Raw genomic sequence first — 57,120 nt, forward strand, 5'->3', positions numbered from 1 at the left:
GGATGGCGAGCATGCCTGGGTCGGCGGGCATAATGTGGGCGTGGAATATCTCGGGCTGGACCCAAAATTTGGCCGCTGGCGCGATACACATGTGCGGGTGTCGGGCCCGGCGGCGCTCGGCTGTGCGCTGCTGTTCCGCGAGGACTGGCAATGGGCGACTGGCGAGGTTCTGCCTTCGACGCCGCCCGAAACGGTGGCAACGCCCGGCGACCAATCAGTGCTGGTGATGGGCAGCGGGCCGGCGGATAAGCTGGAAGAATGCGCCATTGCCTATACCGACCTGATCGGGCGGGCGCGGGAGCGGCTGTGGATCGTCAGCCCCTATTTCGTGCCGGACACCGATATCCGCACGGCGCTGTTTGCCGCCCAATTGCGCGGGGTGGATGTGCGGATCATGTTGCCCAATGAGCCGGACCATAAGCTGGTCTGGCTGGCCAGTATTTCTCATGCCGATGCGATGATCGAGCATGGCATATCGGTCTATCGCTATACCGATGGGTTCCTGCACCAGAAGGTGGTGCTGATGGATGACCAGATCGCCACGGTAGGCAGCGTCAATTTCGACAACCGCTCATTCGCCATCAATTTCGAGATCACACTGTGGTTTACCGACCGCAAGGCCATCGACGGGGTTGAGACGATGCTGCTGGAGGATTTCAAGAGCTGCCGGCAGGTGGGGCTGGACGAAGCCAAGGCCCGTTCCTGGCCGATGCGGTTCCTGACGCAGGCGGCGCGGCTGCTGTCGCCAGTGCTTTAGGTGCTAGGACCGATCGACATTCACCGATGCTGGCCTGCAAACGGCGGTTTACTGCGCTTCCGGTGCTCACGTACCCAAAAGTACGCTGCGCTCCGGTTCTCGAAAATCGCCATTTTCGACTCAGCCTGAGTGAATGTCGATTGGTCCTAAAAGCAAGGCCCACTCACATGGGCCGACTTCTCCCCCTAAGGGGGAGAGGTGAAGTGATCACATGATGGGCGGGGCGTAGAGGCGGCCGCCGTTGCTCCAGAGGGCGTTCTGGCCGCGCAGCAGGGCGGCGCCGGTTTGGGGCCCGAAATGGCGATCGTAGAGTTCGGCATAATTGCCGACGGCGCGGATGACATCGGCCATGAAGGTCTTCTTGAGACCCAGGGGCGCGCCGAAATCGCCTTCGACACCCAGGATGCGGCGGACCGCAGGGGTGCGCGCCGCCGAGAGCGACTCGATATTGAGGGCGGTGATGCCCACTTCTTCGGCGTCGATCAGGGTGAACAGCGTCCAGCGGACGATATTGAACCATTGGTTGTCGCCGTCGCGGACCACGGGGCCGAGCAATTCCTTGGAGATGCGCTCGGGCAGGATGCGGTGGCTGGCCGGGTCGGGCAGCGCGCGGCGAATGGCCTGCAATTGGCGGCCGGAGGCCGAGATCGCCTGGCAGAGGCCGCCTTGATAGGCCTGCGCCAAATCGGCCACGTCCTCATAGGGGACTTCGGTATAGCTGGCCTGGTTGGCGAAGAAGAATTCCTGCAGGCGCGCCAGATCCTCGCCGCCATCGATGACGCAGATGCTGATATCGTCCAGCTCGAAGGCGGAGACGACACCCAGCGATGACGGGACCATGAAGGCCTGGCCGTCGAAAAAGGCGGTGCCGACATAGCTCGCGCCGTAAAGGGTGTCGCGCCGCTCGGTCCAGGGACCGTTGCGGGTGAGCACGTCCACGGCGCCGGTCTGCAGCGGGGCGAAGCGGCTATCGCCGCGCAGCGGGCGGAATTCGATCAGGTTGGGATCGCCGAACACGGCGGCGGCAATGCCGCGGCAGAGATCGACATCGAAGCCGGACCAGCGGCCTTCGGCATCCTGCTGGGCGAAGCCGGGCAATTGGCTGGTGGCGCCGCAAATCAGAAATCCGCGGTCGCGCACGGTCTGCAATGTCGACTGGGCGGCAGCGGGCGCGACGGCAAGCGTCAGCACACAGGCGAGCCCTGCGGCGGCAGACAGTAATCGCGCGATGAAACGGGTCAAATCCGGCCGCCTTTCGGCGCACATATTGGCAGGCGCCCCCCGGCGGTCAAGCCACGCAAAGGAATGCCCTGCCGCTTTTCGACAGGGCATTCCGCTGTTTGCGATTTAATGCAGGATCTGGCTGAGGAACAGCTTGGTCCGCTCGTGCTGTGGCGCCGAGAAGAAGGCCTCGGGATCGTTCTGCTCGATGATCTGGCCCTGATCCATGAAGATGACGCGATTGGCCACCTGGCGGGCAAAGCCCATTTCGTGGGTCACGCAGATCATGGTCATGCCCTCTTCGGCGAGGTTGATCATCACCTCGAGCACTTCCTTGACCATTTCGGGATCGAGCGCGGAGGTGGGCTCATCGAACAGCATGATCTTTGGCTGCATGCAGAGCGAGCGGGCGATGGCCACGCGCTGCTGCTGGCCGCCCGAGAGTTGGCCGGGGAATTTGTTGGCCTGCTCGGGAATCTTGACCCGCTCCAGATAATGCATGGCGGTCGCCTCCGCCTCGGCCTTGGGAATGCCGCGCACCCAGATGGGGGCAAGCGTGAGGTTCTGCAAAATGGTGAGGTGGGGGAAGAGGTTGAAGTGCTGGAACACCATGCCCACTTCGCGGCGCACTTCATCGATGCGCTTGAGATCGGCGGTCAGTTCGGTGCCATTGACGATGATCTGGCCCTCCTGATGCTCCTCAAGGCGATTGATGCAGCGGATGAGCGTGGATTTGCCGGAGCCCGAGGGGCCGGCGATGACGATGCGCTCGCCGCGCATGACGCGCAGGTTGATGTCGCGCAGGACGTGGAAATCGGCATACCATTTGTGCATGCCGATCACGTCGATGGCGACATCGGTGTCGGACACGGTCATCTGCGAGGTGTCGATGGCGCGCTCGACAGTGGTTTCGGAAACTTGGCTCATGATCTTACCTCTTGTGCCCGGTATCCAGCCGCCGCTCCATCCAGAGCGAGTAGCGGGACATGGCGAAACAGAAAACCCAGAAGACGGCAGCAGCAAAGACATAGCCGGTCACGGCCTGGGTGGGCGATGACCAATTGATGTCGGAGCTGGCCGATTGGACGGTATTGAGCAGGTCGAAAATACCGACGATGGACACGAGCGAGGTGTCCTTGAACAGGGCGATGAAGTTGTTGACGATGCCCGGGATCACATGCTTGAGCGCCTGGGGCAGGATGATGAAATAGGTCCGTTTCCAGTAGCCCAGACCTAGCGACGCCCCGGCCTCATACTGGCCGCGTGGCAGGGCTTGCAGACCCCCGCGCACGGTTTCGGCCAGATAGGCTGACGAGAACAAGGTCACGCCGACCAGGGCTCGCAAGAGCTTGTCGACCGTCGTGCCGGTGGGCATGAACAGCGGCAGCATGATCGAGGCCATGAACAGCACGGTGATCAGCGGCACGGCGCGCCACAGCTCAATGAACATGACGCTGAGCGTCTTGATGATCGGCAGCTTGGACTGGCGGCCGAGTGCCAAGAGGATGCCGATCGGGATCGAGCAGATGATGCCGACGAGCGAGATGATCAGGGTGACTAGGAGGCCGCCCCATTGCTCGGTGGGCACGTGGGTCATGCCGAACACGCCGCCATTGAGCAGGTAGAAGGCGACGATGGGGAAGACGACGAAGAACAGCACGGCATTGATGCGCTTGAACGGCGCCGAGGGCATGAGCAGCGGCACGATCAGCGCGGCCCCCAGTACGAAGACGATGTTGGGGCGCCAATATTGATCGATGGGGTAAAAGCCGTAGATGAAGAAATTGAAGCGGGCATAGATATAGGCCCAGCAGGCCCCTGCCCCTTCAGCACGGCATTGTTCCACCGTGCCGCCCGGCATGACGGCGTGGCCGATCAGGAAATTGTAGATCGGGGGCACGGCCCAGAGCAGAAACAGCATGCCCAGAATGGTGAGCAGCGTATCGGACGGTGAGGCGAAGAGGCTGCGGCGCAACCAGGCGATGGGTCCCTCGGTGCCGCGGGGCGGCTGGCGGGCATCCACCATAGTGTCGCGAACGTAAGCGTGTTCCATGGTCATGTTCTAGCGCTCCACCATGGCCACACGGCCGTTATACCAGTTCATGAAGGCTGAGGTCAGCAGCGAGAAGGTGAGGTAAACCGCCATGGTCAAGGCGATGACCTCGATGGCCTTGCCGGTCTGATTGAGGGTGGTTCCGGTAAACACGTTCACCAGCTCAGGATAGCCGATGGCCGCACCGAGGGACGAATTCTTGGTGAGGTTGAGATACTGGCTGGTGAGCGGGGGCACGATGACGCGCATGGCCTGGGGGACGATGACCAGCCGCAGCCGGTCGCCTTCCTTGAGGCCCAGCGATTGGGCGGCTTCGGTCTGGCCCTTGTTGACCGAGCGAATGCCGCCACGCACGTTTTCGGCGATGAAGGCGGCGGTGTAGATGGTGAGGCCAAAGACCAGGGCCACCAGTTCGGGTGGCAATTGCACGCCGCCGCGGAAATTGAAGCGCTCCAGCACGGGCAGTTCGAACGCCAGCTGGGCGCCGGTGACCACATAGACCACGGCGGGAATGCCGACCGCGATCAGGATCAACAGGGCCAGTGGGAAGCGACCTTCGCTGGGGGGACGGCGCAGGGTGCCTTCCAGCGATATCCAGCCCATGACGAGGCCGGCGACAGCCGCGCCGAGATCGATGACGAAGGGCGGCCAGCCCGGGAACATCGCCCGGAGCAGCGACGCCAGGATGACGAAGGTGATGGCGAAGGCCACCACCGCCCGGGAATAGGGCGCAAAACGAGTGAGCGAGGCCACGGCCGCAACTAGCGCCACCACCCAGGCAATTGCGGGTGAATTGGCCAAAACCGGCACGAATTGCGACAGCAGGGTAAAGGCCAGGGCGGCGACGAGGAAGGTGACCACGGCGTCGGCTATTTTGGCGGCCTGTACCACCAGAGCGGGATAGCGGCCGGTGGCGGTGCGTTCGCGCGTGGCCCAGATGCCCACCGCTATTGCGGCAATGACGCTGATGGCGATGGCCAGCAGCACCCAGATGAACTCGCCATCGGGCATGGGGCGCGGCACCATGAGGCCGCGCTGGTTGATGAAGACATCGAGCGGCAATTCGAACGAGTTGCGGACTGCCGGCATCGCCTTGAGCACGGCGAAATACCAGAAGAACAATTGCAGCAGCAGCGGGATGTTGCGGATCGTCTCGATATAGACCGTGGCCACGCGGGCGATCAGCCAATTGGACGACAGCCGCGCTATGCCCAGGGTGAAGCCCAGCAGCGTGGCGAAGAAGATGCCGATGACGGCCACCAGCAGGGTATTGAGCAGACCGGCGAGGAAAGCCTGCCAATAGAATGAGGTCCGGCTCCAGGGAAACAGCGTGAAGCTGATGTCGAAGCCGGCGGTGCGGAACAGGAAATCGAAGCCAGTGGTCTTGTTTTGCGCGGCCAGGTTCTGGGCGGTGTTGACCACAATCCAGTAGAAGAAGGCGACGACCAGCCCGCCAACGATGATCTGGTAGAGGATACCCCGGAATACCGGGTCGTTCAGCAGCGAGGTGCGCGGGGCGCTGCTACCGATATTGTCTTGCACAGCCATTGGGCATGCATTCCTTTGCTGTGAACCGAGGCGCCGCTACGAACAGAGCGTCAATCGGGCATGACTTGGGCATAACCTGGCCTTCGCCAGGATCAACAAATCCCGCCGCCACCAGCAGGGCTGGTGATGTCAATTGTTCGAGGTCGCCGGTTCAAAACCAAAACCGGCGCTCCTTGGGGGAGCGCCGGGCTTGCGATTGCGATTAGCGGATCGGCGGCGCGTATTGCAGACCGCCATTGGTCCACAGCGCATTGAGACCGCGTTCCAGCCCAATATCGGTCGAGGGACCAACGTTGCGCTCAAAGGCCTCGCCGTAGTTACCGACCAGCTTGATGATCTGGTAAGCCCAGTCCTTGGTCAGCCCGATGGGGGCACCAAAGTCGCCTTCAACGCCAAGCAGGCGCTTGATGGCCGGATTGTCCGAGCCAAGCATTTCATCGACATTGGCCGAGGTTACGCCCAGTTCTTCAGCTTCCAGAAGAGCGTAGTAAGCCCAACGGTTGATCTTGAACCACAGATCGTCGCCCTGGCGAACCACGGGGCCAAGGGGCTCCTTGGAGATGATTTCGGGCAGGATGATGTGATCGTCCGGCACGGCGAACTTGGAGCGTTCAGCGGCCAGAGCCGAGGCGTCGGTGGTGTAGACGTCGCAACGGCCATCTTCATAGGCCTTCACGACTTCGTCCTGGTCGACGAACACGACGGTGTTGAATTCAAGATTGTTGGCAGCGAAATAGTCGGCGGCGTTGAGTTCGGTCGTGGTGCCGGACTCGATACAGATGGCGGCGCCGGAGAGGTCGAGCGCGGAGGCAATGCCATCAGCCTTGCGAACCATGAAGCCCTGGCCGTCATAATACATGGTGCCGATGAAGCTGATGCCCAGATCGGTATCGCGGCTCATGGTCCAGGTGGTGGTGCGCGACAGGATGTCGATTTCGCCCGCGGACAGCGCGGCGAAACGCTCCTGCGAGGTCAAAGGTGTGTAGCGAACCGAGTCGGCATTGTTGAAGATGGCGGCGGCAACTGCGCGGCAGAAGTCGACCTCGAGGCCGGCCCACACATTGTTGGCATCGGGAGCGGAGAAGCCGGCAACACCGCCGGTAACGCCGCATTGGAGATAGCCTTTGGCCTTTACATCGCTGAGCGTATCAGCGTGCGCAGCAGACGCACCGATGAGGCCTAGGGAGGCCGCAAGTGCGAACGTTACGAGCGTTTTTTGCATTGATTTTTGCCTTTAGTTTCCTGACCTGTGTCCCGAAAGCTCTTTTGACGCGGACGTCGTGGCTTCGGTGGCACCGCCGCCCTTTCAATGGCGGTTGTGATGCTGCTAAGCATGCAAGCGTCTATTGACCGTTGCGTCAAGGGCCGTTGACCCGTTGAGACAGCATGCCTGTCGCTTTATTAGACACTTATCCCGATTTGATGTGAATTTGAGCAGCGAGCCTAGCATGAGTGAGAACAAAAGCGGCAGTGCCGCACGGCCGTCCGTGGAAACAATCCTGACTCACCACGGCAGGCGACCTGACGATCAGTTCGGATTCGTCAACACGCCGGTCTATCGCGGCTCGACCATCCTGTTCAAAACGCTGGACGATCTGGACGCGCAGGAGCAGCGCTTCCTATATGGCCGCGCTGGCAATCCAACGACCGAGAGCGTCGAGGCGGTGGTGACCGAGCTCGAGGGCGCTTACCGGACGAAGCTCGTACCTTCCGGCCTCGCCGCGATCACGATTGCGTTGCTGAGCTGCGTCAAGGCGGGCGACGACGTGCTGATCTGCGACAGCGCCTATGAGCCGGGACGCAAATTCGCCGACGGGTTCCTGACCAAGATGGGCGTGACGGCGCGCTATTACGATCCGCGCATCGGCGAAGGGCTGGCGGATTTGATGCAGCCCAATACCAAGGCCATCCTGGCGGAGAGCCCCGGCTCGCTGACATTCGAGGTGCAGGATATTCCGGCGCTGGCGCGTGTGGCCAAGGCGGGCGGCGCGCGGCTGATCGTGGACAATAGCTGGGCCAGCCCCCTCTATTACAAGCCGCTGGCGCTGGGGGCAGACCTCGTGGTGCATTCGGGCACCAAGATGTTTATCGGGCATTCCGACGCCTTTGCCGGCACGATCTCGACCACCGAAGAAGCCTGGAGGGATGTGGAGAACACGCGGGCGCTGCTGGGGTTCTTCACCTCGGGCGATGAGGCGTTCCTAGTGGCGCGGGGTCTCAAGACCCTCGCCATTCGGATGAAGGAGCATCAGGAGCGGGCGCTGGAGATTGCGCATTGGCTGGAGGAGCAGCCGGAGGTTGCGTCGGTGCTGCACCCTGCCCTGCCCAGCCACCCGGACCATGCGCTGTTCAAGCGCGACTTTACCGGCTCGGGGAGCCTGTTCGGCGTGGTGCTGAAGCCGGCGCCGCGGGCCTCGGTGGCGGCCTTTGTCGATGGGCTGGAGCTGTTCACCATGGGCTACTCATGGGGCGGCTACGAAAGCCTGTGCCTGCCGGTGAAGCTGGGCAAGAATCGCACAGCCAAGCCGTGGACGGAACCGGGCAATCTGTTCCGTCTGCATATCGGGCTTGAAGGCGTGGACGATCTCAAGGCCGACCTTGCGGCCGCTATCGCGCGCTACGTTCAGGCGCGCTGAGTAAGCAGCCGCCATACGCGACGCAAGTTTGGCACGCCACGGAAGCGGATCGTGCCGTCCGGCAATCTGGCAAAGAGCCAGCGCCGGGCGGCGAAGAAATTGCGCACAGCATAGGCCCCGATGCAGCCCAGGGCGAAGCCGGCGACCACATCGGTGGGATAATGCATGCCGATGACGATGCGGGAAAAGCCGGTCATCACTGCGATGAGCAGGAAGAGCTGGAAGAATTTTGGCGCCACGAAGCCGACAACCAGGGCCGTCGCCATGGCCGTGGTGGAATGGCCCGACGGAAAGCTCTGGAACGTCGAATCATTGAGGATGCGGCGGAAGGCAAAGGCGCCATGCTCGAGGAATTCGGCTGGCCGGCCCCTGCCAAACAGTCGCTTGAGCCCATTGGCGAGGAGGCCCGGGGCGCCGACGCCGACGAAAATGAAGCTGGCCAACATGGTCAATTCCCAGCTGGCCCGGCGATAATAGCCGGCGGGCAACACGAAACGGCCGATCAGCGCCAGGATCATGACGATCAGCGAGGGGATCAGCACCCAGTCGGACAGGCCGAAATCGGTGAGGAAATAGAAGGGGCCGCGCCAGATATCGGGCCAGGCCATCAGGCTTTGCGACACATAGGCATCGAAAAACATCAGCACGAACAGCACGGCAACCAGCACCGTGACATAGTTGGGCCAGTTTTTCTGGGTGAGGCCGAGGGGCCAGCGTGCGGTCAGATTGGGCATGAGGGTTTGTGAACAACCACAATCAATCCGTCAACGGTGTGATATCGGCTTGGTTACGCTTGCCCTTTGGAAACGAACAGGCTAACGGAAGGCGGTGATCTCGGAGTGTAGCTCAGCCTGGTAGAGCACCGGTTTTGGGAACCGGGGGTCCAAAGTTCGAATCTTTGTACTCCGACCATCACATCAGCCGTTCCGGCGAGGTTATTATCGCAAGGCCTTCGGGCCTTGTTATGCGCATTGTGTTGAGGACTTTGCATGACCGCCCGCATCTATCGCCCTGCCCGCAACGCCATGCAGTCGGGAAAAGGCAAATCCCGGCAATGGGTTTTGGTGCATGAGCCGGCCGCGCCGCGCGAGATCGACCCATTGATGGGCTATACGACTTCCACCGATACCCGCCAGCAGATCAAGCTCAGCTTCGATACGCTCGAACTGGCCGAGGCCTATGCGCAGAAGAATGGCATCGCCTATACGGTGCAGCCGGCGCATGACGCCACGCCCAAGCGGGTGAGCTATCCCGACAATTTCCGTTCCGACCGCAAGACGCCCTGGACGCACTAGCCGGGCATGACATTTTGAATCCATAGAGCGCCGCAAGTGATTGTGGCGCTTTTGTTTTTGGAGATTGCAAACTGGAAACCGGCCTGCTGATCATATTGTGCGGCGCGGCCGCGGCCGGCTTTGCGCAGGGCGTGTCGGGCTTTGCCTTTTCGCTGGTGGCGCTGTCGTTCTGGGCTTGGGCGGTGGAGCCGCAATTGGCGGCGCCGATGTCGGTATTCGGGGCGCTGGCCGGGCAATTGGTCACGCTGCCCTGGGTGTGGCGGGGATTTGAGCTTAGGCGGCTGTGGCCGCTGCTGGTCGGCGGGTTGATCGGGGTGCCGGTTGGCGTGGTGCTGCTGCAATGGCTCGATCCCACGGTGTTCAAATTCGGGCTTGGGCTGTTCCTGTTGATCTATTGCCCGCTACTGCTCTTGCTGCCGGCTGGGTATACCTGGCGGCATGGCGGGCGTATTGCGGATGCGGTTTCTGGCTTTGTCGGCGGCACGCTGGGTGGCATTGGCGGCATGTCGGGGCCGGTGCCAACGCTGTGGACGACGCTGCGTGGCTGGGACAAGGACACGCAGCGCGGCGTGTTGCAGGCGTTCAATATTGCCATGCATGTGTCGACGCTCACTGCCTATGCGATTTCGGGCTCGATCACGGCGCAAGCGCTGACCATGTTTGCCTGGATCACGCCGGCGCTGGTGGTGCCGGCGATTCTGGGCGTGTTGCTGTTCCGGCGGCTGAATGCCATTGCGTTTCGCCGGATTATCCTGAGCTTCCTGCTGCTGTCGGGCGCTTCGCTGGTGTGGGGCAGTGTCGCCGCCTGGCTGTGACTTTTCGGGTTTTGGCGCGGGCAATGTTCTGGCAGGGTGGGTCCAAAGGAGCCTTTGCATGACCAAATCGCTGTTTGCCCTCCCGGCCCTCCTCCTCGCGCTTGTGGCGCCCGCACAGGCGGCGCCAGCCCTATGGTCGGTCAGCGACGAAGACAGCACGATCTGGCTGTTCGGCTCGTTTCACCTGCTGCCGCCGGACCTGGAATGGCGGACCGATTTGTTCAGCGAAACACTGGCAAAGGCCGATGTGGTCTATTTCGAGACCGATGTTGGCCCGGCGGCACAGGCGACGCTGGGGGCCAAGAGTTTTGAGCTGGGCTTGCGGGATGATGGCAAGTTTTTAGCGCAAGCGCTCCCGCCGGATGTGGAGGCGTTGCTGCGCGAGGTTTCGGGCGAATATGCCGTGCCGATGCCACTGCTCAACACGCTCAAGCCCTGGCTGGCTTCGATCACCCTGACCGCCGCGGTCGCACAGCGCGCCGGGCTCGACCCCAATAGCGGGGTGGATATCGTGCTGCAGCGGGAAGTGCCAGCGGAGCGGCAGGCCTATTTCGAGACTGGCGAGGAACAGCTTGCCTTGCTAGCCGACGGTTCGGAGCAGGAGCAGACCGAGATGCTGGCGGCGACGCTGGCCGAGGTGGGCGGCATGAGCAAGATGCTCAGCAAGATGATCTCGGCCTGGACACGCGGCACGCCGGAAAACCTGGCGGCGTATTTCATGGAAGATCTGGGGACAGACGAGGCGGTGGTGATGGATCGCTTGATCTATGACCGCAATGAGCGCTGGGCGGAGACGCTGAAAGGCGTGCTGGCCGATAATAAGAATGCGCTGGTGGTGGTCGGCGCCGGACACATGATCGGGGATCGTGGGGTGCAGGCGCTGCTTGAAGACGCTGGATTTGAGGTCCAGCGCCTTCAATAGCTTTTTCGGGGCTCACAAGGAAGGCCCCCTCACCCGGCCCAAAAGGGCCGACCTCTCCCCCAAAGGGAGAGGTGAAGTGGCGCTAAACCGCGCTGAGCTTGGTCCACTTGCCGTCGGCCTGGCTCGAGGCCACCGACGCCATGATGAACTGCATGCCTTCGACGCCATCGGCGAGGGTTGGCAGCAGGCCTTCGTAGGCGGCGCCTTCGCCGCGGATGACGGCGGCGAACTGGCTATAGAGCGTGGCGAAGGCTTCCAGATACCCTTCGGGGTGTCCGGAGGGGATGCGAACATTCATGGTCGAGGCGGCATTGCCGGAAATGGCACCGCCACGGGTCAGCAATTGCTTGGGCTTACCGAATTCGGTGAACCACATGTAATTGGGATTGTCCTGGCGCCATTCCAGGCCCCCTTTTCGCCATAGATGCGTAGCTGGAGGCCATTTTCGCAGCCGACCGCCACCTGGCTGGCCCAGAGCATGCCCTTGGCCCCGCCTTCGAAGCGCAGCATGATGTGGACATTGTCATCCAGCTTGCGGCCGGGGACGAAGCTGGTCAGATCGGCCGAGACGGAGTCCGTCTTGAGGCCGGTGACGAAGCGCAGCAGATTGTAGGCGTGGGTGCCGATATCGCCGATGGCGCCGCCGGCGCCGGAACGGGCCGGATCGGTGCGCCAGGCGGCCTGCTTGTTGTCGTCATCGGTGGCTTCGGCCAGCCAATCCTGCGGGTATTCGGCCTGGATGACGCGAATCTTGCCCAAAGCGCCGGATTCGATCATTTCGCGGGCCTGCCGGATCAGGGGATAGCCGGTGTAATTGTGGGTCAGCAGGAATTTGGCGCCGTTCTTTGGCTTGATCTCGGCCAGCTTGCGGGCGTCTTCGATGGTCGAGGTGATCGGCTTGTCGCAGATGACGTGGATGCCGGCCTCGAGGAAAGCCTTGGCTGGGCCGTAATGCATGTGATTGGGCGTGACGATTGCCACAGCCTCGATGCCATCGGGGCGCGCTGCTTCGGCGCGGGCCATTTCTTCATAGCTGGTATAGATGCGGTCTTCGGCGAAGCCGAGATTGCGGCCGGATTCCTTGGCCACTTCGGGGCGCGACGACAAGGCGCCGGCCACCAGATCGTAATCCCCGTCGATACGGGCCGCCACGCGGTGCACATAGCCGATAAAGGCCCCCGTGCCGCCGCCAACCATGCCCAGGCGAATGCGCTTTGCGCCGTTCTCAGCCATTGATGCCTCCTCAAGTTTCTACTTACGGCACGTTGTGCCACGACCTCGTGGTTCGACAAGCTCACCATGAGGTCTACTGAGATTTCAAAGTAGCCCTCATCCTGAGCTTGTCGAAGGAAGAGGGCGTGGCGGAATGAGCTTAGCTCAGACCCAAAATCTTCCGGTTTGCCGCCAGGTCCGTGCCGGCCGAGGCGAAGTCGTCGAAGGCGTGTTCGGTGACGTGGATGATGTGGTTCTTGATGAACTCCGCGCCTTCGCGCGCGCCGTCTTCGGGGTGCTTGATAGCGCATTCCCATTCGAGCACGGCCCAGCCGGCAAAGTCGTATTGCGCCATCTTGGAGAAGATCGAGGCGAAATCGACCTGGCCGTCGCCCAGCGAGCGGAAGCGCCCTGCCCGGTTGATCCAGCTCTGATAGCCCGAATAGACGCCCTGGCGGCCGGTCGGATTGAACTCGGCGTCCTTGACGTGGAACAGCTTGATGCGCTCGTGATAAATATCAATGAAATCGAGATAATCGAGCTGCTGCAGCACCATGTGGCTGGGATCGTAGAGGATGTTGGCGCGCGGGTGATTTTTGACGCGGTCGAGGAACATCTCGAAGGTGACGCCGTCGAACAGGTCTTCGCCCGGATGCAGTTCGTAGCCGACGTCGACGCCAGCTTCGTCAAAGGCGTTGAGGATGGGCGTCCAGCGGCGGGCCAGTTCGTCAAAGGCTTCTTCAACGAGGCCGGCGGGGCGCTGGGGGAATGGATAGAGGAACGGCCAGGTGAGCGCGCCCGAGAAGGTCGCGTGCTCGGTGAGGCCGAGGTTTTTCGATGCCTTGGCAGCCCAATGCAGTTGCTGCACGGCCCATTCCTGCCGAGCCTTGGGATTGTTGTGGACGGATGCGGGGGCGAAGCCATCGAGCATGGTGTCATAGACCGGGTGCGCGGCGACGAGCTGGCCCTGGAGATGGGTCGAGAGCTCGGTGATGGCCAGGCCATGCTTGGCGGCAGTGCCGGTCAGCTCGTCGGCGTAAGTCTTGGAGGTGGCGGCCTTTTCCAGATCGATCAGGCTGGTGACCCAGGTGGGGATCTGCACGCCCTTGTAGCCGTAATTGGCAGCCCAGCCGCAAATGGCGTCGAAGGAATTGAATGGCGGCTTGTCTCCGGCGAATTGCGCCAGGAAGACTGCGGGACCCTTGATGGTGCGCATGAAATCTCTCTCCTCGTGAGGCGCTGAGGCGCCTTGGTCTTTTGCCGTTTTCAAACAGCGGACCTCACCCTGAGCGTGTCGCAGGGCGAGGTCCACTTTCAGCACATTGTTCGACAGGCCCAGGGGCCTGTCAATGAGGTACGAACCTCAAGCCTTCAAAAGCGCCTGTGCATCGGCCGGCGTGAGGGCCAGCGGACGCTCGCAGGTGGTCGACAGGGTGATGACCTGACCGGTCTCGCCGGCCTGGAGCAGGCTGGTGAGCACGTCGACGACATGCAGGGCGACATCGAGGCCGCAGCGCGCATTGTAGCCGCCATCGATCGAGGCGATCATGTCGGCCAGGCCCGCCGTGCGGTAATTGGCGCGGTGGACGGGCTTGTCGAGATCCTGATTGGCGCGGCCAAACGGGTGATCCCACGGGGTGACCGTGCTCTTCTCGCCGGCCCAATTGGTGGTGACCAGATCGCCGCCGAAGAAGTTCGGATCGGGCACGAAGATCGATCCGCCCGTGCCATAGAGCTCGATATTGTGGTGACCATGGCTGGCAACGTCCCAGCTGGCGCCGATGGTGATCACGGCGCCGTTGTGGAATTCGAGAATGCCGTGAATGGTGGTCGGCGTCTCGACCGGAACGGCCTTGCCCTTCATCGGGCCTTCGGCAGTCACAACACGTTCGGTCCGGGCCATATTGGTGAAGGCCGAGAGGCGTTTTACCGGGCCGAGCAGGTGAACCAGGTTAGTGACGTAGTATGGTCCCATATCGAGGATGGGGCCGCCGCCGGGCTTGAAGAAGAAGTCCGGATTGGGGTGCCAGTGCTCCATGCCCGGCCCCATCACGTGGGTGGTGCCGCTCATGATCTTGCCGAGCTGGCCACTGTCGATGATGTCGCGAGCCTGCTGATGGGCGCCGCCGAGGAAGGTGTCGGGAGCCGACCCCACTTTGAGGTTGCGCTCGTCGGCGGCCTTTTTCAGCGCCTTGCCTTCTTCGAGGCTGAGCACGAAGGGCTTTTCGGAATAGGCGTGCTTGCCGGCCGAGACGATATCCTTGGACACCGAATAATGGGTGGCCGGGATGGTCAGGTTGACGATGACATCGAGTTCGCTGTTCTTGAGCAGCTCGTCGGGCGTCTGGGCAGCAACGCCGAATTCCTCGGCACGCTTCTGGGCGGCGGCGGGCAGAATGTCTGCCACCGCGCGGACCTCGAGCCCCTTGAACAGGGGCGCGAGGCGCAGATAGGCCGCGGAAATATTGCCGGCACCCATGATGCCGACGCCGTAGGTCTTTGCCATTTTAGCTTACTTCCACTTCTGGGCGGTAGCGATGGAGCGCGTGGCGAAACGCACTTCGTCGGAAGGCTTGTCGTGTTCGGCGACGAAATACTGCGCCTTGGTCTTGCTCTTCACCTTGGTGATGAGATTGTCCCAATCAAGCGTGCCGTAGCCCACATCGGCCCAGCCATCTTCATCGGCGTTCTCGCCGGCGGGGGCGATGTCCTTGACGTGGACGGCGCTGATGCGGTCGCCATAACGGTCGAACCAGGCGATCGGGTCGGCCTTGCCGCGCACGAGCCAGGCGACGTCAGCTTCCCACTCAATGTTAGGAGCGGTTTCGAGGAGGATTTCCATCGGAGTGCGGCCCGACGTGGTGGGCACGAATTCGAAATCGTGATTGTGCCAGCCGAAGCCATAGCCGTGCTTGGTGTAGGTCTCGGCGTGGCCGGCCAGCGTCTCCGCGAGCTTGAGCCACTTAGATTCGTCGGCGCTACGATCCTCGGCACCGATATGGGGCACAATGATCTTCTTGATGCCGAGGGTTTCAGCGGTCTTAAGCGTGGCGGAGACGTCGGCGACCTGAGCCGGACCAAAGTGGCCGGTCGGCATGGTGAGGCCATTCTTCTTGAGATTGGCGGCCAGACCGGCAGCGTCTGCATAGAGACCACCGAAGCCTTCGACCTGCGTGTAGCCAAGCTTGCCAAGGGTTTCGAGGAAGTCGGGCAGCGAGGGGACGTTGCGAGCGCTATAGAGCTGGAATGACAGTTCGGTCATGGGGGCCTCTTGATAATTTTGGGCTGGTGCCCGGTCGACGGGCAAAGGAGGTAATGGGTTTGAATTGCGCTGTCCCGCCGCAAAGGCAGGCGATCCGCCCGAAAAGTAATGTGCCGGAGCGGCCAGCAGATGATGGGGCGCCGCGCAGTGCGCGACGCCTCGATAATGAGTGTCAGAGCCGGTTGGTCGAGGCCGTGTCGAACAGCGAACCGCGGGCCGGATCGAAGCCCACCAGCACCTTCTGGCCGACAGTGAGATGCACATCGCTATCGGCGCGGAAGGTCACGGCATGGTTGCCGATCTTGGTCCAGGCCAGCGTGTCCGAGCCCATGGGCTCGACGATTTCGATTTCGACCTCGGTGGAGAATGGCATAGCCTTGGCCGCATCGCCGAGCAGGATGTGTTCCGGCCGAACGCCGAGCACCGCCTTGGTCGAGCCGGTCGGCGCCTTGTCGAAGACATAGCGGCCCACCGGAACGACAATGCCATCATCGGTGGTGAAGGTCGGCTCGGCCCCGCCGGCCAGCGTGCCGTTGAGGAAGTTCATCGAAGGCGAGCCGATAAAGCCGGCCACGTAGAGATTAACGGGCTTGTTGTAGATCGTATGCGGATCGGACAGCTGCTGGATTTCGCCATTCTTCATGATGGCGATGCGATCGGCCAGGGTCAGGGCCTCGATCTGGTCGTGGGTGACGTAGATCATGGTGTTCTTGAGCCGCTGATGCAGCCGCTTGATCTCGACGCGCAGGTCGCTGCGCAGCTTGGCATCGAGGTTGGACAAGGGTTCGTCGAACAGGAACACGTCCACGTCGCGCACCAAGGCCCGGCCGATGGCCACACGCTGACGCTGGCCGCCCGAGAGGTTGGCGGGCTTGCGCTGCAGCAAGGGCTCGATCTGCAGGATTTCGGAGGCGCGCTTGACGCGGCTTTCGATCTCGTCGCGCTTCATGCCGGCAACGCGCAGGCCGAAGGAGAGGTTCTTTTCCACCGTCATCTGCGGATAGAGCGCATAGGACTGGAACACCATGCCGATGCCGCGATCCTTGGGCTCAGCCCAGGTGACGTTCTTGCCGCCGATGAAAATCTGGCCTTCGGAAACATCGAGCAGACCGGCAATGCAATTGAGCAGAGTGGACTTGCCGCAACCCGAGGGGCCAAGCAGCACGATGAACTCGCCCTGCTTGACGTCGAGATTGAGGCTTTTGAGGACCTGGACCGAGCCGAAATTGAGCGACAGGTCTTTGACGGAAACGCTGGATTGCATGTGCTTATCCCTTCACCGCGCCAGCGGCGATGCCGCGCACGAACCATTTTCCAGAAACGAAATAGACGATCAGCGGAACGGCGGCCGTGAGGATGGTGGCGGCCATGTTGACGTTGTATTCGCGTACGCCCTGGACGGAGTTGACGATATTGTTGAGCTGGACGGTCATCGGGTAATTCTGGGTGCCGGCGAAGACGACGCCGAACAGGAAGTCGTTCCAGATGCCGGTGACCTGCAGGATGATGGCGACCGCAAAGATCGGCAGCGACATGGGCACCATGATCTGGAAGAAAATCCGCCAGAACCCTGCCCCATCGACACGCGCCGCCTTGAACAATTCCTGCGGCAGCGACGCAAAATAGTTGCGGAACAGCAGGGTCAGGATCGGCATGCCGAAAATGGTGTGGATCAGGATGACGGCCCAAAGCGTGCCGAAAATCTTCATCTGCGCGGTGATCATCACCAGGGGATAGAGCATCACCTGATAGGGAATGAACGAGCCGAGCAGCAGCACGGTGAAGAAGAATTCGGAGCCCTTGAACCGCCAGTTGACCAGCGCATAGCCGCTGACCGCAGCGATGAACACCGAGACGATGGTGGAGGGCAGCGTGATCTTGACCGAGTTCCAGAACCCGGGCGCCAGACCATTGCAGGTGAGGCCCGTACAGGCGCTGGTCCAGGCTTTCACCCAGGGCTCGAAGGTGACTTCGAGCGGCGGGGCGAAGATGTTGCCCCAGCGGATTTCCGGCAGGCCCTTGAGCGAGGTGGTGATCATCACATAGAGCGGCAGCAGGTAATAGAGTGCTGCGACGATGATGATGCCGTAGATGATGATCCGCGTAGGGGTAAAGAACGAGCGCGGGCGGGGTCCGCTGGCTTCTGCGTTTGTGGTCATGACCGGTCCTTCCTACGTGTGCTTCTTGGGGCCGAATTCGACGATGACCCATGGAATGAGCAGGACGAAAACGGTCAGGAGCATCACGGTGGAGGCGGACAGCGCCTGACCGAGATTACCGGCGGAGAACATATAGTTGATGACGTATTTGGCGGGCACTTCCGAGGACAGGCCCGGACCGCCATTGGTGAGCGCCACCACCAGATCGTAGGTGCGGACAATACCGGAGCCGACGATCACCAGGGTGGTGACAATGACACCGCGCATCATGGGCAGCACGATCTGCAGATAGGTGCGCCAGGTGGGAATGCCATCGACGCGGGCGGCTTTCCAGATTTCGCCATCGACGCTACGCAGACCGGCGAGCATCAGCACCATGACAAAGCCCGTGCCATGCCAGAGGCCAGCGATGAGCAGTGCATAGAGCACCATGTCGGTATTGGTGATCCAGTCGAAGGTGAAATTGGTCCAGCCCAGGCCACGCATGGTGGATTGCAGGCCCAAAGTGGGGTTCATGATCCACTGCCACACCAGGCCGGTGACGATGCCGGACAGCGCGAATGGATAGAGGAAGATGGTGCGGAAACCGTCTTCAAAGCGGATGCGCTGATCCATGAGCACGGCGAGCACGAAGCCCACCACCATGGTGAAGACGAGCGAGAAAATGCCGTAGGTCAGCAGGTTCGTCGCCGAAATGCGCCAGCGGCGCGTGGCGAAGAGACGCTGATACTGATCGAAACCGACAAAGGCGCCATTGGGCAACGCACGGGAATCGGTAAAGGAGAACCAGATGGTCCATAGCGTGCAGCCGATGAACACGACGAGCACGATGGCAACCATCGGGCTGGCGGCGAGCTTGGCGCTGATATTGCGCACGAATAAATTATACAACAGACCAGGCGGACGGGTCCGCTCCAGTGCAGTCGCCCCGTGCAGGGACTGGGCTTCGGTCATGGGTCTTGCCTACTCCGGCTAAAAGCAATTTGCGAAAATGGGGCAGCCCGCGAAGGCTGCCCCGGCGTCGCGCTTAGTCAGCGGCGTCGATGATCTGGGCGTAAGCCTCGATATAGTCATCGATCGGGTAGGACTTGTCGGCGAAGAATTCCTGATTGAGATCGTCCAGCTGCTGCTGGGTGTCGCTCGAGTTCAGGGTTTCGCCACCGGGCAGCAGGCCGTCCGGTCCCTTGAGGATTTCGATGGCCTTCTTCATGCAATCATTGGCCGACGACATATCGATGTCGGTGCGGATCGGCATGGAGCCCTTCTTGAGGTTGAAGGCAACCTGGGCTTCCGGGGAAACCAGCAGCTTGGCCAGCGTGACCTGGGCGTCGAGAACGTCCTGCGCCGTGCCTTCAGGCAGCTTGGGGAAGTAGAACGCGTCGCCGCCGCCTTCGATGCGGTTGGACAGACCCAGGCCTGGCAGGCATTCGTAATCCGTACCGGGGACGGCGCCGGCCAGTGCGAATTCGCCCTGGATCCAGTCACCATGGATGTTGCCGGCAGCTTCGCCAGCAATCAGCTGGTTGGCCACGTCGGCAAACTGCGGGACGACTTCAGCGGGATCGACAACATCACGGACAGCGGCCCAGGCTTCGGCAACCTTGCGGAATTCGGGGCTGCGGACAGCCTCGGCGTCGTGATCCTGGTTGATCTTGAGATAGAGCTCGGGCCCACCAACGTCAGCCAGCAGCACGCCGGGAATGCCGTTCAGCGGCCAGCCGGCAGCCAGACCGAAGGGAATGATGCCCTTTTCACGCAAAGCGGGGAAGGAAGCGACATATTCGTTCCAATCCTTGGGCGTTGTCAGACCGGCATCCTTGTAGGCCTTGTCGCTCAGCCAGAGCCAGTGCCAGGAGTGGATATTGATCGGCACGCAATAGATCTTGCCGTCATAGGTGCAGGCGTCGAGCAGCTTGGGATCGGCAAAGAAATCGGCCCAGCCATCTTCCTGTGCAATCGGGGTCAGATCGGTCATCAGACCGGCCTTGATGAGTTCCTCGGCGTCGCGACCGGTGTTCATCTGGGTGGCGCCCATCGGATTGCCGCCCAGAATGCGGCTGATGATCACCGGGTTGGCGCCCGTGCCGGAACCGGCCAGCGCGCTATCGACCCACTTATTGCCGGTCGCGTCGAACAGACGGGCAAATTCGGCGACAGCGGCGGATTCACCACCCGATGTCCACCAATGGGTCACTTCGAGCTCAGCTGCCTGCGGCGCAGCCGAACACATCAAAGCAGCCGCCAAAGTGGCGGCCACGGCAAATTTCTTCATACTATAATCCTCCCAACGTCCTCATGAGGCTACTGCCTCCGCGAAGCCGCCGACCGCGGTGCATCTTCCTCAAGATGTCCGGACCGGCCGCATGTAATCGATTGCATCGCCACATCCTCAGACGGTGTGCAATCGATATAATAACCTTCGGCTACTTGTTGCGTCTCTGTCAAGATCGAATTAGACCAAAGTCTGAGGGAGCGAGGGAGAGGCGCCAACGGCGATGAACGAATTCAAGAAAACGCCGACAATTCAAGATGTTGCGCGTGTGGCTGAGGTTTCATCGGCAACGGTGAGCCGGGCATTGACGTCGCCGGAGCGGGTTTCGGAGGCAACGCGGGAGCGCATTACGGCGGCGGTTGTGGAGACGGGCTATACCGTGAACCAGATGGCGCGGTCGCTGCGGCTGCGGGCGGCTAAAACCATTCTCATCGCCATCCCCAATATCGGCAATCCGTTCTATTCGACGATTCTGGATGCCGTGGTGCAGGACGCGGCGGAGCGCGGCTATGGCGTGCTGGTGGCCAACAGGCTGGGCGGCGATCCGACGCTTGGCCTCAAGGATTATTTCTATTCCAACCGCGCGGACGGGCTGCTGCTGTTCGATGCCACGCTGAATCTGGAAGCCCTGCAGGATCTGCCGCTGGTGCGGGGCAATCGCCCGCTTGTGCTATCCTGCGACGACATTCCCGATGCACCGCTGGATCTGGTGATGACGGATAATCGCGATGCGGCTGACACCGCTACGCGGCACCTGATCGAGTTAGGCCACAAAAGAATCGGTACCGTGCGCAGCCGCACCACGCCCAATGTGGTCAGCGAGCGACATTCCGGCTTTGAGCGGGCGCTCAAGCGGGCCAATCTGCTGATCCGCCAGGACTGGATCTGGCAAGGCGACCACACCATTGGCGGCGGTATAGTTGCGGCCGAATCCTGGCTGGCGCTCAACGAGCGACCGACAGCCATGTTCTGCGGCAATGACGAAACAGCGATCGGCTTTATCTCCCGGCTGCGCCAGGCGGGAATCGATTGCCCGCGCGATGTGTCGGTGGTGGGCTTTGATGACATTGCCGTCGCCCAGCATCTCTCCCCTGCCCTCACCACGATGCGGCAGCCGCGCTACTATATGGGCAAGGTCGCAACGGCGCTGTTGCTGGACATTCTCGAGGGTCCAACAGCCGAGCGCACACCGACGCGGCGCATTCTGAAATCCGAACTCATCATCCGCGCCAGTACCGCCTCGCCGCGGGATTTCAACTAGCTTTGGGCAATGTCCGCAAAGCAGTTTTCCCCGGCGCAATGATAGGCTAAAGGGATGGCGCGTGGGTCCCGTAGCTCAGCTGGATAGAGCAGCAGCCTTCTAAGCTGTTGGTCGCAGGTTCGAGTCCTGCCGGGATCGCCAATATACTTCTTCTTCGTCATCATCACGGCATCAGGCGTCGACGGAAATCTGCATTGCTTTCCCGTCCACCAGTTCGGTGAGATGGGAGGCCAGATTGGCCACTGGGCAGGCGTGGTTGGGCAGGATTAGCAGTTTGGTGCCGATGTCCAGACGAACGCCGGCGCAGTCGAGGAAACCATGTTCCTCGGACAGTTTCTCCACACGAAGCGGTCCGCGGCCATCTGCCAGCCAGGCCTCGCCGAAGCCGGTGCCCGCGCCGGTGCCGTGTGGCCCGATATCGGAGCTCAGTGTCTTTGAACCGGCATCGATAATGGCATAGCGGTCATTGGCCGAGATCACGCTGGCGACGACTGCAAGCGCCAGGTCGCTTCTGCGGGCGATGCCGAGGCGTACGGCCGTGAGATCGAGGAAGATATAATTGCCCGGCCGTAGTTCCGTCAGCCCCTCGAACCCGGCATTGCACAAAGCTGTGGGTGTGCTGCCGACCGAAAGCTGGCTGGGGGCAAAGCCCGCTTTGGTGAGCCGGTCGTGCAGCGCGAGCAATAGTTCGCGTTCGGCGGCGGCGATCTCTGCAATTTTGGCGGCGCTGGCGGCACCGTAGGAGTGGCCGGCATGGGACAGCAAACCGACGAAGTCGATGCCTTCAGCGGCCAGCGACCTGGCGAGTGTCAGCGCTTCGTCATCGGCTGGATCTACGCCGCACCTTTTAAGGCCCACGTCGACTTCAATGAAGGCCTGTCCCTTGAGGCCGGTTTCCCGACTGGCTTGAGCGAGCGCCGCAACACCGTTCGGGCTGTCGATAACAAACCGCAAGCAGACCTCATGGCGCGATGCGAGCTTGAGCAAGTCAGTGGCGACCGCAGCATCGATGATCGGATAGGCAATGGTGACGACCGGAATGCCTGCCGCAATGAAGTGGCTGGCCTCCGTTGCGCGGGAAGCAGTGACGCCAGCGGCGCCGGCCGCGATCTGCCGGCGAGCGAGATCGATGCTCTTGTGCGTCTTGATGTGTGGGTGCAGTGCGATCTGGTCCACCGCCAGACCCTGCATGCGCTCGATATTGGTGCGCATGACCGCGCCGTTGAGCACCACGGCGGGGGTAGCAACCCGCTCAAAGCCGGCAAAACCTGGCAGGTCAGGTAGGTCACGAGACTGTCGATGCATCGAGCTAGCAGACCATCTTGAGCTGGCGAATAGCGGCCTGGGGCCTAGCATTAATCATTCTGAGACGCCCGGATTGGAAGGCAGGTCCGTTCCCGCAAAGCAGACCGACAGAATGCGTCCCGTTTCGGGCCCGACTGCGTGAAAACCATGGTCCATGGCGCCATCGAAATAGACCGAGTCTCCGCTCGCCAATACGACCGGAGCATAGGGGTTCATCTCGAAGACCACGGGGCCAGCCAGGACATAGACGAATTCTTCGCCACGATGGGCGCTGCGCACGCTGGGACTTTGTGGAGAGCGCGGCAGGACATCGATCAGCATGGGCTGCAGCGACTTGGCCGCAAGGTCGGTACCGAGCGCTTCGTACAGGCCCATATCGTTGGAAAAGCGCGTGCCCTCCCCTGCCCGCGTGATGGCACGGGCGGCACCCGAAAAACGGGGATGGACGCTGCCCCCCAGGAGATCGACGAAGTCGATTTCGAGCCCGGTCGCCAACCGCGTCAGAACGCTATAGGCGGGCTGGGTCTGGCCATTTTCGATCTTCGACAGGGTCGAAATGGCAACGCCCGTTTTTTTCGACACTTCCGACAGCGTCCAGCCATTGGCCTTTCGCAGATCCGAAAGGATGCGCGCAACGGCGGTTTCCTGGCTCGCCTCGGGGGCGGCGCGGCGATTGACGAGGGGATCGCTCATGCTCACGGCTCCTGCGGTGGCGCCACCGGGCCCTTGCGCTCGACAATCAGGCGATAATTGTCGGGCTCGCGGTGGCGTGCGAAGTCGAAAATGGTCCGCCGGTAAAGCGCCGCCATGTCGAGGTCGCAGCGGGCCGTGATGACTTCGTCGTCGGTCGTCGTCGCCATCGCGACGATCTGCCCCGATGGCGCGACGATCATGGACTGGCCGATCATGCGCGAACCCTCCTCATTGCCGGCCTTGGCCGTTGCCACGACCCAGGTCGAGTTCTGGTAAGCCCCGGCCTGCACCGAGAGCTGGTGATGAAAACCCGTCAAGCTGTCGGAATCGAAATTGCCGGTATGATCGTCCGGCGTGTTGTAGCCGAGGAGAATCATCTCCGCGCCCTGCAAGGCCATGACACGGTAGGTTTCGGCCCAGCGGCGATCGTTGCAGATGCACATGCCCATGACCGCGCCCATGCTGCGCCACACGGGAAAGCCCAGATTGCCGGGTTCGAAATAGTACTTTTCCAGATGCTGGCTGCTGCGTCCGGCCTGTGGCGCGTCATAGCCAGGCAGGTGCACCTTGCGGTATTTCCCCACTACGCGCCCGGCGCGGTCCACGAGGATGGACGTATTGAACCGCCGCGTGCGGCCCTCCTCCGCCGCCAATTCGGCATAGCCGAGATAGAAGCCGACCCCGAGCCTCCTGGCTTCCTCGAACAGCGGGAGCGTTTCGGGCCCCGGCATCTCGGTTTCGAAAAAGGCATCGATCTCGGCCGGATCCGTCAGATGCCAGCGCGGGAAGAACGTCGTCAGCGTCAGTTCGGGAAACACCACAAGTTCGGCGCCACGCGCATGCGCCTGTCGCAAGGCGGCCAACAGACGCAGCACCACGTCCTTCCGCGTTGCGGAGCGGGCGATCGGTCCCATCTGGGCTGCTGCAACGACAATGGCGCGATCCATGACTGCTCCAAACTGATTTTCCGTACAGAAAAATGCAAACTCCATACGGGCCTGCCGCGAGGAAGCATGCAAGAATTTACCGGCGCTGCATAGGATTTTCCGAAGAGAAAATTTCTGTGGACGGCCAGTAATCAAAACTTCATAGTCCCTGTCGCGTGGGAAGTCAGACGGTTGCGGCAGAGGGGCCGGAATACCGGCGAAAAGAACAGGCGGCGGGGCCGCTGCAAGGGATAAAGGTTCAAACTGATGAACGACAAACCGATGATGATTTCCAAGCGTAGGCGTCTCAAACTGCTGGCAGCGCTGGCTCTGAGCGTGGCGAGCGCGCCGCTTCTGGCAAGCGTCGCCTGGGCGGCCGACCCGTTGAAGGTCGCCATGATCTTGCCCGGGCCCATCAACGACAATGACTGGAATGCCGGCGGCTATGCAGGCCTGCAGGCGGCAGCCAAGAATCTGGGCATCGAAGTCGCCTACAGCGAAAACGTCGCCGATGCAGACGCCGAGCGCGTCATGCGCGACTACGCCTCGCGCGGCTATGGGTTGATCTTTGCCCACTCCTTCTCCTACGGCGACGCGACGCTGGCCGTTGCGGAAGATTTTCCGGACGTAGACTTCATGGCCGGCACCGCGCAGAACCTGGCGGACAATGTCGGTACCTATGACAATCCCGACTATCAGGGGGCCTATCTCACCGGCATGCTGTCGGCTGGCGCCAGCAAGTCCGGCATTATCGGCTGGGTGGGCGGCAATCCGGCCCCCAACATGCTGGCCAATTACCACGCCTGGACTGCCGGCGCGAAGGAAGTCAATCCGGACGTCACCGTGATGATCTCCTGGCTCGGTTCGTGGTTCGATCCGCCGAAGGCCAAGGAAGCGGCCATTGCCCAGGTCGAGCAAGGTGCGGACGTTTTGAGCGCCCAGTCGGTCGGCGTCATCGACGCTGCGGTGGAAAAGAAGGTGCTGGTCATCGGCGCAGTGTCCGACCAGAACCATCTCGGTCCCGAAGCTGTGTTGACCAGTGTCCTGTGGGACCTCGGCCCGCTCGTCACCGAGGCGGCCAAGTCGGTGATCGAAGACCGTTGGGAGAGCAAGACCTGGAGCTACGGCATCAAGGAAGGCTCGATCCGGCTTGCCGATTTCCATGGCCTGGACGCCAATATCAGCCCGGAAGTCCTCAAGGCTACCGAGGCCAAATTCGAGGCAATCAAGGCCGGCGATTTCGTCGTGCCGCATGACACCTCGATGGTCGAGTAACTTGGCCAACGCCGCCTCCCAGCATGAGACGCCGCTCCGTTTGAGCGGCGTCACCGTTCGCTTCGGCAATTTCACCGCCAATGACGCGGTGGACTTTGCCGTGGCGCGCGGCCAGATCCATGCCCTGCTCGGGGAGAATGGCGCCGGCAAGACCACGCTGATGCGGGTGGTTGCCGGTCTGCTGGTCCCCCAGGAGGGCAGTATTGCCATCGACGGGGTGCCGGTGACGTTCGCCTCCCCGCTCGATGCCGCCGCCAAGGGTGTTGGCATGGTGCACCAGCATTTCATGCTGGTCCCCACCCTCACCGTGGCGCAGAATGTCTCGATCGGCATCGACAGGGCCGGCCGTTTGTTCCCCGATCTCAAGAAGGTCGCTCGCGAGATCGAGGAGATCGGCGCACGCTATGGCCTCAAGGTTGATCCGCATGCGCGGGTCGGCGATCTCTCGGTCGCCAGCCAGCAGCGCGTCGAAATCGTCAAGGCGCTGTATCGCGGTGCCCGCATTCTTGTGCTCGACGAGCCCACGGCCGTGCTCGCGCCGCAGGAAGTCGAGGGATTCTTCCGCGTGCTGCGCATGCTGGCCGATGCCGGTACGGCCATTGTTTTTATCAGCCACAAGCTCAACGAAGTCATGGCCCTGAGCCACCAGGTCAGCGTGCTGCGCCACGGCAGGCTGATGGCCAGCATGCCGACGCGCGACACCAATCCCACCGAACTGGCCCGGCTGATGATCGGGGACGACCTGACCCTGCCCACAGTCGAGGGGGAGCAGACACCTGGTCGGCCGGTATTGGTGGCTGCCGGCGTGACGTTTCGCAATGAGCGCGGCGTCGAGCGCCTGCGCGATGTCTCGATGTCCGCCCATGCGGGAGAAATCGTGGGCATAGCCGGCGTTGACGGCAATGGGCAGCAGGAGCTCGCAGAGATTTTCGCGGGCCTTATCGCCCCCACCTCGGGAATTGTAAGCCTGCGCCGGGGGGAAAGCCTGATCGACGTTAGCCGCACCGGCCCCAGTTCTCGAATCGCGCTCGGCCTCTCCCACATTCCCGAAGATCGCCAGCGCACCGCCCTTGTCGACCTTTCCATCGCCGACAATGCCGTTCTCGAACAGGTCACCCACAGCCCCTTTTCCAACGGCGGCATTCTCGCCCATGGCGCCATTCGCTCGTTCAGCGAAGAACTGATTAGGGTCAATGACGTCCGTTGCACCGGGCCGGACCAGCGCATCCTGACGCTCTCTGGCGGCAACCAGCAAAAGGTGGTGCTCGGCCGGGCGCTCAGCCGCGAGCCGTCGGTGATCATTGCCGTGCAACCAACGCGTGGTCTAGATATCGGCGCCACGGCCTTCGTGCATGAGCAATTGCTGGCCCAGCGGGCACGCGGCGCCGCCATTGTGCTGGTCTCCACCGAACTGGATGAAATTCTAGCGCTATCGGACCGTGTCGTGGTGATGTTTGCCGGCAGCGTCGTGGGAGAAATCCTGCGCCGCGACGTCACGCTCGATCGTCTGGGCGCCATGATGACGGGACAGGCAGCATGAGCGCGACCAAAACCGAGGCCCTGGTGCCACCGCGTTCGCGTCTGCTGCCGAAAGGCAGTGGCGCATTGCTGTCCAGTCTTGTGGCCATCTTCCTCGCGCTGCTTATCGGCGCCATCCTGATTGTCGCCTGGGGCGCCAATCCGCTCACGGCCTATCTGGCGCTGCTCGATGGCGCTTTCGGTTCGTGGAACAGCCTCGCCGAAACGCTGCTGCGCGCTATTCCCCTGATTTTTACCGGCCTGGCCATCGCCATCGCTTTCCGTGGCGGCGCCTTCAACCTGGGGGCCGAGGGCCAGCTTTTCCTCGGCGCAACTGCTGCCGCCTTTGTCGGCCTTGCCTTGCCGGACATGCCGCCGCTGGTCGTTATCCCGGCCATGATCGTCACTGCCGCGGTGGTGGGCGCCCTCTGGTCGCTGCTGGCCGGCGCGTTGAAGATGCGCTTTGGCGCCAATGAGTTGATCACGACGATCATGCTCAACTATATCGCCATCCTGTTTGTTTCCTTCCTGCTGCGCGGCCCCTTGCAGGAGGCTGCGGGCTACCTGCCGCAGACCGAACGGCTTGCCAGCAATGCCCGGTTTCCCGCGCTGATCGAAGGAACGCGCCTGCATTTCGGATTTCTTCTGGCGCTGCTCGCCGTCGCGGGCTGTCATTTCGCGCTCTGGCACACGACCTGGGGGTTCAAGCTGCGCGTCGTCGGGCTCAATGCGCGGGCTGCGTTCAATGCCGGCTACAAGGTCACCGCGATCACCATCTCGGCATTTCTCGTCAGCGGCGCACTGGCGGGGCTGGCCGGCTATATGGAAGTGGTCGGCGTACAACGCCGCATGATCGAAAACCTCTCTCCGGGCTTCGGCTATACCGGCATCATCGTTGCATTGCTCGGACGCACCAATCCCATCGGCGTGCTTGCCGCGGCCATCCTCTTTGCGGCCTTGCAGGTCGGCGGCACCAGTATGCAGACCGCTTCGGGCGTGCCGAGCACATTGACCACCATCATACAGGGACTTGTCGTGCTGTTCGTCATCGGGCGCGGTGCTTTCGATTTCCTTGCCAAGCGCAAGCCGGTGGCCTCAACATGAGCTTTATCGACTATCTGACGGACCCGATCGCCGCCGGCTTCCTGCAGGCAACCACGCGCCTCGCCATTCCGATCATGCTTGCGGCGCTAGGCGGCATGTTTGCCGAGCGCGCCGGCGTGCTCAATATCGGGCTGGAAGGCATGATGCTGCTTGGTGCCTTTGTCGGCTTTTCTGCCGCCTTCGTCTCGGGCAGCCTCTGGTTCGGCGTTGCGGCCGGCATGGCATCGGGCGCCGTGCTCGGGCTGGTGATGGCGTTCTATACCGTGCGCCTGTCGAGCAATCAGGTCGTGGTTGGCATAGCCATCAACCTGCTGATGGTGGGCGTCACGAGCTATGGTTTTCGCGCGGCCTTCGGAACGGGAACCAACGCGCCGCGGATCCAACCCTTCCCGCCCATCGAGATACCCGGACTAGCGCAGATACCGGTGCTCAGCCCCCTGCTCTTCCAGCAAAGTATTTTAGTTTACCTGACGCTCGCACTCGTTGCCGTGGCGGCGATCGTGCTCTCGCGCATGTCGATCGGAACGGCGATCATAGCCGTCGGCGAGCACCCGGAGGCGGCCGAAACGCTGGGCATATCGGTCAGCCGGACGCGCACCTGGTGCCTCGTGGTTTCCGGGCTTTTTGCCGGGCTTGGCGGCGCCTTCCTGTCGCTGAGCGCCACCGGCTTGTTCCTTGACAATATGACCGCCGGCCGTGGCTATATTGCTCTGGCCATTCTGCTGCTCGGCCGCCGTCACCCCTGGGGCATCCTGCTGGCTGCCATGCTGTTCGGGGGCGCCGACGCTTTCCAGCTACGCGGTCAGAATGCGGGCACCGGCATTCCCTATCAGTTCCTCGTCATGCTGCCTTATCTGCTGACCATCGTGGTGCTGATCGGATTTGCTGGGAAAGTTCGCGATCCGGCCGCACTGGGGCAGCCGTTCCAACGCAACAAGGCCGAGTAAGCATTCATGTTTGTCGATAGCCATCTGCATCTCGATTTCGATGAATTCGCCCATGATCGATCGGCGGTAATGGCGCGGGCGGCAGCAATCGGCATCGAAACCTATCTCACCATCGGCATAAAGGTGCGCGACTTCGACCGGGTCCGTGCCGTCGCCGAGATGCACGACAATGTCTATTGTACGGTGGGCACGCTGCCGCATTTTTCCGACGAGGAGAAGGACGTCTCGACCGAAGAGATCGTTGCACTCACCCACCATTCCAAGGTTGTCGGGATTGGCGAGGCGGGGCTCGACCGGGTTTATGGGACGGCTGATTGGACAAATCAAATCGCCGTCTTCGCCGCTCATCTTGCGGCGGCCCAGGAAACGCAATTGCCACTGGTTATCCATTCGGTGCGCGAAGACGAAACCATGGCAGCCATGCTGCAGGAAGCCACCGCCGTAAGACCGTTCCCGTTTGTAGTGCATGCCTTTTCGGGTGGACCGCTTTTGATGGAGACCGCCCTGGAACTCGGCGGCTATTTCGGCTTTGGCGGCCTCCTGACTTATGAAGGCAACGATCACATCCGCCAGGCCGCGAGCAGCCTTCCACGCGACCGTATCCTGCTCGAAACCGACTCGCCTTCGATGTCCCCAGCGCCGTTCGAGACCGATCGAAACGAGCCGGCCAACCTGTCCAAGATAGCCGAGCTGCTCGCAAAACTGCGTGGCGATAAAGTCGAGGATATCGCCGCCTATACTACGGACAACTTCTACCGCCTGTTTGCCAAGGTTGCCCGGCCTCCTATTGCCAGCTGACAGGGTGAGCAAGGGAGCGGCCCCGTCATCCATAGCCTTTGATTGACAAGTTCCGCGGCCAAATCTACCATACAAGTATCGAAGGCGGATAAATTCCCGCTGAATGGCCGGAGACACGTCATGGGCTCGAGCAGCCCAGCCACGGTATGTTGGTAAAGCGTGCGCTACGCGGAACGTCTTTGGTTTGACCGGATAAACACGGACCATTGCTCGTTTCGACCTTCCGCAGGACCCCTCGTCGATCTCAGCTGTGCGGTCACGGTTGATGGATTGGTCCTTGCCCCTCCATCGCTCCCGCTTTTGACCCGGTCCGCCGGGTATTGTTGCAGGCCGATCCACAACGGACGCCTGGGAGGGGACCGGTATTTGCCGGAAACGACGCATGGATTTTGGCGCCGATAGTCACACCCAATCATCCTCGCTGCTGAACAAGCTGCGCGCGATCGATGTGACGCAACGGATAACGGCCGACAACAACCCGTGGGAAGCCGCCATTCTTGCCGAATTCGCGCGCTCTGGTGTCGCCTTCACCGCATCCTCACCGGCCATGGAAAGCCGCTTCTACGACGCGGTCACCGAACTCATCGCCTGCATCAAGCCCACCGGCAGTGAACAACCCATCCTGCATGAAGGCGGGATCTATCACGGCTGCTGGCTGGAAAGCACCGGCACGATCAATGCCGAATTGCTGTCCCGTTTCGTGCCCTCCATCGCCGCCGCCACCTTTGCCGTCTTTGCCGAGCATCAGCGTGAAGATGGCCTCCTGCCCTATAAGCTGACACCGAACGGGCCGGTTTTCTCACAGATCCAGCTGGTGTCACCCCTCGCCCGCTCGGTCTGGACCCATTACAGCCTCAACGGCCGCGACAAGGCCTATCTCGCCAAAATGTACCGCTCCATGGCTGCCTATGATGCCTGGCTGGCCGAGTGGCGCGACACACGCAAGACCGGCGCCGTCGAAGCCTTTTGCGCCTTCGATACCGGGCATGATCTGTCCGCCCGCTTCTGGCATGTGCCGGATTCCCCGTTCAACAACGACACCAAGGCCTATAATCCCGACAATCCAGTACTGCCCTTCATCGCGCCCGATCTCACCGCCAATGTCGCCTGCCAGCGCCTCTACCTAGCCCGCATGGCCGAGGAATTGGGCGAGGACCCGGCCCCTTGGCGCGCCAGGGCCGAGCAGAGCATTGGGGCCCTGTTCGAGCAGTGCTTCCACGCCGAAGATGGCTTCTTCTACGATCGCGACCGCAACAGCCAGCATGTCCGCGTGCAGTCGGATGTGTTGCTGCGGGTTCTGGCCTGCGAAGTGGGCGACGACGCCTTTTTCGCCGAAGCGCTCAGCCGCTATCTGCTCAACACGCGCAAATTCTTCGCCAAATACCCACTTACGTCGATCGCTCTCGACGATCCACGGTTCGACCCGGCCTATGACTATAATAGCTGGTGCGGTCCCACCAATTTCCTGACCCTGATCCGCACCCCGCATGCCTTCGAGCACCACCACCGCCATGTCGAGTTGACCTGGATTCTCTATCCGACCCTGTCGGCGCAGTTCCGCTCCACTCGCTTTGCCCAGACGCTGCATCCCTTCACGGGACGGGAGGGCTTCACCGAGGCCTATTCGCCCTCGATCCTGTGCCTGCTCGATTTCGTCGAGCGGCTGAGCGGCATCCAGCCGCGCCCGGATGGCGCGCTGTGGTTCACCGGCCTTGTGCCCTACCAGATCGAGCACCGCGACGTGGCGCATGAAACGGCCTATGCCCGCACCGTCGATGGCCACCATTTCGAGCTGGTCAACACCCGGACCCACTCCACCGCCTATCGCGATGGTGAAGTGCTGTTCCGCGCCCCCAAGGGCGTCCGCATCATCACCGACCGCACCGGCACCATTGCCGGGCTGATCGGCATCAGCGTCAACACCATCACCGGGACGCTCCACACGTCAGATGGAGCTATCGACTTCACCGCCGCTGCCAATGAGCAATTGCACCTTGAGAACGGAGCTTTCACCCGCCTGCACAATCCGGGGCTGGTCCACCCGACCTATTAATCACGCGCCGAAACCGGCCAATCGACCCAAGAATTTCGACCATTGCCGGCCCGTCCGTGAATCCGGACACGTCGACGATGAGGTACGTAGCTCACAATGGGAGGTATCCATGAGCACATTCAATAGACGCAAATTCCTCGGCACAGCCGCTGCCGCTGCCGGCTCCGCAGCAATCCTGTCGGCCACGGGCACTTCTGCCTTCGCCCAGGATCGCCGCATCCGCCATTTCTGGTGGGGTAACCCGGAGCGCGACAAGCGCACATTCGAAGTCATTCGCCTGTTCAACGAAAAGAACCCCGGCATCGTGGTGGCCGGCGAAACCCTTGGCTCGGCCGATTACTTCACCCGCCTCACCACCCAGATTGCCGGCCGCAACATGGCCGACGCCATCCAGATGGGCTATGGCGTGATGTTCGAATATATCAATCGCGGCGCCATCCTGCCGCTCGATGAGTATATCGGCAAATCGCTCGACATCTCCCAGATTGACGAAAGCGCGCTCTCGGCCGGCCGGGTCGATGGCAAGCTCTATGCCCTTTCGATCGGCGCCAATTCGCACGTCTCGCTCTACAATACCCGCCTGTTCGACGCTGCCGGCATCAGTTTCGATCCCTTCGGCTGGACCTATGATGATCTGAAGCGCGTCGCCGGCGAAGTCACCAAGGCCACCGGCGTCTTCGGCACGGACGACAACACCGCCGATTACCAGAACTTCTCCGACTATGTGCACCAGCGCGGCGAGCGCCTGTTTGACGACGAGGGTAATTTCGGCGCTTCGGCCGAAACCATCGCCGACTATTTCGCCATCTGGGCCGACCTGCGCGCCGCTGGCGCCACTCCGCCGGGTCAGGTTTCGGCGGGTCTCGTCGGCGCCGAACTCTCCAATTGGGGCATCGTCACCGGCCAGACTGCGATTTCCTACGCCTGGAGCAACCAGATGGTGGGCGTGCAAAACCTGATGCAGGACAAGGTCGGCGCGGCCATGTTCCCCAATACGCCCGAAATGATCCCCGGCTCGATCATCCAACCCAGCCAGTTCATCTGCCTCAGCCGTGACACGGTCGATGCCGAAGCGGCCACGACCTATATGAGCGCCTTCGTTAACGACCCGGAAATGACCGCCGTGCTCGGCCTCGAACGTGGTATTCCCGCCAACGCACAGGTGCGCGCGGCACTGCAGCCCAAGCTCACCGAAATCGAAGCGACCTCGGTCGCCTTCTTCGACGGCATTCAGGGCAAAACCATGAATCTGGCGCCCCCGCCGCCCTCGGGCGCGCAGGAAATCGAAGCCATGTTCGAGCGTGTCGCGGTGGCCGTGCTGCTCGATCAGGCGCCCATCCCCGATGTCGCCAACCAGATCCGCCGCGAAGCCGAAGGCATCCGCCGCCGCGCCCGCTAACCAATTTGGCCCGCCGGGACGTTCCCGGCGGGCCATAGCTTCACGACGCAAGGATGACAGGAATGTCTATTCGATCCAAATTACGCCGCAGCTGGCCGGGCTATGTGTTTCTCACACCCTGGCTGATCGGCTTTTTCCTGCTCTCGATCTTTCCGATCCTGGCTTCGCTCTATCTCGCCTTCACCGATTATGACGCGGTCAATGCCCCGGTCTGGGTCGGGTTCGAAAACTTCCAATATATGTTCGAGTTCGACTACCGCTTCTGGCAGTCGCTCAAGGTCACTTTCCTCTTCGTCATACTCTCGGTGCCGGCCAAGCTGATCTTCGCGCTGATCGTGGCCATGTTGCTGGACAAGGGCATTCGCGCCGTGGGCTGGTATCGCGCCCTGTTTTACCTGCCGTCCATTCTGGGCGGCTCCATCGCTGTGGCGATCCTGTGGCGGCAATTGTTCAACGCCGATGGCGTGATCAATTCGGCGCTCGCAGTGTTCGGCATCCAGGGCCCCTACTGGCTCTCGGACCCCAATTATTCGCTCTATACGCTGGTCGTGCTCGCCATCTGGCAATTCGGCTCGCCCATGCTGATCTTCCTCGCCGGGCTGCGCGCCATCCCGCAGGACCTGTACGAGGCGGCCGAGATCGACGCGGCAACGCCCAGCCGCAAATTCTTCGCCATCACCGTGCCCATGCTGGCTCCGGTCATCTTCTTCAATCTGGTGCTGCAGATGATCGAAGCGTTCAAATCCTTTTCGGGCGCCTTCATCATTTCGGGCGGCACCGGTGCCCCGCTCGATAGCCTACTGTTCTTCACCGTCTACCTGTTCAACGAGGCGTTCAGCTATTTCCGCATGGGCTATGCCTCGGCGCTGGGCTGGGTGCTGCTGGTCATCATCGCCGCCTTCACCGCCATCGCCTTCTGGACCTCAAAATATTGGGTCCATTACGAGAATGAGAGGGGCTAGGTCATGACCGACGTAACTTCGAACCGCCTCGCCGATCTCACCGCCGTCTCCGCTCAGCTCCGCGCTGATCGTGCCGTCCGCGCCAAACGCGCGGCAATGCTCAAGCACGTCTTCCTGATCGCGGCATCCTTCGTGATGATCTATCCGCTGCTCTGGATGGTGGCGAGTTCGCTCAAACCCAATAACGAGATTTTCGGTCAGCTCGGGCTCATCCCCAGCGATCCGCAATGGTCCAACTACACCAGCGGCTGGAATGCCCTGCCGGTCAGCTTCACCAATTTCTTCTGGAATTCGGCAGTGGTGACCGTCCTGTCGGTGATCGGCAATGTCATCTCATGCTCGTTTGCCGCCTATGCCTTCGCCCGGCTCGAATTTTCCGGCAAGACTATCTGGTTCGCGCTGATGATGATGACACTGATGATCCCCTATCACGTCGTGCTCATCCCGCAGTACCTCACCTTCCTGCAGCTGGGCTGGGTCAACACCTACCTGCCACTGGTGGTGCCGCGGTTCCTCGCGTCGGACGCCTTCTTCATCTTCCTCATGATCCAGTTCTTCCGCCAATTGCCGCGCGAGCTGGATGAGGCGGCCATGATCGATGGCTGCTCTCCCTTCAAGATTTACTGGGCCATCATCCTGCCGCTCTCGCTGCCGGCCATGACCACGGCGGCCATCTTCTCCTTCATCTGGACCTGGGAAGATTTCCTGGGGCCGCTGGTCTATCTCAACGATATCAAGGACTACACCGTCCCCCTCGCCCTGCGGATGTTCCTCAGCCAGGACAGCGTTTCCGAATTTGGCCAGATGTTCGCCATGTCGGTGCTCTCCATCCTGCCCATCATCCTGTTCTTCGTCATCTTTCAGCGCTTCATCATCCGCGGCATCGCCATGAGCGGCATGAAATAGCGCTCGCATACCCATCAAGGACCAAACCAATGGCCTCTGTCACCCTCAGCGACGTCAAGAAAACCTATGGCAATGTGCCCATCATCCATGGCCTCGACCTCGAAGTTCAGTCAGGCGAGTTCCTCGTGCTGGTCGGCCCTTCCGGCTGCGGCAAGTCCACCCTACTGCGCATGATCGCCGGGCTCGAAGACATCAATGATGGCGTCATCGCCATCGGCGACAAAATCGTCAACGACCTGCCCGCCTCCCAGCGGAACCTCTCCATGGTGTTCCAGTCCTACGCGCTCTATCCCCATATGAGCGTGCGCAAGAACCTGGCTTTCGGCCTCTCCAATCTCAAAATGCCAAAACCGGAGATCGAGCGCCGCGTGGCCGACGCTGCCCGCATTCTGCAGATTGAGCCGCTGATGGAGCGCAAGCCGCGCCAGCTTTCTGGCGGACAGAAGCAGCGCGTCGCCATTGGTCGCGCCATCGTGCGCGAGCCGCAGCTGTTCCTGTTCGATGAACCCTTGTCCAATCTCGATGCCGAATTGCGCGTGCAAATGCGGGTCGAGCTGGCCGGCCTCTATCAGCGGCTGGGCACCACCATGATCTATGTGACGCACGACCAGACCGAGGCCATGACCATGGCCACCCGTATCGTCGTGCTCAACAAGGGCCGCATCGAGCAGGTCGGCACGCCCTACGAGCTGTATAATTTCCCGCGCAACAAATTCGTCGCGACCTTCATCGGTTCACCCAAGATGAACATGCTCGACGCCCAGGCTGCAGGCGGCAAGGCCGAGATTGCGGGCCTCGGCAGCCTCACCCTGCCCCGGGGCATCACGACCAATGGCCCTATCAGCATCGGCATCCGCCCTGAACAACTCAGCCTTGGCACATCAGGCGATCTGACTTTGCCCGGCAAGGTGACCCTGGTGGAATACCTCGGCAGCGAAGTCTTCATCTATGTCCGCCTCGCCAATGAGCAGACCGTGCTGGTGCAAGGCGCCGGCGACGCCAAAACCCGCAATGGCGAGGACGTAACCCTCACCATCAATGCGGCAGGCGCCCATTATTTCGACGCCGAAGGGCAGCGTTTGGGGGATATGAAATAGCCGGATACCCCAAACCGGTCGCCGCCTAGATAAAGAGGCTGGCGTGTTTGGTCTCCAGGTCTGGCAGGTCATCTAGGATACTGCCCAGGTGCTGGGCCATGGCGCGCTGGGCGCCCTCGACGTCGTGTCCATCGATGGCGGCCATGATGTCCTGGTGTTCGCGCACGCGACGCACCATGTCCGCCTCGCTCTGCAAGGTCATGTTGCAGACCCGGTCCATATGCGTCTTCATATCGGCAATGGCGATCCAGGCAATGCCGACCCCGGCTCCCTGTGCAATGGCAAAATGAAACGCCTCGTCATGCTCGCGGAAGTCGGCATGGTCGAGCTTGGCCGCCGCCTCTTCCTGCTTGAGCAACAAGCTGGCTATGCGCTTGCGCTGCCAGGCTTCAAAGCTCTGCGCCGCCCTGGCGACCACGGCGAGTTCCACCGCTTGCCGGACGAACAGCGCCTCGGTCATTTCCTTGGCCGAGATGCGTGCCACGACCGTGCCGCGATGCGGGCGGATTTCGATCAATCGTGAATTGGCCAGGCGGATCAGCGCCTCGCGCACCGGCTGCCGCGACACGCCGAGGCGGGTGGCAATATCCTGTTCGCTGAGGCGCGATCCCGGCAACAATTCCAGCTCGATGATCGCGCGCCGCAGATCTTTTTCGATCGAGGCAGCGGCACTTTCACCGCTCTCAGCCACCTGCATTTCAAGAGTCATATTACATCTCGCCCACGCCATTGACAGCTTGTGTCAATGCGCCATACGGTACCATACAATTCCATACAGGACATATAGAAACGTCCGAATATATTCGAGGAGGTGGGTTCAGCCCGCCATGGCGATATCCATGCAGTCACGCTTTCAGGACAATTTCGTTGCGCCGAACCTTAGTGATCCGCGGCTGGCGAGTAAACGCGCCTATCGCATGCTGATCGATGGTCGGTCGGTCGACGCGCAGTCGGGCGAAACCATTACCCGCGAAAGTCCCGGCCATCGCGGCAAGGCCGTCGGCGAATGGCCAGCGGGCGGCGCGGCCGACGCGGCACTTGCCATCACTGCGGCGCGGCGGGCTTTCGATACGGGCGCCTGGCCCCGGATGAGCGGCGCGGAACGCTCGACAATCCTGCATGCCGTTGCCGCCAAAATCCTCGAACATGTCGACGAACTGGGCCTGATCGAATGCCTCGAAACCGGCAAGCCCCTGGAACAGGCCAAGGGGGAGATCGGCTATTGCGCTGACCTGTGGAACTATGCCGCGGGCCAGTCGCGCGGGCTCGAGGGCTCCACCCACAATGCCATTGGCGAATCCCGCCTCGGCTTGGTGTTGCGGGAGCCGGCGGGCGTTGTCGGCATCATCACGCCGTGGAATTTCCCCTTCATCATCGTCTCCGAACGTGTGCCGTGGGCGCTGGGCACGGGTTGCACCGTCGTGGTCAAGCCGAGCGAATTCACCTCCGGCACCACGATCCGCCTCGCCGAACTGGCTATTGAGGCGGGCCTGCCGGCCGGAGCGTTCAACGTCATCACCGGCTATGGCCCTGCCGTGGGGCAAGTGCTGGCCGAAGATCCGCGGGTCGACGTATTGGCCTTTACCGGCTCGGTTCGTGTCGGCACCACGCTCGCCGGCCTGGCGGCGGCGGGGGTCAAGCGGGTGGGCCTGGAACTGGGCGGCAAGGGGCCGCAAATCGTCTTTGCCGATGCCGATCTGGACGCTGCCGCCGATGGCATTGCCTATGGCGTTTATCACAATGCCGGGCAGTGCTGCATTTCCGGCAGCCGGCTGATTGTCGAGAATTCAATCCGCCAGCCATTGCTCGAGCGAGTGCTCGAGCTGTCGCGCAGGCTGCCGTTTGGCGATCCGCTCGGGGCCGGCACGCGCTTTGGCGCCATGGTCAGCCGCAACCATCTCGAAAAGGTGGCGAGCTATGTGGCCGCCGGCGTCAATGAAGGCGCCGAATTGCTGCTGGGCGGCGACATGGTCGATGCCAAATCGGGCAATTTTTTTGCCCCGACGGTTTTCGACAAGGTGCGCCCCGACATGGCCATCGCCCAGGAGGAAATCTTCGGGCCGGTCCTTGCCACCATTGGTTTTGACACGCCCGAGGAAGCGGTCGCCCTTGCCAATGGCACGCCATTTGGCCTCTCGGCCAGCGTCTGGTCGCGCGATCTCGAAAACGCCATCCAGACCACGCGCAAGCTGCGGGCCGGACGGTGCTGGATCAATTCGGTGATCGACGGCACGCCCGAACTACCCATTGGCGGCTACAAAAAAAGCGGCACCGGCCGCGAACTCGGGCGCTTTGGCTTTGACGAATATTCCCAGTTCAAGGGTCTGCACATGACACTTGGGCGGGGCCAACCCTGGTTCCAGCATTGAGGAAGAGCTGAAGCGGGGAGACGCATTCGGGCGGCGCGATCTTGGTCGGAGAGCGCCGTCCGGAACGGGACCTGAGGAGGACCCGTCACAGATCCAAGGGAGGATTAAGCGATGAATTTGACCAAGTCGAAAGCCGCTTTGCTAGCCGGCTGCGCCCTGTTCGCCACTATCGGTGGCGCCGCGGCCCAGGATGATCCGGTCAAGGCAACCATGATCATCTATCTCGATCCGAGCGTCCAGTTCTTCAATCCGGTGGTGAAAGGCGCCCAGGACGCCGCTGCCGCCTTCAATGTCGATCTGGATGTGCAATATGCCAATAACGATCCGGTCCGCCAGAACGACCTGATCGAGAGCGCGGTGGCCACGGGCGTTGATGGCATCGCTGTCGCCATTTCCAGCTCCGACGCCTTTGACGATAGCATCTGCGCCGCCGTCGAAGCCGGTATAGTGGTCATCGGCTTCAACAATGACGACCTCGAGGGCGCGAACGGCAATTGCCGCCAGGCCTATGTCGGCATGGATGAATTTGCCTCGGGGTATGAACTGGGCAATCGCATGATCGAGGCCTTCGATCTCAAAGAAGGCGATGTGGTGTTCAATCCGCGCGAAATTCCCGAGGCCAGCTTTGCGGTGGCACGGGGCGGCGGCATCGAAAAGGCGATGAGCGAACATGGCATCACGGTGGAAACCGTGCGCGCCGGCCTCGATCCCGCCGAGGCGCAGAACATCATGGCCCAGGCGCTGATCGCCAATCCGGATATCAAGGCGGTGTTCGGCACCGGCTCGGTCACCTCCACCGTTGGCGCCGGCGCCATTAGGGATTCCGGTGTCGACGTGCCGTTCGGCGGCTTCGATCTGGCGGTCGAAATCGTCAATGCGGTGGAATCCGGCGCCATGTTCGCCACCATGGACCAGCAGCCCTATTTGCAAGGCTATTATCCGATCGCCCAGATCGCCATGGCCGCCCGGTATGGGCTGACCCCGACCGATGTCGATACCGGCCAGGGCGCCTTCCTCAACCAGGAACGCATCGGCGTCGTGAAGCCCTTTATCGGCACCTATCGCTGATTGGCTGGTCCCGGCCTTCGGGCTGGGACCACTCCTTTTTTCACAACCGGATATGACCGTGACCGAGATGATCGATCATCGTGCCGCCTGGCCCAGGCGAACGGCTGCCCAAAGCCTGCATGCGCTGCTCACCATGCCGGCAGGCGCCATCCTGCTGGTCTTCGTTGCCGTGCAAATCGGCTGCATCGCCGCCGGGCTGCTGTTTCCCGACGACTTCCGCTATCTCTCATCGGCCAATATGGGCATCATGATGCGCTCGGTGCCGGTGCTGGGTTGCCTGGCGCTAGGCGCCGGCGTGCTGATGATATCAGGCGAGTTCGACCTGTCGATCGGCTCGGTTTACACCTTCACCGCCATCGTCATGGCCATGCTGGTCGGCAATGGGGTCGACGCCTTCCTTGCGGCGCCCGCGGGCCTGCTCATCGGCGCTGCCATCGGCCTGCTCAATGGCGCACTGACGCTGCGCTTCAACCTGCCCAGCTTCATCGTGACGCTCGGTGGCCTGTTGTTCTGGCGCGGGGCGGTGCTGCTGCTCAATGGCGCCGTGCAGGTGCGTTTCGATCCCAATCCGGTGTTCAACGCACTGTTTTCCGGCACGCTGCTTGGCATCAACGCGGCCTTCATCTGGTTTATCGGGCTGTGCCTGGTCTTCTGGGCCATGCTGCACCGGCATCGCTTCGGCAACCATGTCTTTGCCACCGGCGGCAACCGCTCGGCCGCGACCGCCATCGGGGTCAATACCAATGCCATCAAGCTGATGGCCTTCGCCATTGCCGGCTTCATGGCGGCTTTCGCCGGCATTCTCGCCACCACACGCGTCGGCTCGGTGCAACCGGGCCAGGGCGCCGGGCTCGAGCTGCAGGCCATTGCTGCCTGCGTCATCGGCGGGCTCTCCCTGCGTGGCGGGCGTGGCTCGATCCTGGGAGTGTTTCTGGGCGTGATGCTGATTTTCACCATTACCGACGTGCTGCTGCTGATGCGGGCACCGGGCTTCTATCTCGACATGTTCATCGCCACGCTGATCGTGGTGGCCTCGATCTTCAATCACGGGCTCGATCGCCGGGGAGCCGCCTCATGAGTCTCTTGGCCCTGCACAATATCAACAAGACCTTCGGGCCGCTCAAAGCCCTCACCGATCTCAGCTTCGAAGTGGGCCATAGCGAAGTCGTTGGCCTGCTCGGCGACAATGGCGCGGGCAAATCGACCACGGTCAACCTGCTTTCGGGCATTCACCGACCCAATTCCGGCTATATCTCGGTCGATGGCCAACGGCACGATTTCACCTGCCGCCGCGACAGCGCCGAAGCGGGTATCGAAACGATCTACCAGAACACCGCGCTGGTCGATTGCCTCTCCATTTCGCGCAATATCTTTCTGGGTCGCGAACTGACCGGCCGCTTCGGCTTTCTCGATCTCCGGCAGATGCGCGAGATCGCCATGCAGGTGCTGGAAAGCGCGGTGCATATTTCGGGCATCGACTCGCCGGACAAGCTGGTTGGCGACCTGTCCGGCGGGCAGAAACAGGCCGTCGCCATTGCGCGCGCCGTGTTCTTCAAGCGCCGGGTGCTGCTGCTCGATGAGCCGACTTCGGCGCTATCGGTCCGCGAAACCGAGGCGCTGCTGGGCCAGGTGCTCAAACTCAAGGCGGAGGGGGTATCAAGCGTACTGGTGACGCATAATCTCTATCACGCCTACCAGGTCTGCGACCGCTTCGTGATCATGAGCCACGGTACCAAGGTGTTCGACGTGGCCAAGGCCGACACCACGATTGAGGAGCTGACCCAGCACGTGGTGCTGACCTAGCTCCCCGTGCTTGGTGTTCCTGCCTAGAACAGCGGATTATTGTGCGCGCGGGTATCCGGCATCTGCATCATCGCGTCCCAGTGCTCGGCCAGTTTGCCGTTCTCGACGCGGTAGATATCGAGGAAGCGCCATGCCTTGCCCGCCATTTCATAGGGGGTGTGCAGCATGACGATATCACCATGGGCAAGCACGTGTTTGTATTCGAGCTTTTGTTTCGACACCCCTTGCGAAATAAGCATTTGCAGGAGTTGCTTGACCCCTTCCGGGCCGTCAGGGGTCGTCGGATTGTGCTGGATAAAATCCTGGCTCATGTACTGGTCTACTGCTGACACATCCAGATCACCGAAAATGCGCTGATAGGCGGTCATGACGAGCTGTTTGTTGGCCTCGGTCATGGTGGAGCTCCTTGATTGAAAGTGGTGGCAGGGACGCTTTTCGTCCCCTGCCCTCGATTCCGTGACCTATCAGCCCCAGAACGCGTCTTCCTGCTCGGGATTGGAGGAGAACAGCCAGACTTCAACGATCTTGCCGTCCACGATGCGCAACAGATCGATGCCGGCCTGGTCGAGCGTGGCGCCCTCGCGCTGGCCGGAGAACTCGATCTCAATGGCAACCAGGTCGCCATTGGCGACATAGCGGTGGGCGTGGGTAATGGCGAAGGTGCCGCCAGACTTCTCCATCATGCCGCCCATCATGGCGCCGAATTCGGCAATGCCGTTCTTGGTGCCCGAGAACTGGTTCTTGCCCGGCTGGTGCCAGACCACCTTGGGAGACAGCAATGCGCCAAGCGTGGCCTGATCATTGGTCTGGACGGCTTTGATGTAGCTCTTTGCGATATCGATATTGCTCATTTTGGTCTCTCATTTGCAGATGTTGGAACCTGCTGCGAAGTGATCCGCGGTTCATGAGAGTGGTAATAATGGGCAGCATGCCATTCTGTCGTGGTTCATAGATGCCGCTATGTGATACTTATCGGACATAATGGCTGTGGCGGAACCAAATGACTAAAAGCCGAAAGCTGGATCAACTCAACTATCGTCCGAGCGGGCGCGAGCTGGATGTCGAGATTTTCCATTTCTCGGATTTGCGGCGCCGGGTGAGTGCCGAGCAAATCCTGGCGCTGTATCACTATTCCTTCCACACCCTGATCTGCGTCACCCAAGGGACGGTGACCCAGATGGTGGACTTCCAGCAGGTCCCCTGCGCGGCCGGCTCCCTCCTCGTGCTGCGGCCCGGGCAGGTTCATAGTTTTGGCAGCATTGAGGGTTGGGACGGCTGGATGGTCCTGTTTCGTGCCGAATTCCTGCCGTCGGAGACGCAGACCACCACCGACCTGCTGCCGGTCCTCGGCCTGGATCGGCTACCCGATCATCTGTCCCTGTCCAAAGCCGATTTCGCTGCCGTGAACGAGGCGATCGCGCGCATGCAGCAGGACGCGGCGAGCGTCGCCCGGCCCAATGATCTGCACGCCCTGCTGCGTTACGAATTGTGTGCGCTGCTCCTGCGCCTTGCCATTTTGCAGGACCAGCATATGGGCGCCGAAGTCACCCGAAGCTCTGGCGTGCAGCGCTATGCCAGGTTTCGCCGGCTGGTCGAGCAGAACTATGCCGGCTGGCATCAGGTATCGGCCTATGCTGCCGCGCTGGGCTGTACCGAGAAAAGCCTGACGCGGGCAGCCCTGGAGGCGACAGGACAAAGCGCCAAGAGCGTCATCGCCGCGCGTATCGCGCTTGAGGCCAAGCGGCTCCTGGTCCACACCGACCGGCCCATCTACCTGATCGCCGAGGGTCTGGGTTTCGAGGAGGCGACCAATTTCGCCAAATTCTTCAAGCGCGAGGCGGAACTCACGCCGATTGCCTTTCGCCGGCGATACAAGAACTGACGGCAGTACTGCGCCGTCAGGATGGCGGCGCAGGAAACCACCTCAAGCGCCTAGGCTCGCACCAACCTTGTGCCCCGTAATGTCTCTGATGGCGTTTCGTGGAATTGGGCGCTGTAATATTTGGCGAAGCGGCCGAGGTGCCAGAAGCGCCATTGCAGGGCAATTTCCGAGACGGTGCGGCCGGTGCGCCCGGCCTGCAGCAGGTCACGGCGGGCGCCGTCGAGGCGCAATTGCTTGAGCCAGACGCTGGCATTGATGCCCAGGGTGTTGCGCACCGTGTCGTGCAGCGACTGGTGCGTCATGCCGGTGTCGGCGGCGAGCGCGGTAATCGAGAGGGGCATGTCCCCTTCCCCGCACATGCGGGCTTGCAGGCGCCGGAATGCGGAATAGTCCGGGCTGGTGCTGGGGCCAGGCCATTCCAGCTGGGTGGAATTGAAGTAGAGACTGGCGAGTTGCTCAATGAGGATCTCGGGCAATAGCTCGGTCAGCTCGTCGGCCGATTCTCTCGGCCCCGCCGCATTGGGCAGCAGGCCGAGCAGCCAATGCAGGCACGCCTTCATCGCGTAGCCCGACAGCACGTTGAAGCCGGAGCGCACCTCCCAGCCGAGTTGGTCCGCGCGCATGGTGACCAACACGATGTCATAGCCGCCCGGACAGACGGCGACCCATTCCAGCCCACCGGTAATGACGCTGCAGGTGACGCCACACAGCGGCATTGCATTGATCTGCCAATGCGCATCGTCATTGACGGTGAAGGCGAAGGTGACGCTGTCCCTGGGCGTCATGATGGTTTGGGCGATGGTGGTGTTGACGCGTTCGCGCATCACCGAAATGCCCGGCATCACCAGATAGTCGACCCGCCCGTGATAGCGGTTGGGCCCCAGTTGCAGAAAACGCTGCTCCCAGCCGGGCAAGGCGGTTTCCTGTTCGGTGGCGTCGAAGAATTCAGCGGCGAAGGCTTTGGGCATGATGATCGCTATGGGCTACGCGTTATCCGTAGCAGGCGCGCAGAGACTGAGCAATAAACACAATTGCCTATAAATTAGCCATTCAATCGGTTTGGAGTGGATAGCGGCCGGCATGGCGCCTTCCTAGTCTGTCCTCCGACGATTGGAGACCCATGGCATGATCAAACCCAAGCTGCTTGCTGCCAGTGCGCTGTGCTGCGCCACCATGCTGACTTTTCCCGTGATGGCGCAGGAGGCCGAATTCGTCCCCGAGACGTTTTCGGTGAAGGAGGCCATCGAGCCGGGACCCAATATTTTCGTGGGCAAGCAGGAATGGGGCGGGGCCAGCTCGATCGAGGTTTATTCGGCTGATGACCTGACCAACAAGGGCAATATGACGGCGGGCGCCATCATCCAGCTGCTGGTCGCGCCCGATGGCAAGACGGCCTATGCGCAGTCGACTTTCATGAAGCGCTATACCTATGGGCCGATCGAGCAGGTGCTCAACGTCTATGACGTGAACACGCTCTCCATCACCAAGGAAATCCTGCTGCCGGGCAAGGCCGCCATGGTCGCCGCCTATGAACCGCTGCTGGCGCAAAGCGCCGATGGCAAGTTCGTCTATGTGCAGAATGCGACGCCAGCCACCTCGGTGACCGTGGTGGACGTGGCGGCCGGCAGCGTGGTGCAGGAAGTGGCGACGCCGGGTTGCTGGGGCATCTACCCCTCGCTCGAGGGTCACAGCTTCTCGACGATCTGCGGCGATGGCACCTTTGCCAGCTTTGACGTGGGCGCCGATGGCGCAGCCGCCGAAAAGACCATCAGCGAGAAAATCTTCGACGCCGATACCGACCCGATCTTTGTCGCCTCCGATCGCATCGGGACCGATCTGGCGTTCATTTCCTATCACGGCAATGTCTATCTGCTGTCGGACGCGACCGGCACGATCACCCAGACCGACAAGTTCTCGATCACCGAAGGCCAGGCCGAAGGCTGGGCGCCGGGCGGCTACAATCTGCTCACTTATAACGACGCCAATGGCGTGCTGTTCGTGACCATGCATGCCGAGGCCTATGACGGCAGCCACAAGAATGCATCCGAGGAAATCTGGGCTTATGACGTCAAGGCGCGCAAGGCGCTCTACCAGTCCGCGGCGCACGGCCTGATCTCGATCAAGGTCACCGATGGGGAAACGCCAGTGCTGTTCGGGCTCAATGAGGAAGAGAGCACCGTGGTGCGCTTTGCCGTTGATCCAGAGGCCAGGTTTGCGCTCAAGGAGACCGGATCGGGTGACGGCACCGGCTTTGCCACCGTCGTCGTGGTAGGTCCGTGATGGAGGCGACTTGGACAAGCCTGGTCGCGGCGACGGCAACGGCGTTCATCGCCCTGCTGTTCGCCCGGGCGGCCTGGCACAAGCTCTCGGACTTCACCGCGTTCACCGGCTTCGTCGCCGACTATGACCTGATGCCCGCCAGCCGGGTAAACCTTGCCGCAATGGTGCTGGTCGGCCTCGAAGTCCTGGTCGTCGTCGCGCTGCTTACGCCAGGCGGCAACATGGCCGGCGCCGTGCTCGCCGTCGGGCTGCTCGGGCTCTATGCGGCCGGCATGGGCATCAACATCAATCGTGGCCGGGATCGCATCGAATGCGGCTGTGGCGGCGCGGTGCAGCCGCTGGGCTGGCAATTGGTGGGCCGCAATGGCGTGCTCGCCGCCATCGCTGCGCTGTGCCTGGTCGGTTCGCCCTATGCACTTTCGCTCAGCGAGGCAGCGGCCGCGCTGGTCAGCGGCTTCATCCTGTGGGTGGGCTATCTGCTGATCGAGCAGATCATGGCCACCACTGCCGTCATGCGGCTGCGGCGCTGAAGCGCGAAAACAAGGACAATGGAAATGAATGCACTCATCCTCGCAGTTGGCGTCCTCTGGGTCGTCGTGCTCTGCCTTATCGTCGCGCTGTTCGCCATGGCCCGCCAGATCGGGGTGCTCTACGAACGCGTCTCGCCCATGGGCGCGCTGGTCAATGATGCCGGTCCGCGCATCGGCGACATGACGCCGCTGTTCAGCCTGCCCAGCCTGACGGGCGGCACTGTGGCCATCGGCCCGCGGCCTGACCGCTCGACGCTGGTGTTCTTCCTCTCGCCCACCTGCCCGGTCTGCAAGAAGCTGCTGCCCATCCTGCGCTCGGTGCGACAGGCGGAAGACAAGTGGCTCGACGTAGTGCTGGCCAGCGATGGCGACCTGGCCAAGCATCAGCGCTTCATCGAAACCGCGGATCTGGGCAGTTTCCCTTATGTGGTGTCGAGCGACCTGGGCGTGTCCTATCGCGTCTCGCGCCTGCCCTTTGCCGTGCTGCTCGACAATCGCGGTGTCATCCGCGCCAAGGGCCTGGTCAACAATCGCGAGCAGTTGGAAAGCCTGTTCAACGCCAAGGAAATGGGCGTCGACTCGATCCAGAGCTTTCTCGACAGCCCTGCCCCCGCCAATAGCTGAGCCCCTAAGGAGTACCTTCAATGGCAATGATCGACACTATCTTTGAATGGCTCGACCGGGGCGCCGAAAAGAGCAGCCGCCGCATCGCCCAAGGCACCGGCCGGCGGAGCTTTCTGACCAAGGCGGGCGCCGCCATGCTGGGGGGAAGCCTGCTGCCCATGTTGCCCTTCGACCGCAATTTCGGCCAGGCCTTTGCGCAAGAGGGCGCCTCTCCCGATGGCGACCAGACCTCGTGCGATTACTGGCGCTATTGCGCGCTGGACGGCAATCTCTGCAATGAATGCGGCGGCACGCTCAACCAGTGCCCGCCGGGCTCGGAAGCCTCCAAAGTCTCCTGGGTGGGCACCTGCCGCAATCCCAATGACGAGAAGGATTACCTCGTCTCCTACAATGATTGCTGCGGGAAGGCGACCTGCGCCGGCTCGTTCTGCTTCACCTCCGAAGGCGAACGCCCCGGCTATCGCATGGGTCTCTACAACGACATCAACTGGTGCATGGCCAATGATTCCAAGGGCTATCACTGCACCGTGGCCGTGCTGGTCGGGCTCGCCGATGCATAAAGGCCTTGTCGTAACGCTGGCGCTTGCACTGCTCGCCGCGCCTGCCCACGGGCAGGATGCGGCGGGGCAGACAGCCTTCGCCGATACCTGCGGCGCCTGCCATATGGCGGATGGCAGCGGCTCGCCGGGGCTGGCGCCACCGCTCAACGACACCGCGCTGTGGCAGAGGCTGGGCGACCAGAGCGGGCGCTATGTCACCGGGGTCATCCTGAGCGGCCTCACCGGCAAGATCGAAGCCCGCGGGCAGATCTATGTGGGCCTTGCCATGCCGACGCATAATTGGCTGGGAGACGAGGAGATCGTCGCCATCGCCAATTACCTGCTGGCCGACATTAATGGCCTGCCGCCTTCGGTCGATGCCGCGCTGGTTGCCGAATTGCGCGCAGCAGTGCCCAGCCACGCTGACTTGCGGGCAATGCGCAAAGGTAACCAATGAAATCTCTGCGCGCCTTTGCCTTGCTCGGCCTGCTGGCGACATCGCCCGCAGCCGCGCAAGAGCGCTCGCCCCACGCCAATTACATCCTGCGCTGCGCCGGGTGCCATGCCATGGATGGCTCGGGACATCCGGTGGGTGGCATCCCCGATTTTCGCAACCTGGTAGGCGCCTTTGCCCGCGACGAAACCGGGCGCACCTATCTGATGCATGTGCCCGGCGTGATTGGCGCCAGCTTGTCCGACACTGAAATCGCGGCAGTGCTCAACTACATCATGGACAATTGGGGCGGGGAATCCGTGCCTGCCGATTTCGTACCGTTCACCGGTATCGAAGTCAGCACACTACGCGCCAAGAGTATTGGCGATGTCGTTACCTATCGGCGCAAACTGGTCGAAACTCTTACCGAGCAGGGCATTGCCACAGCGGGCTATCCCTGGCCTTAACGCGACAGGCACCGCATGCCGGCGCCATTGCCAAGAATATCGGCGACCGCACACCACCTGCCCAATCGGTGTGCAGCCAGCCGATGTTCTAGCCGCCAGCCCAGAAAAACCGGCCTAAAATCCCCGATATCAGGCCAAAAACACTTGGCACGTGCCTTGCATCATGTCTGGCGAGTTGGGTGCTAGGGTTCCGGCGTCGTCATGACGCGTCTGGTCCGAGAGCCACCCGCCGGCACGGGAGCAATCGTGTCGGACACGGCGGGACAAAAGCCCGGGAGACCTCGTAAGCCAAGGGATTGGCTCGATGGTTTCTGCCGATCCCTTTTTGTGACTACGCAAAGGGGATCTGACATGACGAAACTGTCCAAATTTCTCGTTACGGCATTGCTGGCTTCGACACTGGGTTTCGGCGCAACGCTGCCCGCACTCGCCCAGGCCAAGACCGACTTCAAAGTCGCCTGGTCGATCTATGTCGGCTGGATGCCCTGGGGCTATGCCGCCGACAATGGCATCGTCCAGAAATGGGCCGACAAATACGGCATCACTATCGAGGTCACCCAGTTCAACGACTATGTGGAGTCGATGAACCAATACACCGCAGGCGCCTATGACGCGGTGACTCTCACCAATATGGATGGCCTCTCTATCCCCGCTGCTGGTGGCGTCGACACCACCGCCGTGATCATCGGCGACTTCTCCAACGGCAATGACGCCGTCATCCTCAAGGACCAGACCGCGCTGGCCGCCATCAAGGGGCAGCCAGTCAATCTCGTCGAATTCTCCGTCTCCCATTACCTGCTCGCCCGGGCGCTCGAAAGCGCCGGGATGAGCGAGCGCGACGTCAATGTGGTCAATACCTCCGACCCCGATATGGTCGGCGCCTTCCAGACGCCTGACGTCACCGCCATGGTCACCTGGAACCCCATGGTCTCCGAAATTCTCGCTTTGCCCGACGCCACCAATGTCTTCAACAGCGCCGATATTCCCGGCGAAATCATCGACCTGATGGTCGCCAACACCGACGTGCTCGCGGCCAATCCCGATTTCGGCAAGGCCTTGGTCGGCATCTGGTATGACACGATGTCCATCATGACCGCCGACACTCCGGAAGGCGCAGCCGCGCGGCAGGCCATGGGCGTTGCCTCGGGCACCGACCAGGCTGGTTTCGAGGCTCAGCTTGCCGCCACCAAGCTGTTCCCCACGCCAGCGGAAGCCGTCGCCTTCACCACCGCGCCCGAGCTTGCCACCACCATGGATCGCGTCCGCACCTTCCTGTTCGACAAGGGCCTGCTCGGCTCCGGCGCCCCTTCGGCTGACGTCATAGGCATCGAATTGCCCGATGGCACCGTGCTGGGCGACGCCGCCAACGTAAAGCTGCGCTTCACCGCCAGCTACCTGAGCATGGCCGCCGACAGCGCCCTCTGAACCGGATCGGGCCGGCTTCTGGCCGGCCCATAGGCGGAGCCTCCTACATGCGTTGGATCAATACCAAACCCGGGCCGGCCATGCGGCTGATGCTCATGCTCGCGCCCTTCGTGTTGCTGGTCATTGCCTATAGTATGGGCTCGGCGGCGCGGCTGGCCGATAATCCCAGCGACAAATTGCTACCCGCATTAGCGAGCCTCACCGACGCCATCAACCGCATGGCCTTCACCCCCGATGTCCGCACCGGCGAATATCTGATGTGGGTGGACACCACAGCCAGCCTCTCCCGCCTGCTCTGGGCGCTGGGCATTTCCACCGCCATCGCCCTGCTCTTCGGCATGACCGTGGGCATGTTCCCCTATGTGCGGGCGCTGCTGGCCCCGTTCATCGCCACCATCTCCATGGTGCCGCCGCTGGCCCTGCTGCCCATTCTCTTCATCGTGCTGGGCCTGGGCGAAGCCGCCAAGATCACCCTGATCGTCATCGGCGTCGCCCCGGCCATGATCCGCGACCTCGCCCTCAAGGTCATTGAGCTGCCGCGCGAACAGATCATCAAGGCCGAAACCCTGGGCGGCTCCTCCTGGCAGATAGCCCTGCGCGTGGTCCTGCCGCAAACTCTGCCGCGGCTGCTCACCTGCCTGCGCCTGCAACTGGGCCCCGCCTGGCTCTTCCTCATCGCCGCCGAAGCCATCTCGGCGGATTCCGGGCTCGGCTACCGCATCTTCCTCGTCCGCCGGTACCTCTCGATGGACGTGATCTTCCCCTATGTGGCCTGGATTACGCTCCTCGCCATCATCATGAATTTCGCGCTCGATCGGCTGCGCATCGCCATCTTCCCCTGGTCCAATCTGGAGCGGCAGTGATGAGTACCATCGTGCTCGACAATGTCTGGAAGGAATATGGCGACCAGATCGTGCTGGAAAAGGTCTCGCTGACCATCGCTTCCCGCGCCTTCGTCGCCCTGGTCGGCCCCTCCGGCTGCGGCAAGACCACGTTCCTCAAAATGCTGCTGGGAGAAGAAGCCCCCACGCGCGGCACCATCACCCTCGATGGCATCCCGCTGATGGCCGAGCCCGGCCCCGACCGTGGCGTCGTTTTCCAGCGCTATTCGGTATTTCCGCACCTCACCGTGCTGGGCAATGTGCTGCTCGGCAAGGCCTTCACCGGCTCCAAAATCGCCGCCCGCCTGTTCGGCGCCAGCAAGCGCAGTGCCGTCGAAGAAGCGCGCCAGCTCATCGCCGATGTTGGCCTCGCCGGTTCCGAGGACAAATACCCCGCCCAGCTCTCCGGCGGCATGCAACAGCGCCTCGCCCTCGCCCAGGCGCTGATCATGAAGCCCAAAGTGCTGTTGCTCGACGAGCCCTTCGGCGCGCTCGATCCCGGCATTCGCGCCGAAATCCACGTGCTGATGAAGCGCCTGTGGCACGAGACTGAACTCACCGTCGTCATGGTCACCCATGACATGCGCGAGGCCTTCACCCTGGGCACCCGCGTCATCGCCTTCGAGCGGCCGCGCGACCGCCCCGAAGAGCGCGAGCGCTACGGCGCCCTGCTCAGCCGCGACATCGATATCTGGCCGCCGCGCATTGCCGGCGAGCCCTCCATTTTCGCACCCGACCGGGACGACCCGGTCATGCCCTTGGGTCTTGCTCAGGACGACCTGGCGCCAACACAAGGAGATAATCCATGAGCCGTACGCCAGAACAGATCGCCGCCGACCGCGCGCGCTATGAAGAACATCAGCGCAAGGGCCTGCAAAACGCCCCCAAAGCCTTGCCTGCCCCCAGCGCGATTCCCGCCGCGCCGATTGCCGACCCCATCCACACCGAAACCGTTCCCGGCGGCTGGTATTGGTCCACCAATCTCAAAGCCGGCGACACCATCCGCATCGCCCAGGATCAGGGCCCCTCGGCCGTGGCCATGATTGCCTGGAGCCTTGCCGACACCAGCGAGCGCCTCAACCTGCCCGACACCGTCAAAGTACAATGGACCACCGCCATCGCCAAGGGCCGCGTGCTGTTTTCCGATATGGGCCGCGTCATGTTCTCGGTCACCGAGGCGGCCTCATCCGCCCATGATGGCCTGGTCGGTGGCTCCAACGCCGCCTCCAACACCCGTTATTCCGGCGACACTCGCAATACGCGCGACAATTTCGTCCTCGTCGCCGGCAAGCTGGGGCTGGATCGTCGCGACATCCCCTCGGCGCTCACCTTCTTCGCCCCTGTCCGCGTCACCGCCGACGGCGCTTTCGTCTGGCGCGAGGACATGCGCCAGCCCGGCGACTATGTCGAACTGCGCGCCGAAATGGATCTGGTCATCGCCCTGTCCAACTGCCCGCACCCGCTCGATCCCAACCCCGCCTATGAACCCAATCCGGTGACCGTCACCCGCTTCCGCCTGCCCGTGCCCGCCGACGACCTCTGCCGCACTGCCACCGCCGAAGCCATTCGTGGCTTTGAAAACAACAGCATGCAGCTGGCTTGAGGGGGAGACACAGATGAGCATTCAGGAACACTTCATCCCCGCCGAAAAGCCCTGGTCCGGTATTGTGCGCAAGGGCCAGACCATCCGCATTGTCGACAGCGAAGGCCAGCAGGCCGTCGATACCCTGTTCTACAAGGCCGACGACTTCTCCGAGCGTTATAGCGGCCAGGACACGCTTCGCGTCCAGGGCAGTGCCTATGTCGGCATCGGCACAAAAGTCATCAGCAATGAAGGCAATGTCATGCTGGTGGTGACGGCCGATAGCTGCGGCCGCCACGACACTTCGGCGGGCGCCTGCTCCTGCGAAAGCAACACCGTCCGCTTCGGCTACAACACCAAATATCTCCACGCCTGCCGCGACAATTTCCTGCTCGAAGTCACCAAACACGGCATGGGCAAGCGCGACATCGTCCCCAATATCAACTTCTTTATGAACGTGCCCATCGAGCCCTCCGGCCAGATGACCATCGTCGACGGCCTCTCCGCCCCCGGCGATCATGTCGAACTGCGGGCCGAAATGGACGTCCTCTGCGTCATCTCCAACTGCCCGCAAGTGAACAACCCCTGCAACGGCTTCAACCCGACGCCGATCAAGGTCGTGATTTCGGGGGATGCTGCATGATCTTGCACCGTATAGCCGCAGATCGCGCCTGCGGGGGGCACTGAACCATGTTCACCAAAGTCCTCATCGCCAATCGCGGCGAAATCGCCGTGCGCGTCATCAAAACCCTGCGCCGCATGGACATCGCCTCGGTCGCCGTCTATTCCGACGCCGACCGCTTCACCAAGGCCATCTCGCTCGCCGATGAAGCCGTCCGTCTCGGCCCGGCGCCCGCCAGCGAGAGCTATCTCGATATCGACGCCGTCATCGCCGCCTGCAAATCCACCGGCGCCCAGGCGGTCCATCCCGGCTACGGCTTTCTCAGCGAAAACATCAGATTCGCCGAACGGCTAGCCGCCGAAGGCATCGCCTTTATCGGACCGACTCCGGCCAATATCAAAGCCTTCGGCCTCAAGCACACCGCCCGCGAACTGGCCAAGGCCAGCGGCGTCCCCCTGCTGCCGGGCACGGACCTGCTGACCAGTGCCGCCGAAGCCCTGTCTGCGGCCGAAACCGTCGGCTACCCCGTCATGCTCAAAAGCACGGCCGGCGGCGGCGGTATCGGCATGCAACTCTGCGCCGACGCTTCGACTCTCGCCGCCGCCTTCGACAGCGTGCAGCGCACCGCCACGGCCAGCTTTGGCGATGCCCGCGTCTATATCGAGCGCTTCGTCTCCGATGCCCGCCATGTCGAAGTGCAGATATTCGGCGACGGCAAAGGTGGGGTTATCGCCCTGGGCGAACGTGATTGCTCCCTGCAGCGCCGCAACCAGAAAGTTGTCGAGGAAACCCCCGCGCCCGGCCTCACTGACGCCACCCGCGCCCGCCTGCACAAAGCCGCTACCGATCTGGGCGCCGCCGCCGCCTACGCCTCCGCCGGCACCGTGGAATTCATCTACGATCCCATCCGCGAGGATTTCTATTTCCTTGAGGTCAATACCCGCCTCCAGGTCGAACATCCCGTCACCGAAGCCGTATTCGGCATCGACCTTGTCGAATGGATGATCCGCCAGGCCGCCGGCGAAGACCCCATAGCGACAGCCGGCCCGATCACCCCCAAAGGCGCCTCCATCGAAGTGCGCCTCTATGCCGAAATCCCGCATGCCAATTTCCAGCCCAGCGCGGGCCTGCTGACTGAAGTGCGGTTCTCCGACAGCGCCCGTATCGACACCTGGATCGAAACCGGCACCGAGGTCACCCCCTATTACGACCCCATGCTGGCCAAGATCATCGTGGCCGGGGCCGACCGCCCCACTGCCATCGCCAATCTGCGCGCCGCGCTCAACGACACCTCGATCACCGGCATCGAAACCAATCTGGCATATCTCCGCGCCATCGCAGCCTCCGATCTGCTCGCCAGCGGCAAGGTGGCCACCACTGCGCTCAAGGACTTCGCTTTCATCCCCGATGTCATCGAAGTCCTCGCCCCCGGCGCGCAATCAAGCCTGCAGGAACTCCCCGGGCGTCTGGGCCTCTGGCATGTCGGCGTGCCCCCGAGCGGCCCCATGGACGAGCGCTCCTTCCGCCACGCCAACCGCCTCGTCGGCAACGCCGACGTTACGGCTGCACTCGAACTCACTGTCGCCGGCCCCACCCTGCGCTTTCACGCCCCCGCCACTATCGCGCTGGCTGGCGCCGCCATGCCGATGAAGCTCGACGGCGCCCTTGTCGCCCACAACTCGGCAATCGCCGTCGCCGCCGGGCAAACCCTGAGCATCGGCGCCATCGCCGGCCCCGGCCAACGCAGCTATCTCGCCGTGTCCGGCGGCTTCGCGGCTCCCGTGGTCCTCGGCTCCCGCGCCACCTTCGGCCTTGGCCAATTCGGCGGCCACGCCACCAGCACGCTCAAAGCAGGCCAGGTGCTCCATCTCGCCCGCGCCGAGCAGACAGCCGCCCGGCCCGCCAGCGCCCCGGCACCCCTCTCCCGCCACTGGGATGTCGGCGTGCTTTACGGCCCCCATGGCGCGCCGGACTTCTTCCTCGATACCGATATCGAAACCCTCTTCGCCACCGATTACGAGGTCCACTTCAACAGTGCCCGCACCGGCGTCCGTCTCATCGGCCCCGCCCCCAAATGGGCCCGCACCGATGGCGGCGAAGCGGGCTTGCACCCCTCGAATCTGCACGACAATGCCTATGCCGTCGGCGCCATCGACTTCACCGGCGACATGCCCATCATCCTGGGCCCCGATGGTCCGAGCCTGGGCGGCTTCGTCTGCCCCGCCGTCATCGCCCGCGACGAACTCTGGAAAATGGGCCAGTTCAAGCCCGGCGACACCATCCGCTTCCGGCCCCTCGCCCGCCCCGACGATCCGATTGCCGCGCCCGCCATCCAGCGCCCGGACATCGACACCGGCTCGGCCATTCTTGCCCGCTCCGATGATGGTCCCGTGCCGGTCGTCTATCGCCGCCAGGGCGACGACAACCTGCTGGTCGAATATGGCGACATGTCCCTCGATATCGCGCTGCGTTTGCGCGTTCACTTGTTGATGAAATCCATCCAGCGGGACGGCAAAATCGGGGCCATTGACCTCACCCCCGGCATCCGTTCGCTGCAAATTCACTATGACGGCACCGCCATGTCGCGCAGCCGCTTACTGGGTTTGCTGGGGGAAATCGAAAAATCTCTCCCCGCCGCCGAAGAGGTGGTCGTCCCCAGCCGGATCGTGCACCTGCCTTTGTCCTGGAATGATCCGGACATTCAGCTGGCGATGCAGAAATACCAGGAATTGGTGCGCCCCAACGCGCCCTGGTGCCCGGACAATATCGAGTTCATCCGCCGCATTAACGGCCTCGACAGCGTCGACGCCGTCAAGCAAACCATCTTCGACGCCAGCTATCTCGTGCTCGGCCTGGGCGACGTTTATCTGGGCGCTCCGGTCGCCACCCCGGTCGATCCGCGCCATCGCCTCGTCACCACCAAATACAACCCCGCCCGCACCTGGACGCCTGAAAACGCCGTCGGCATTGGCGGGGCCTATATGTGCATCTACGGCATGGAAGGCCCAGGCGGATATCAGCTGTTCGGCCGCACCATTCAGGTCTGGAACACCTGGCGCTCGACACCCGCCTTCCAGCCGCAAAAGCCCTGGCTGCTCAATTTCTTCGACCAGATCCGCTTCTTCCCCGTCGATCATCAGGAGCTGGCCGAAGCCCGCGCCGCCTTCCCGCATGGCGCCTATCCCATCCGCATCGAGGAGACAAAATTCTCCTATGCCGACTACGCGCGTGACCTTGCGGCAAATGCCAACAGCATCACCGCCTTCAAGACCCGCCAGCAAGCCGCCTTCGACGCCGAACGCAATCGCTGGAAGGCTGAGGGCCTCGATAGCTTCGTCGCCGACGACGCCGGCAACGGCGCTTTGGAGGGCGATATCCCTGCCGGATGCTTCGGCGTCGGCAGCACCGTCCCCGGCAATATCTGGAAAATCCTGGTCGAAGACGGCGCCGCTGTCGCCGAAGGCGAAGCCGTCGCCATCGTGGAATCCATGAAAATGGAAATCACCGTCACCGCCCACGCCGCCGGCCGCGTCCGCGACGTCCGCGCGGCCCCTGGCCGCAATGTCAAAACCGGCGATGTCATCGTCGTTCTGGAGGAAATCTGATGCTGCCGATCATGCTGGACCTGGCCACTCTCAAAGCCCTCTATGCAGAGGGAAAGGCGACCCCGCTCGACATCATCCAAGCCGTCATAGAACGCCGCGCCGCCTGGCCCGACAAGGCCGTGTTCATCACCCCGGTCAGTGACGAAACCCTCCGCTCGGCCGCCGAAACCCTGATGGCCGAGCATCCAGAACCCAATAGCCTGCCGCTCTGGGGTATCCCCTTCGCGGTCAAGGACAATATCGATGTGGCGGGCCTGCCTACCACGGCCGCCTGCCCGGCTTTTGCCTATCAGCCCGCCGCCGACGCGACAGTCATCGCCCGCCTGCGCGCGGCGGGCGCCATCGTCATCGGCAAGACCAATCTCGATCAGTTCGCCACCGGCCTCAACGGCACCCGCTCGCCCCATGGCGCGCCACGCTCCGTCTTCGACGCCGACTATGTCTCGGGCGGCTCCAGCTCCGGCTCGGCTGTCACCGTCGCCGCCGGCTTCGCTACTTTCTCCCTGGGCACCGACACAGCCGGCTCCGGCCGCGTCCCCGCCATGTTCAACAATCTTGTCGGCATCAAGCCGACACCGGGCCTCTTGCCCAATACCGGTGTGATCCCCGCCTGC

Annotated in this window: 54 protein-coding genes, 2 tRNA genes, 1 pseudogene and 1 riboswitch (2 of these 58 only partly in view); of the genes and pseudogenes, 36 read left to right on the top strand and 21 right to left on the bottom strand. The window is 62.2% G+C overall.

From position 1 onward, the window contains the following. On the top strand, positions 1-757 hold the 3' portion of the coding sequence (gene cls, locus N8A98_RS21025) for a cardiolipin synthase (protein WP_262168256.1). Its footprint begins 695 nt before the window's first position; 757 of the gene's 1,452 nt are visible here — the last part of the coding sequence; its start codon lies beyond the left edge, outside the window; its stop codon occupies positions 755-757. Positions 758-964: 207 nt separating this feature from the next. Here the strand turns inward: cls and N8A98_RS21030 are convergent, their stop codons facing one another. From N8A98_RS21030 to N8A98_RS21050, 5 genes are all read right to left on the bottom strand, one after another. Continuing rightward, the gene (locus tag N8A98_RS21030) at positions 965-1,999 is read right to left on the bottom strand and encodes an amino acid ABC transporter substrate-binding protein (protein WP_262168257.1); all 1,035 of its coding nucleotides are present in this window, start codon (positions 1,997-1,999) and stop codon (positions 965-967) included. A 105-nt stretch (positions 2,000-2,104) separates the two neighbouring features. After that, positions 2,105-2,905: an amino acid ABC transporter ATP-binding protein gene (locus N8A98_RS21035; RefSeq protein ID WP_315974524.1), complete on the bottom strand. Its 801-nt coding sequence runs from the start codon at positions 2,903-2,905 to the stop codon at positions 2,105-2,107. Positions 2,906-2,909: 4 nt separating this feature from the next. Next, the gene (locus N8A98_RS21040) at positions 2,910-4,031 is read right to left on the bottom strand and encodes an amino acid ABC transporter permease (RefSeq protein WP_262172097.1); all 1,122 of its coding nucleotides are present in this window, start codon (positions 4,029-4,031) and stop codon (positions 2,910-2,912) included. A 9-nt stretch (positions 4,032-4,040) separates the two neighbouring features. Then, positions 4,041-5,579: an amino acid ABC transporter permease gene (locus N8A98_RS21045; protein WP_262168259.1), complete on the bottom strand. Its 1,539-nt coding sequence runs from the start codon at positions 5,577-5,579 to the stop codon at positions 4,041-4,043. Positions 5,580-5,781: 202 nt separating this feature from the next. After that, positions 5,782-6,801: an amino acid ABC transporter substrate-binding protein gene (locus N8A98_RS21050; RefSeq protein WP_113120622.1), complete on the bottom strand. Its 1,020-nt coding sequence runs from the start codon at positions 6,799-6,801 to the stop codon at positions 5,782-5,784. Positions 6,802-7,027: 226 nt separating this feature from the next. Here N8A98_RS21050 and metC point away from each other — a divergent pair, with 226 nt between their 5' ends. After that, positions 7,028-8,215 carry a cystathionine beta-lyase gene (gene metC / locus N8A98_RS21055; protein WP_262168260.1) on the top strand — a complete coding sequence of 396 codons (1,188 nt, stop codon included), beginning with the start codon at positions 7,028-7,030 and terminating at the stop codon, positions 8,213-8,215. Here metC and N8A98_RS21060 read toward each other — a convergent pair. Then, the gene (locus N8A98_RS21060) at positions 8,203-8,949 is read right to left on the bottom strand and encodes a phosphatase PAP2 family protein (RefSeq protein WP_262168261.1); all 747 of its coding nucleotides are present in this window, start codon (positions 8,947-8,949) and stop codon (positions 8,203-8,205) included. The genes metC and N8A98_RS21060 overlap by 13 nt on opposite strands. 101 nt (positions 8,950-9,050) lie before the next feature. Here N8A98_RS21060 and N8A98_RS21065 point away from each other — a divergent pair. From N8A98_RS21065 to N8A98_RS21080, 4 genes are all read left to right on the top strand, one after another. Beyond that, positions 9,051-9,127, top strand: a tRNA-Pro gene (locus N8A98_RS21065). Between the two features lie 77 nt (positions 9,128-9,204). Beyond that, positions 9,205-9,510 (top strand): ETC complex I subunit, encoded by a 306-nt coding sequence (locus N8A98_RS21070; protein ID WP_113120625.1) that lies wholly within the window; start codon positions 9,205-9,207, stop codon positions 9,508-9,510. 95 nt (positions 9,511-9,605) lie between these two features. After that, the gene (locus N8A98_RS21075) at positions 9,606-10,325 is read left to right on the top strand and encodes a sulfite exporter TauE/SafE family protein (RefSeq protein ID WP_262168263.1); all 720 of its coding nucleotides are present in this window, start codon (positions 9,606-9,608) and stop codon (positions 10,323-10,325) included. Between the two features lie 58 nt (positions 10,326-10,383). Beyond that, complete coding sequence (locus N8A98_RS21080) at positions 10,384-11,247, top strand: TraB/GumN family protein (RefSeq protein WP_262168265.1); 864 nt, start codon at positions 10,384-10,386, stop codon at positions 11,245-11,247. A gap of 82 nt (positions 11,248-11,329) precedes the next feature. Here the strand turns inward: N8A98_RS21080 and N8A98_RS21085 are convergent. From N8A98_RS21085 to N8A98_RS21120, 8 genes and pseudogenes are all read right to left on the bottom strand, one after another. Then, positions 11,330-12,480 (bottom strand): annotated as a pseudogene (locus tag N8A98_RS21085) (Gfo/Idh/MocA family protein). Positions 12,481-12,619: 139 nt separating this feature from the next. Next, the gene (locus N8A98_RS21090) at positions 12,620-13,675 is read right to left on the bottom strand and encodes a sugar phosphate isomerase/epimerase family protein (RefSeq protein WP_262168266.1); all 1,056 of its coding nucleotides are present in this window, start codon (positions 13,673-13,675) and stop codon (positions 12,620-12,622) included. A 147-nt stretch (positions 13,676-13,822) separates the two neighbouring features. Further along, positions 13,823-14,965: a Gfo/Idh/MocA family protein gene (locus tag N8A98_RS21095; protein ID WP_262168268.1), complete on the bottom strand. Its 1,143-nt coding sequence runs from the start codon at positions 14,963-14,965 to the stop codon at positions 13,823-13,825. Positions 14,966-14,971: 6 nt separating this feature from the next. Next, positions 14,972-15,721, bottom strand: coding sequence for a sugar phosphate isomerase/epimerase family protein (locus N8A98_RS21100; protein ID WP_262168270.1), 750 nt, complete (start codon positions 15,719-15,721; stop codon positions 14,972-14,974). A 172-nt stretch (positions 15,722-15,893) separates the two neighbouring features. Next, a complete protein-coding gene (locus N8A98_RS21105; protein ID WP_262168271.1) occupies positions 15,894-16,985 on the bottom strand; it encodes an ABC transporter ATP-binding protein in 1,092 nt (363 codons plus the stop codon). Between the two features lie 4 nt (positions 16,986-16,989). Next, entirely contained in the window at positions 16,990-17,880 is an 891-nt protein-coding gene (locus tag N8A98_RS21110; protein ID WP_113123934.1) for a carbohydrate ABC transporter permease, read from the bottom strand. 12 nt (positions 17,881-17,892) lie between these two features. Next, on the bottom strand, positions 17,893-18,720 hold the full coding sequence (locus N8A98_RS21115) for a carbohydrate ABC transporter permease (RefSeq protein ID WP_262172098.1): 828 nt from the start codon (positions 18,718-18,720) through the stop codon (positions 17,893-17,895). A 187-nt stretch (positions 18,721-18,907) separates the two neighbouring features. Next, positions 18,908-20,152, bottom strand: coding sequence for an ABC transporter substrate-binding protein (locus tag N8A98_RS21120; RefSeq protein ID WP_113123932.1), 1,245 nt, complete (start codon positions 20,150-20,152; stop codon positions 18,908-18,910). Positions 20,153-20,420: 268 nt separating this feature from the next. On the opposite strand from N8A98_RS21120, the gene N8A98_RS21125 reads away from it, so the two are divergent. Both N8A98_RS21125 and N8A98_RS21130 read left to right on the top strand, forming a co-directional pair. After that, positions 20,421-21,413, top strand: a complete 993-nt coding sequence (locus N8A98_RS21125; protein ID WP_262168274.1) for a LacI family DNA-binding transcriptional regulator — start codon at positions 20,421-20,423, stop codon at positions 21,411-21,413. A gap of 64 nt (positions 21,414-21,477) precedes the next feature. Further along, positions 21,478-21,554 (top strand) — tRNA-Arg (locus tag N8A98_RS21130). A gap of 30 nt (positions 21,555-21,584) precedes the next feature. Here the strand turns inward: N8A98_RS21130 and N8A98_RS21135 are convergent. The 3 genes from N8A98_RS21135 to N8A98_RS21145 all read right to left on the bottom strand — a co-directional run bounded on the left by N8A98_RS21135 (position 21,585) and on the right by N8A98_RS21145 (position 24,358). Beyond that, positions 21,585-22,625: an alanine racemase gene (locus N8A98_RS21135; protein WP_262168276.1), complete on the bottom strand. Its 1,041-nt coding sequence runs from the start codon at positions 22,623-22,625 to the stop codon at positions 21,585-21,587. Between the two features lie 147 nt (positions 22,626-22,772). Further along, complete coding sequence (locus N8A98_RS21140) at positions 22,773-23,411, bottom strand: helix-turn-helix domain-containing protein (RefSeq protein ID WP_262168278.1); 639 nt, start codon at positions 23,409-23,411, stop codon at positions 22,773-22,775. Between the two features lie 2 nt (positions 23,412-23,413). Continuing rightward, positions 23,414-24,358 carry an N-carbamoyl-D-amino-acid hydrolase gene (locus tag N8A98_RS21145; RefSeq protein WP_262168279.1) on the bottom strand — a complete coding sequence of 315 codons (945 nt, stop codon included), beginning with the start codon at positions 24,356-24,358 and terminating at the stop codon, positions 23,414-23,416. 246 nt (positions 24,359-24,604) lie between these two features. Between N8A98_RS21145 and N8A98_RS21150 the strand changes: the two genes are divergently transcribed. The 10 genes from N8A98_RS21150 to N8A98_RS21195 all read left to right on the top strand — a co-directional run bounded on the left by N8A98_RS21150 (position 24,605) and on the right by N8A98_RS21195 (position 36,396). Further along, positions 24,605-25,612 carry a BMP family protein gene (locus N8A98_RS21150; protein WP_262168281.1) on the top strand — a complete coding sequence of 336 codons (1,008 nt, stop codon included), beginning with the start codon at positions 24,605-24,607 and terminating at the stop codon, positions 25,610-25,612. 1 nt (position 25,613) lies between these two features. After that, positions 25,614-27,152 (top strand): ABC transporter ATP-binding protein, encoded by a 1,539-nt coding sequence (locus tag N8A98_RS21155; RefSeq protein ID WP_262168283.1) that lies wholly within the window; start codon positions 25,614-25,616, stop codon positions 27,150-27,152. Beyond that, positions 27,149-28,234, top strand: coding sequence for an ABC transporter permease (locus N8A98_RS21160; protein WP_262168284.1), 1,086 nt, complete (start codon positions 27,149-27,151; stop codon positions 28,232-28,234). The genes N8A98_RS21155 and N8A98_RS21160 overlap by 4 nt, the downstream gene beginning before the upstream one ends. Next, complete coding sequence (locus tag N8A98_RS21165) at positions 28,231-29,181, top strand: ABC transporter permease (RefSeq protein ID WP_262168286.1); 951 nt, start codon at positions 28,231-28,233, stop codon at positions 29,179-29,181. Before N8A98_RS21160 ends, N8A98_RS21165 begins: the two co-directional genes overlap by 4 nt. A gap of 6 nt (positions 29,182-29,187) precedes the next feature. Next, a complete protein-coding gene (locus N8A98_RS21170; RefSeq protein WP_262168288.1) occupies positions 29,188-29,979 on the top strand; it encodes a TatD family hydrolase in 792 nt (263 codons plus the stop codon). Between the two features lie 382 nt (positions 29,980-30,361). Continuing rightward, positions 30,362-32,032, top strand: coding sequence for an MGH1-like glycoside hydrolase domain-containing protein (locus tag N8A98_RS21175; protein ID WP_262168289.1), 1,671 nt, complete (start codon positions 30,362-30,364; stop codon positions 32,030-32,032). A 109-nt stretch (positions 32,033-32,141) separates the two neighbouring features. Further along, positions 32,142-33,431, top strand: a complete 1,290-nt coding sequence (locus tag N8A98_RS21180) for an ABC transporter substrate-binding protein (protein WP_262168290.1) — start codon at positions 32,142-32,144, stop codon at positions 33,429-33,431. 53 nt (positions 33,432-33,484) lie between these two features. Next, positions 33,485-34,393 carry a carbohydrate ABC transporter permease gene (locus N8A98_RS21185; protein WP_390888789.1) on the top strand — a complete coding sequence of 303 codons (909 nt, stop codon included), beginning with the start codon at positions 33,485-33,487 and terminating at the stop codon, positions 34,391-34,393. 3 nt (positions 34,394-34,396) lie between these two features. Next, positions 34,397-35,299: a carbohydrate ABC transporter permease gene (locus tag N8A98_RS21190; protein WP_390888790.1), complete on the top strand. Its 903-nt coding sequence runs from the start codon at positions 34,397-34,399 to the stop codon at positions 35,297-35,299. 29 nt (positions 35,300-35,328) lie between these two features. Next, the gene (locus tag N8A98_RS21195) at positions 35,329-36,396 is read left to right on the top strand and encodes an ABC transporter ATP-binding protein (RefSeq protein ID WP_262168292.1); all 1,068 of its coding nucleotides are present in this window, start codon (positions 35,329-35,331) and stop codon (positions 36,394-36,396) included. A gap of 25 nt (positions 36,397-36,421) precedes the next feature. Here the strand turns inward: N8A98_RS21195 and N8A98_RS21200 are convergent, their stop codons facing one another. Continuing rightward, the gene (locus N8A98_RS21200) at positions 36,422-37,105 is read right to left on the bottom strand and encodes a GntR family transcriptional regulator (RefSeq protein WP_262168294.1); all 684 of its coding nucleotides are present in this window, start codon (positions 37,103-37,105) and stop codon (positions 36,422-36,424) included. 130 nt (positions 37,106-37,235) lie between these two features. On the opposite strand from N8A98_RS21200, the gene N8A98_RS21205 reads away from it, so the two are divergent. The 4 genes from N8A98_RS21205 (at position 37,236) to N8A98_RS21220 (ending at position 41,636) form a co-directional block, all read left to right on the top strand. Beyond that, positions 37,236-38,765, top strand: coding sequence for an aldehyde dehydrogenase family protein (locus N8A98_RS21205; protein WP_262168295.1), 1,530 nt, complete (start codon positions 37,236-37,238; stop codon positions 38,763-38,765). Positions 38,766-38,876: 111 nt separating this feature from the next. Continuing rightward, positions 38,877-39,833 (top strand): sugar ABC transporter substrate-binding protein, encoded by a 957-nt coding sequence (locus N8A98_RS21210; protein ID WP_262168297.1) that lies wholly within the window; start codon positions 38,877-38,879, stop codon positions 39,831-39,833. Between the two features lie 67 nt (positions 39,834-39,900). Continuing rightward, on the top strand, positions 39,901-40,911 hold the full coding sequence (locus N8A98_RS21215; RefSeq protein WP_315974560.1) for an ABC transporter permease: 1,011 nt from the start codon (positions 39,901-39,903) through the stop codon (positions 40,909-40,911). After that, positions 40,908-41,636: an ATP-binding cassette domain-containing protein gene (locus tag N8A98_RS21220; protein ID WP_262168299.1), complete on the top strand. Its 729-nt coding sequence runs from the start codon at positions 40,908-40,910 to the stop codon at positions 41,634-41,636. Before N8A98_RS21215 ends, N8A98_RS21220 begins: the two co-directional genes overlap by 4 nt. Before the next feature lie 23 nt (positions 41,637-41,659). Here the strand turns inward: N8A98_RS21220 and N8A98_RS21225 are convergent, their stop codons facing one another. Together N8A98_RS21225 and N8A98_RS21230 are read right to left on the bottom strand one after the other, a co-directional pair. Continuing rightward, entirely contained in the window at positions 41,660-42,031 is a 372-nt protein-coding gene (locus N8A98_RS21225; protein WP_262168301.1) for a nuclear transport factor 2 family protein, read from the bottom strand. A gap of 69 nt (positions 42,032-42,100) precedes the next feature. Further along, entirely contained in the window at positions 42,101-42,487 is a 387-nt protein-coding gene (locus N8A98_RS21230) for a nuclear transport factor 2 family protein (protein WP_262168302.1), read from the bottom strand. 149 nt (positions 42,488-42,636) lie between these two features. On the opposite strand from N8A98_RS21230, the gene N8A98_RS21235 reads away from it, so the two are divergent. Further along, a complete protein-coding gene (locus N8A98_RS21235; protein ID WP_262168304.1) occupies positions 42,637-43,518 on the top strand; it encodes an AraC family transcriptional regulator in 882 nt (293 codons plus the stop codon). Positions 43,519-43,568: 50 nt separating this feature from the next. On the opposite strand, the gene N8A98_RS21240 is transcribed toward N8A98_RS21235, so the two are convergent. Further along, positions 43,569-44,486: a helix-turn-helix domain-containing protein gene (locus N8A98_RS21240; RefSeq protein WP_262168306.1), complete on the bottom strand. Its 918-nt coding sequence runs from the start codon at positions 44,484-44,486 to the stop codon at positions 43,569-43,571. Between the two features lie 157 nt (positions 44,487-44,643). Here N8A98_RS21240 and N8A98_RS21245 point away from each other — a divergent pair, with 157 nt between their 5' ends. The 13 genes from N8A98_RS21245 to atzF all read left to right on the top strand — a co-directional run. Continuing rightward, positions 44,644-45,798, top strand: coding sequence for an amine dehydrogenase large subunit (locus N8A98_RS21245; RefSeq protein ID WP_262168307.1), 1,155 nt, complete (start codon positions 44,644-44,646; stop codon positions 45,796-45,798). Then, positions 45,798-46,328, top strand: a complete 531-nt coding sequence (locus tag N8A98_RS21250) for a MauE/DoxX family redox-associated membrane protein (RefSeq protein ID WP_262172101.1) — start codon at positions 45,798-45,800, stop codon at positions 46,326-46,328. Before N8A98_RS21245 ends, N8A98_RS21250 begins: the two co-directional genes overlap by 1 nt. Positions 46,329-46,352: 24 nt before the next feature. Beyond that, positions 46,353-46,952, top strand: coding sequence for a methylamine dehydrogenase accessory protein MauD (gene mauD / locus N8A98_RS21255; protein ID WP_262168309.1), 600 nt, complete (start codon positions 46,353-46,355; stop codon positions 46,950-46,952). 20 nt (positions 46,953-46,972) lie between these two features. Continuing rightward, complete coding sequence (locus N8A98_RS21260) at positions 46,973-47,512, top strand: methylamine dehydrogenase light chain (RefSeq protein ID WP_035098356.1); 540 nt, start codon at positions 46,973-46,975, stop codon at positions 47,510-47,512. Next, a complete protein-coding gene (locus N8A98_RS21265; protein WP_262168312.1) occupies positions 47,505-47,948 on the top strand; it encodes a c-type cytochrome in 444 nt (147 codons plus the stop codon). Before N8A98_RS21260 ends, N8A98_RS21265 begins: the two co-directional genes overlap by 8 nt. Further along, entirely contained in the window at positions 47,945-48,391 is a 447-nt protein-coding gene (locus N8A98_RS21270; protein ID WP_262168313.1) for a c-type cytochrome, read from the top strand. Before N8A98_RS21265 ends, N8A98_RS21270 begins: the two co-directional genes overlap by 4 nt. Before the next feature lie 171 nt (positions 48,392-48,562). Continuing rightward, positions 48,563-48,671: riboswitch (guanidine-I (ykkC/yxkD leader) on the top strand. Positions 48,672-48,742: 71 nt separating this feature from the next. Beyond that, entirely contained in the window at positions 48,743-49,816 is a 1,074-nt protein-coding gene (locus N8A98_RS21275; RefSeq protein WP_262168315.1) for a putative urea ABC transporter substrate-binding protein, read from the top strand. 47 nt (positions 49,817-49,863) lie between these two features. Next, entirely contained in the window at positions 49,864-50,679 is an 816-nt protein-coding gene (locus N8A98_RS21280) for an ABC transporter permease (RefSeq protein WP_262168316.1), read from the top strand. Next, positions 50,679-51,506 (top strand): ABC transporter ATP-binding protein, encoded by an 828-nt coding sequence (locus tag N8A98_RS21285; RefSeq protein ID WP_262168317.1) that lies wholly within the window; start codon positions 50,679-50,681, stop codon positions 51,504-51,506. The genes N8A98_RS21280 and N8A98_RS21285 overlap by 1 nt, the downstream gene beginning before the upstream one ends. Further along, positions 51,503-52,300, top strand: a complete 798-nt coding sequence (locus N8A98_RS21290) for an urea amidolyase associated protein UAAP1 (protein WP_262168318.1) — start codon at positions 51,503-51,505, stop codon at positions 52,298-52,300. Before N8A98_RS21285 ends, N8A98_RS21290 begins: the two co-directional genes overlap by 4 nt. A 13-nt stretch (positions 52,301-52,313) precedes the next feature. After that, positions 52,314-52,922 (top strand): urea amidolyase associated protein UAAP2, encoded by a 609-nt coding sequence (locus tag N8A98_RS21295; RefSeq protein ID WP_262168319.1) that lies wholly within the window; start codon positions 52,314-52,316, stop codon positions 52,920-52,922. 47 nt (positions 52,923-52,969) lie between these two features. Next, positions 52,970-56,506 (top strand): urea carboxylase, encoded by a 3,537-nt coding sequence (gene uca / locus N8A98_RS21300; protein ID WP_262168320.1) that lies wholly within the window; start codon positions 52,970-52,972, stop codon positions 56,504-56,506. Continuing rightward, positions 56,506-57,120: the 5' portion of an allophanate hydrolase gene (gene atzF / locus N8A98_RS21305; protein WP_262168322.1), read on the top strand. It continues 1,191 nt past the right edge of the window; 615 of the gene's 1,806 nt are visible here — the first part of the coding sequence; the start codon lies at positions 56,506-56,508; its stop codon lies off the right edge, out of view. Before uca ends, atzF begins: the two co-directional genes overlap by 1 nt.

The sequence above is a fragment of the Devosia neptuniae genome, assembly GCF_025452235.1.
GTDB lineage: Bacteria > Pseudomonadota > Alphaproteobacteria > Rhizobiales > Devosiaceae > Devosia.

Coding starts and splice junctions, on each gene's coding strand:
- N8A98_RS21260 (WP_035098356.1), top strand. CDS start 46,973: ATGGCAATGATCGACACTATCTTTGAATGGCTCGACCGGGGCGCCGAA.
- N8A98_RS21215 (WP_315974560.1), top strand. CDS start 39,901: ATGATCGATCATCGTGCCGCCTGGCCCAGGCGAACGGCTGCCCAAAGC.
- N8A98_RS21245 (WP_262168307.1), top strand. CDS start 44,644: ATGATCAAACCCAAGCTGCTTGCTGCCAGTGCGCTGTGCTGCGCCACC.
- N8A98_RS21040 (WP_262172097.1), bottom strand. CDS start 4,031: ATGGAACACGCTTACGTTCGCGACACTATGGTGGATGCCCGCCAGCCG.
- N8A98_RS21295 (WP_262168319.1), top strand. CDS start 52,314: ATGAGCATTCAGGAACACTTCATCCCCGCCGAAAAGCCCTGGTCCGGT.
- N8A98_RS21270 (WP_262168313.1), top strand. CDS start 47,945: ATGAAATCTCTGCGCGCCTTTGCCTTGCTCGGCCTGCTGGCGACATCG.
- N8A98_RS21175 (WP_262168289.1), top strand. CDS start 30,362: ATGGATTTTGGCGCCGATAGTCACACCCAATCATCCTCGCTGCTGAAC.
- N8A98_RS21170 (WP_262168288.1), top strand. CDS start 29,188: ATGTTTGTCGATAGCCATCTGCATCTCGATTTCGATGAATTCGCCCAT.
- N8A98_RS21265 (WP_262168312.1), top strand. CDS start 47,505: ATGCATAAAGGCCTTGTCGTAACGCTGGCGCTTGCACTGCTCGCCGCG.
- N8A98_RS21090 (WP_262168266.1), bottom strand. CDS start 13,675: ATGCGCACCATCAAGGGTCCCGCAGTCTTCCTGGCGCAATTCGCCGGA.
- N8A98_RS21250 (WP_262172101.1), top strand. CDS start 45,798: ATGGAGGCGACTTGGACAAGCCTGGTCGCGGCGACGGCAACGGCGTTC.
- mauD (WP_262168309.1), top strand. CDS start 46,353: ATGAATGCACTCATCCTCGCAGTTGGCGTCCTCTGGGTCGTCGTGCTC.
- N8A98_RS21135 (WP_262168276.1), bottom strand. CDS start 22,625: ATGCGCACCAATATCGAGCGCATGCAGGGTCTGGCGGTGGACCAGATC.
- N8A98_RS21285 (WP_262168317.1), top strand. CDS start 50,679: ATGAGTACCATCGTGCTCGACAATGTCTGGAAGGAATATGGCGACCAG.
- N8A98_RS21115 (WP_262172098.1), bottom strand. CDS start 18,720: ATGGTTGCCATCGTGCTCGTCGTGTTCATCGGCTGCACGCTATGGACC.
- N8A98_RS21145 (WP_262168279.1), bottom strand. CDS start 24,358: ATGGATCGCGCCATTGTCGTTGCAGCAGCCCAGATGGGACCGATCGCC.
- N8A98_RS21050 (WP_113120622.1), bottom strand. CDS start 6,801: ATGCAAAAAACGCTCGTAACGTTCGCACTTGCGGCCTCCCTAGGCCTC.
- N8A98_RS21165 (WP_262168286.1), top strand. CDS start 28,231: ATGAGCTTTATCGACTATCTGACGGACCCGATCGCCGCCGGCTTCCTG.
- N8A98_RS21060 (WP_262168261.1), bottom strand. CDS start 8,949: ATGCCCAATCTGACCGCACGCTGGCCCCTCGGCCTCACCCAGAAAAAC.
- N8A98_RS21035 (WP_315974524.1), bottom strand. CDS start 2,905: ATGAGCCAAGTTTCCGAAACCACTGTCGAGCGCGCCATCGACACCTCG.
- N8A98_RS21080 (WP_262168265.1), top strand. CDS start 10,384: ATGACCAAATCGCTGTTTGCCCTCCCGGCCCTCCTCCTCGCGCTTGTG.
- N8A98_RS21110 (WP_113123934.1), bottom strand. CDS start 17,880: ATGACCACAAACGCAGAAGCCAGCGGACCCCGCCCGCGCTCGTTCTTT.
- N8A98_RS21200 (WP_262168294.1), bottom strand. CDS start 37,105: ATGACTCTTGAAATGCAGGTGGCTGAGAGCGGTGAAAGTGCCGCTGCC.
- N8A98_RS21120 (WP_113123932.1), bottom strand. CDS start 20,152: ATGAAGAAATTTGCCGTGGCCGCCACTTTGGCGGCTGCTTTGATGTGT.
- N8A98_RS21220 (WP_262168299.1), top strand. CDS start 40,908: ATGAGTCTCTTGGCCCTGCACAATATCAACAAGACCTTCGGGCCGCTC.
- N8A98_RS21180 (WP_262168290.1), top strand. CDS start 32,142: ATGAGCACATTCAATAGACGCAAATTCCTCGGCACAGCCGCTGCCGCT.
- N8A98_RS21210 (WP_262168297.1), top strand. CDS start 38,877: ATGAATTTGACCAAGTCGAAAGCCGCTTTGCTAGCCGGCTGCGCCCTG.
- N8A98_RS21225 (WP_262168301.1), bottom strand. CDS start 42,031: ATGACCGAGGCCAACAAACAGCTCGTCATGACCGCCTATCAGCGCATT.
- N8A98_RS21280 (WP_262168316.1), top strand. CDS start 49,864: ATGCGTTGGATCAATACCAAACCCGGGCCGGCCATGCGGCTGATGCTC.
- N8A98_RS21100 (WP_262168270.1), bottom strand. CDS start 15,721: ATGACCGAACTGTCATTCCAGCTCTATAGCGCTCGCAACGTCCCCTCG.
- N8A98_RS21095 (WP_262168268.1), bottom strand. CDS start 14,965: ATGGCAAAGACCTACGGCGTCGGCATCATGGGTGCCGGCAATATTTCC.
- N8A98_RS21290 (WP_262168318.1), top strand. CDS start 51,503: ATGAGCCGTACGCCAGAACAGATCGCCGCCGACCGCGCGCGCTATGAA.
- N8A98_RS21070 (WP_113120625.1), top strand. CDS start 9,205: ATGACCGCCCGCATCTATCGCCCTGCCCGCAACGCCATGCAGTCGGGA.
- N8A98_RS21240 (WP_262168306.1), bottom strand. CDS start 44,486: ATGCCCAAAGCCTTCGCCGCTGAATTCTTCGACGCCACCGAACAGGAA.
- N8A98_RS21140 (WP_262168278.1), bottom strand. CDS start 23,411: ATGAGCGATCCCCTCGTCAATCGCCGCGCCGCCCCCGAGGCGAGCCAG.
- uca (WP_262168320.1), top strand. CDS start 52,970: ATGTTCACCAAAGTCCTCATCGCCAATCGCGGCGAAATCGCCGTGCGC.
- metC (WP_262168260.1), top strand. CDS start 7,028: ATGAGTGAGAACAAAAGCGGCAGTGCCGCACGGCCGTCCGTGGAAACA.
- N8A98_RS21190 (WP_390888790.1), top strand. CDS start 34,397: ATGACCGACGTAACTTCGAACCGCCTCGCCGATCTCACCGCCGTCTCC.
- N8A98_RS21275 (WP_262168315.1), top strand. CDS start 48,743: ATGACGAAACTGTCCAAATTTCTCGTTACGGCATTGCTGGCTTCGACA.
- N8A98_RS21235 (WP_262168304.1), top strand. CDS start 42,637: ATGACTAAAAGCCGAAAGCTGGATCAACTCAACTATCGTCCGAGCGGG.
- N8A98_RS21150 (WP_262168281.1), top strand. CDS start 24,605: ATGAACGACAAACCGATGATGATTTCCAAGCGTAGGCGTCTCAAACTG.
- N8A98_RS21185 (WP_390888789.1), top strand. CDS start 33,485: ATGACAGGAATGTCTATTCGATCCAAATTACGCCGCAGCTGGCCGGGC.
- N8A98_RS21205 (WP_262168295.1), top strand. CDS start 37,236: ATGCAGTCACGCTTTCAGGACAATTTCGTTGCGCCGAACCTTAGTGAT.
- N8A98_RS21230 (WP_262168302.1), bottom strand. CDS start 42,487: ATGAGCAATATCGATATCGCAAAGAGCTACATCAAAGCCGTCCAGACC.
- N8A98_RS21045 (WP_262168259.1), bottom strand. CDS start 5,579: ATGGCTGTGCAAGACAATATCGGTAGCAGCGCCCCGCGCACCTCGCTG.
- N8A98_RS21160 (WP_262168284.1), top strand. CDS start 27,149: ATGAGCGCGACCAAAACCGAGGCCCTGGTGCCACCGCGTTCGCGTCTG.
- N8A98_RS21195 (WP_262168292.1), top strand. CDS start 35,329: ATGGCCTCTGTCACCCTCAGCGACGTCAAGAAAACCTATGGCAATGTG.
- N8A98_RS21105 (WP_262168271.1), bottom strand. CDS start 16,985: ATGCAATCCAGCGTTTCCGTCAAAGACCTGTCGCTCAATTTCGGCTCG.